58 protein-coding genes, 1 tRNA gene and 1 pseudogene (1 of these 60 cut by a window edge) are annotated in these 56,815 nt (G+C 56.2%); 20 read left to right on the top strand and 40 right to left on the bottom strand.

Annotation, left to right across the window (positions count from 1 at the left end; genetic code table 11):
* Both AC14IB_RS09790 and AC14IB_RS09785 read right to left on the bottom strand, forming a co-directional pair.
* On the bottom strand, positions 1–214 hold the start of the coding sequence (locus AC14IB_RS09790; RefSeq protein WP_484231696.1) for a hypothetical protein. It extends 2,465 nt beyond the left edge of the window; only the first 214 of its 2,679 coding nucleotides appear in the window; it begins with the start codon at positions 212–214; its stop codon lies beyond the left edge, outside the window.
* A gap of 77 nt (positions 215–291) precedes the next feature.
* Positions 292–1,917 (bottom strand): NAD+ synthase, encoded by a 1,626-nt coding sequence (locus AC14IB_RS09785; protein WP_484231695.1) that lies wholly within the window; start codon positions 1,915–1,917, stop codon positions 292–294.
* A 71-nt stretch (positions 1,918–1,988) separates the two neighbouring features.
* Here AC14IB_RS09785 and AC14IB_RS09780 point away from each other — a divergent pair, with 71 nt between their 5' ends.
* The gene (locus AC14IB_RS09780; RefSeq protein WP_484231694.1) at positions 1,989–2,246 is read left to right on the top strand and encodes a PP0621 family protein; all 258 of its coding nucleotides are present in this window, start codon (positions 1,989–1,991) and stop codon (positions 2,244–2,246) included.
* On the opposite strand, the gene AC14IB_RS09775 is transcribed toward AC14IB_RS09780, so the two are convergent.
* From AC14IB_RS09775 to murJ, 11 genes are all read right to left on the bottom strand, one after another.
* Positions 2,243–3,322 (bottom strand): NAD(P)/FAD-dependent oxidoreductase, encoded by a 1,080-nt coding sequence (locus AC14IB_RS09775; protein ID WP_484231693.1) that lies wholly within the window; start codon positions 3,320–3,322, stop codon positions 2,243–2,245. The two genes, AC14IB_RS09780 and AC14IB_RS09775, sit on opposite strands and share 4 nt — an antisense overlap.
* A gap of 25 nt (positions 3,323–3,347) precedes the next feature.
* On the bottom strand, positions 3,348–3,869 hold the full coding sequence (locus AC14IB_RS09770; protein ID WP_484231692.1) for a GspH/FimT family protein: 522 nt from the start codon (positions 3,867–3,869) through the stop codon (positions 3,348–3,350).
* A 44-nt stretch (positions 3,870–3,913) separates the two neighbouring features.
* Positions 3,914–4,450, bottom strand: coding sequence for a hypothetical protein (locus AC14IB_RS09765; protein WP_484231691.1), 537 nt, complete (start codon positions 4,448–4,450; stop codon positions 3,914–3,916).
* Entirely contained in the window at positions 4,443–5,201 is a 759-nt protein-coding gene (locus tag AC14IB_RS09760) for a PilW family protein (RefSeq protein ID WP_484231690.1), read from the bottom strand. The genes AC14IB_RS09765 and AC14IB_RS09760 overlap by 8 nt, the downstream gene beginning before the upstream one ends.
* On the bottom strand, positions 5,198–5,698 hold the full coding sequence (locus AC14IB_RS09755) for a hypothetical protein (RefSeq protein WP_484231689.1): 501 nt from the start codon (positions 5,696–5,698) through the stop codon (positions 5,198–5,200). The genes AC14IB_RS09760 and AC14IB_RS09755 overlap by 4 nt, the downstream gene beginning before the upstream one ends.
* Positions 5,699–5,798: 100 nt before the next feature.
* On the bottom strand, positions 5,799–6,749 hold the full coding sequence (gene ispH / locus AC14IB_RS09750; RefSeq protein ID WP_484231688.1) for a 4-hydroxy-3-methylbut-2-enyl diphosphate reductase: 951 nt from the start codon (positions 6,747–6,749) through the stop codon (positions 5,799–5,801).
* A gap of 18 nt (positions 6,750–6,767) precedes the next feature.
* The gene (locus tag AC14IB_RS09745; protein ID WP_484231687.1) at positions 6,768–7,220 is read right to left on the bottom strand and encodes an FKBP-type peptidyl-prolyl cis-trans isomerase; all 453 of its coding nucleotides are present in this window, start codon (positions 7,218–7,220) and stop codon (positions 6,768–6,770) included.
* Positions 7,217–7,744 carry a signal peptidase II gene (lspA, locus tag AC14IB_RS09740; protein ID WP_484231686.1) on the bottom strand — a complete coding sequence of 176 codons (528 nt, stop codon included), beginning with the start codon at positions 7,742–7,744 and terminating at the stop codon, positions 7,217–7,219. Before lspA ends, AC14IB_RS09745 begins: the two co-directional genes overlap by 4 nt.
* On the bottom strand, positions 7,737–10,589 hold the full coding sequence (ileS, locus tag AC14IB_RS09735) for an isoleucine--tRNA ligase (protein WP_484231685.1): 2,853 nt from the start codon (positions 10,587–10,589) through the stop codon (positions 7,737–7,739). Before ileS ends, lspA begins: the two co-directional genes overlap by 8 nt.
* Positions 10,570–11,517: a bifunctional riboflavin kinase/FAD synthetase gene (gene ribF / locus AC14IB_RS09730; protein ID WP_484231684.1), complete on the bottom strand. Its 948-nt coding sequence runs from the start codon at positions 11,515–11,517 to the stop codon at positions 10,570–10,572. The genes ileS and ribF overlap by 20 nt, the downstream gene beginning before the upstream one ends.
* 58 nt (positions 11,518–11,575) lie before the next feature.
* The gene (murJ, locus tag AC14IB_RS09725) at positions 11,576–13,135 is read right to left on the bottom strand and encodes a murein biosynthesis integral membrane protein MurJ (protein WP_484231683.1); all 1,560 of its coding nucleotides are present in this window, start codon (positions 13,133–13,135) and stop codon (positions 11,576–11,578) included.
* 165 nt (positions 13,136–13,300) lie between these two features.
* Here murJ and rpsT point away from each other — a divergent pair, with 165 nt between their 5' ends.
* Together rpsT and AC14IB_RS09715 are read left to right on the top strand one after the other, a co-directional pair.
* Positions 13,301–13,564, top strand: coding sequence for a 30S ribosomal protein S20 (gene rpsT / locus AC14IB_RS09720; RefSeq protein WP_068861012.1), 264 nt, complete (start codon positions 13,301–13,303; stop codon positions 13,562–13,564).
* Positions 13,565–13,696: 132 nt separating this feature from the next.
* Positions 13,697–14,413 (top strand): helix-turn-helix domain-containing protein, encoded by a 717-nt coding sequence (locus AC14IB_RS09715; protein ID WP_484231682.1) that lies wholly within the window; start codon positions 13,697–13,699, stop codon positions 14,411–14,413.
* On the opposite strand, the gene AC14IB_RS09710 is transcribed toward AC14IB_RS09715, so the two are convergent.
* The 8 genes from AC14IB_RS09710 to rplU form a co-directional block, all read right to left on the bottom strand.
* On the bottom strand, positions 14,401–14,598 hold the full coding sequence (locus AC14IB_RS09710) for a hypothetical protein (protein ID WP_484231681.1): 198 nt from the start codon (positions 14,596–14,598) through the stop codon (positions 14,401–14,403). The two genes, AC14IB_RS09715 and AC14IB_RS09710, sit on opposite strands and share 13 nt — an antisense overlap.
* A 94-nt stretch (positions 14,599–14,692) precedes the next feature.
* Positions 14,693–15,397 (bottom strand): hypothetical protein, encoded by a 705-nt coding sequence (locus tag AC14IB_RS09705; protein WP_484231680.1) that lies wholly within the window; start codon positions 15,395–15,397, stop codon positions 14,693–14,695.
* Positions 15,394–16,095, bottom strand: a complete 702-nt coding sequence (locus tag AC14IB_RS09700) for a hypothetical protein (protein ID WP_484231679.1) — start codon at positions 16,093–16,095, stop codon at positions 15,394–15,396. The genes AC14IB_RS09705 and AC14IB_RS09700 overlap by 4 nt, the downstream gene beginning before the upstream one ends.
* Entirely contained in the window at positions 16,092–17,012 is a 921-nt protein-coding gene (yedA, locus tag AC14IB_RS09695) for a drug/metabolite exporter YedA (protein WP_484231678.1), read from the bottom strand. The genes AC14IB_RS09700 and yedA overlap by 4 nt, the downstream gene beginning before the upstream one ends.
* Positions 17,005–18,129: a glutamate 5-kinase gene (proB, locus tag AC14IB_RS09690; RefSeq protein WP_484231677.1), complete on the bottom strand. Its 1,125-nt coding sequence runs from the start codon at positions 18,127–18,129 to the stop codon at positions 17,005–17,007. Before proB ends, yedA begins: the two co-directional genes overlap by 8 nt.
* Before the next feature lie 86 nt (positions 18,130–18,215).
* The gene (gene cgtA / locus AC14IB_RS09685; RefSeq protein ID WP_484231676.1) at positions 18,216–19,448 is read right to left on the bottom strand and encodes an Obg family GTPase CgtA; all 1,233 of its coding nucleotides are present in this window, start codon (positions 19,446–19,448) and stop codon (positions 18,216–18,218) included.
* Between the two features lie 130 nt (positions 19,449–19,578).
* Positions 19,579–19,839 (bottom strand): 50S ribosomal protein L27, encoded by a 261-nt coding sequence (gene rpmA, locus AC14IB_RS09680; protein WP_068860997.1) that lies wholly within the window; start codon positions 19,837–19,839, stop codon positions 19,579–19,581.
* 30 nt (positions 19,840–19,869) lie between these two features.
* Positions 19,870–20,181, bottom strand: coding sequence for a 50S ribosomal protein L21 (gene rplU, locus AC14IB_RS09675; RefSeq protein ID WP_068860996.1), 312 nt, complete (start codon positions 20,179–20,181; stop codon positions 19,870–19,872).
* A gap of 270 nt (positions 20,182–20,451) precedes the next feature.
* On the opposite strand from rplU, the gene AC14IB_RS09670 reads away from it, so the two are divergent.
* Entirely contained in the window at positions 20,452–21,414 is a 963-nt protein-coding gene (locus AC14IB_RS09670; RefSeq protein WP_484231675.1) for a polyprenyl synthetase family protein, read from the top strand.
* Between the two features lie 91 nt (positions 21,415–21,505).
* Here AC14IB_RS09670 and AC14IB_RS09665 read toward each other — a convergent pair whose 3' ends face one another.
* From AC14IB_RS09665 to AC14IB_RS09630, 8 genes and pseudogenes are all read right to left on the bottom strand, one after another.
* Positions 21,506–23,410 carry a solute symporter family protein gene (locus AC14IB_RS09665; RefSeq protein ID WP_484231674.1) on the bottom strand — a complete coding sequence of 635 codons (1,905 nt, stop codon included), beginning with the start codon at positions 23,408–23,410 and terminating at the stop codon, positions 21,506–21,508.
* Complete coding sequence (locus AC14IB_RS09660) at positions 23,407–23,721, bottom strand: DUF485 domain-containing protein (RefSeq protein ID WP_068860987.1); 315 nt, start codon at positions 23,719–23,721, stop codon at positions 23,407–23,409. Before AC14IB_RS09660 ends, AC14IB_RS09665 begins: the two co-directional genes overlap by 4 nt.
* Before the next feature lie 185 nt (positions 23,722–23,906).
* Positions 23,907–25,232 (bottom strand): ATP-dependent RNA helicase RhlB, encoded by a 1,326-nt coding sequence (rhlB, locus tag AC14IB_RS09655; protein ID WP_484231705.1) that lies wholly within the window; start codon positions 25,230–25,232, stop codon positions 23,907–23,909.
* Positions 25,233–25,254: 22 nt separating this feature from the next.
* Positions 25,255–25,449 (bottom strand): annotated as a pseudogene (locus tag AC14IB_RS09650) (cold-shock protein); the annotation flags it as partial.
* A 590-nt stretch (positions 25,450–26,039) separates the two neighbouring features.
* A complete protein-coding gene (locus tag AC14IB_RS09645; RefSeq protein ID WP_022956916.1) occupies positions 26,040–26,252 on the bottom strand; it encodes a cold-shock protein in 213 nt (70 codons plus the stop codon).
* Between the two features lie 154 nt (positions 26,253–26,406).
* Positions 26,407–27,306: a heme o synthase gene (gene cyoE, locus AC14IB_RS09640; protein WP_484231673.1), complete on the bottom strand. Its 900-nt coding sequence runs from the start codon at positions 27,304–27,306 to the stop codon at positions 26,407–26,409.
* A gap of 1 nt (position 27,307) precedes the next feature.
* Positions 27,308–28,336 (bottom strand): COX15/CtaA family protein, encoded by a 1,029-nt coding sequence (locus AC14IB_RS09635; RefSeq protein WP_484231672.1) that lies wholly within the window; start codon positions 28,334–28,336, stop codon positions 27,308–27,310.
* Complete coding sequence (locus AC14IB_RS09630; protein ID WP_484231671.1) at positions 28,329–29,624, bottom strand: SURF1 family protein; 1,296 nt, start codon at positions 29,622–29,624, stop codon at positions 28,329–28,331. The genes AC14IB_RS09635 and AC14IB_RS09630 overlap by 8 nt, the downstream gene beginning before the upstream one ends.
* Positions 29,625–29,683: 59 nt before the next feature.
* Here AC14IB_RS09630 and AC14IB_RS09625 point away from each other — a divergent pair, with 59 nt between their 5' ends.
* Positions 29,684–29,890: a DUF2909 family protein gene (locus AC14IB_RS09625; protein WP_068860978.1), complete on the top strand. Its 207-nt coding sequence runs from the start codon at positions 29,684–29,686 to the stop codon at positions 29,888–29,890.
* Positions 29,891–29,897: 7 nt separating this feature from the next.
* Here the strand turns inward: AC14IB_RS09625 and AC14IB_RS09620 are convergent, their stop codons facing one another.
* The 4 genes from AC14IB_RS09620 to coxB are packed head-to-tail and all read right to left on the bottom strand — an operon-like array spanning position 29,898 to position 34,196.
* Positions 29,898–30,815, bottom strand: coding sequence for a cytochrome c oxidase subunit 3 (locus AC14IB_RS09620; RefSeq protein ID WP_484231670.1), 918 nt, complete (start codon positions 30,813–30,815; stop codon positions 29,898–29,900).
* Between the two features lie 31 nt (positions 30,816–30,846).
* Positions 30,847–31,395, bottom strand: a complete 549-nt coding sequence (locus AC14IB_RS09615) for a cytochrome c oxidase assembly protein (protein ID WP_484231669.1) — start codon at positions 31,393–31,395, stop codon at positions 30,847–30,849.
* Between the two features lie 3 nt (positions 31,396–31,398).
* Positions 31,399–33,015: a cytochrome c oxidase subunit I gene (gene ctaD / locus AC14IB_RS09610; protein WP_484231668.1), complete on the bottom strand. Its 1,617-nt coding sequence runs from the start codon at positions 33,013–33,015 to the stop codon at positions 31,399–31,401.
* On the bottom strand, positions 33,012–34,196 hold the full coding sequence (coxB, locus tag AC14IB_RS09605) for a cytochrome c oxidase subunit II (protein ID WP_484231667.1): 1,185 nt from the start codon (positions 34,194–34,196) through the stop codon (positions 33,012–33,014). The genes ctaD and coxB overlap by 4 nt, the downstream gene beginning before the upstream one ends.
* Positions 34,197–34,575: 379 nt before the next feature.
* On the opposite strand from coxB, the gene aroQ reads away from it, so the two are divergent.
* The 11 genes from aroQ to AC14IB_RS09550 all read left to right on the top strand — a co-directional run bounded on the left by aroQ (position 34,576) and on the right by AC14IB_RS09550 (position 47,110).
* Positions 34,576–35,022 carry a type II 3-dehydroquinate dehydratase gene (aroQ, locus tag AC14IB_RS09600; RefSeq protein ID WP_484231666.1) on the top strand — a complete coding sequence of 149 codons (447 nt, stop codon included), beginning with the start codon at positions 34,576–34,578 and terminating at the stop codon, positions 35,020–35,022.
* 20 nt (positions 35,023–35,042) lie between these two features.
* On the top strand, positions 35,043–35,525 hold the full coding sequence (accB, locus tag AC14IB_RS09595) for an acetyl-CoA carboxylase biotin carboxyl carrier protein (protein ID WP_484231665.1): 483 nt from the start codon (positions 35,043–35,045) through the stop codon (positions 35,523–35,525).
* Between the two features lie 15 nt (positions 35,526–35,540).
* Positions 35,541–36,881 (top strand): acetyl-CoA carboxylase biotin carboxylase subunit, encoded by a 1,341-nt coding sequence (gene accC, locus AC14IB_RS09590; RefSeq protein ID WP_484231664.1) that lies wholly within the window; start codon positions 35,541–35,543, stop codon positions 36,879–36,881.
* A gap of 104 nt (positions 36,882–36,985) precedes the next feature.
* Entirely contained in the window at positions 36,986–37,885 is a 900-nt protein-coding gene (gene prmA / locus AC14IB_RS09585) for a 50S ribosomal protein L11 methyltransferase (RefSeq protein WP_484231663.1), read from the top strand.
* A gap of 24 nt (positions 37,886–37,909) precedes the next feature.
* Positions 37,910–38,488 carry a DUF3426 domain-containing protein gene (locus AC14IB_RS09580; RefSeq protein ID WP_484231662.1) on the top strand — a complete coding sequence of 193 codons (579 nt, stop codon included), beginning with the start codon at positions 37,910–37,912 and terminating at the stop codon, positions 38,486–38,488.
* The gene (gene dusB / locus AC14IB_RS09575) at positions 38,485–39,495 is read left to right on the top strand and encodes a tRNA dihydrouridine synthase DusB (protein WP_484231661.1); all 1,011 of its coding nucleotides are present in this window, start codon (positions 38,485–38,487) and stop codon (positions 39,493–39,495) included. Before AC14IB_RS09580 ends, dusB begins: the two co-directional genes overlap by 4 nt.
* Positions 39,496–39,521: 26 nt before the next feature.
* A complete protein-coding gene (gene fis / locus AC14IB_RS09570; protein ID WP_454557331.1) occupies positions 39,522–39,803 on the top strand; it encodes a DNA-binding transcriptional regulator Fis in 282 nt (93 codons plus the stop codon).
* A 10-nt stretch (positions 39,804–39,813) separates the two neighbouring features.
* On the top strand, positions 39,814–41,412 hold the full coding sequence (gene purH, locus AC14IB_RS09565) for a bifunctional phosphoribosylaminoimidazolecarboxamide formyltransferase/IMP cyclohydrolase (protein ID WP_484231660.1): 1,599 nt from the start codon (positions 39,814–39,816) through the stop codon (positions 41,410–41,412).
* A gap of 347 nt (positions 41,413–41,759) precedes the next feature.
* Positions 41,760–43,046 (top strand): phosphoribosylamine--glycine ligase, encoded by a 1,287-nt coding sequence (gene purD / locus AC14IB_RS09560; RefSeq protein ID WP_484231659.1) that lies wholly within the window; start codon positions 41,760–41,762, stop codon positions 43,044–43,046.
* Positions 43,047–43,171: 125 nt separating this feature from the next.
* A complete protein-coding gene (locus AC14IB_RS09555) occupies positions 43,172–45,436 on the top strand; it encodes an NADP-dependent malic enzyme (protein ID WP_484231658.1) in 2,265 nt (754 codons plus the stop codon).
* Between the two features lie 51 nt (positions 45,437–45,487).
* Entirely contained in the window at positions 45,488–47,110 is a 1,623-nt protein-coding gene (locus AC14IB_RS09550; RefSeq protein ID WP_484231657.1) for a response regulator, read from the top strand.
* Here AC14IB_RS09550 and AC14IB_RS09545 read toward each other — a convergent pair.
* The 7 genes from AC14IB_RS09545 to hemA form a co-directional block, all read right to left on the bottom strand.
* Positions 47,100–48,092, bottom strand: coding sequence for a hypothetical protein (locus AC14IB_RS09545; RefSeq protein ID WP_484231656.1), 993 nt, complete (start codon positions 48,090–48,092; stop codon positions 47,100–47,102). The genes AC14IB_RS09550 and AC14IB_RS09545 overlap by 11 nt on opposite strands.
* The gene (locus tag AC14IB_RS09540; protein ID WP_484231655.1) at positions 48,089–49,117 is read right to left on the bottom strand and encodes a hypothetical protein; all 1,029 of its coding nucleotides are present in this window, start codon (positions 49,115–49,117) and stop codon (positions 48,089–48,091) included. Before AC14IB_RS09540 ends, AC14IB_RS09545 begins: the two co-directional genes overlap by 4 nt.
* A 112-nt stretch (positions 49,118–49,229) precedes the next feature.
* On the bottom strand, positions 49,230–50,537 hold the full coding sequence (locus AC14IB_RS09535; protein ID WP_484231654.1) for an ABC1 kinase family protein: 1,308 nt from the start codon (positions 50,535–50,537) through the stop codon (positions 49,230–49,232).
* Positions 50,538–50,539: 2 nt separating this feature from the next.
* A complete protein-coding gene (locus AC14IB_RS09530) occupies positions 50,540–51,301 on the bottom strand; it encodes a HesA/MoeB/ThiF family protein (protein ID WP_484231653.1) in 762 nt (253 codons plus the stop codon).
* Positions 51,288–52,193, bottom strand: a complete 906-nt coding sequence (gene prmC / locus AC14IB_RS09525; RefSeq protein ID WP_484231652.1) for a peptide chain release factor N(5)-glutamine methyltransferase — start codon at positions 52,191–52,193, stop codon at positions 51,288–51,290. Before prmC ends, AC14IB_RS09530 begins: the two co-directional genes overlap by 14 nt.
* Complete coding sequence (gene prfA, locus AC14IB_RS09520) at positions 52,183–53,265, bottom strand: peptide chain release factor 1 (RefSeq protein ID WP_484231651.1); 1,083 nt, start codon at positions 53,263–53,265, stop codon at positions 52,183–52,185. Before prfA ends, prmC begins: the two co-directional genes overlap by 11 nt.
* Positions 53,262–54,539, bottom strand: coding sequence for a glutamyl-tRNA reductase (gene hemA, locus AC14IB_RS09515; RefSeq protein ID WP_484231704.1), 1,278 nt, complete (start codon positions 54,537–54,539; stop codon positions 53,262–53,264). The genes prfA and hemA overlap by 4 nt, the downstream gene beginning before the upstream one ends.
* 186 nt (positions 54,540–54,725) lie before the next feature.
* Here hemA and lolB point away from each other — a divergent pair, with 186 nt between their 5' ends.
* The 4 genes from lolB to prs form a co-directional block, all read left to right on the top strand.
* Positions 54,726–55,349: a lipoprotein insertase outer membrane protein LolB gene (gene lolB / locus AC14IB_RS09510; RefSeq protein WP_484231650.1), complete on the top strand. Its 624-nt coding sequence runs from the start codon at positions 54,726–54,728 to the stop codon at positions 55,347–55,349.
* The gene (gene ispE / locus AC14IB_RS09505; RefSeq protein WP_484231649.1) at positions 55,346–56,224 is read left to right on the top strand and encodes a 4-(cytidine 5'-diphospho)-2-C-methyl-D-erythritol kinase; all 879 of its coding nucleotides are present in this window, start codon (positions 55,346–55,348) and stop codon (positions 56,222–56,224) included. The genes lolB and ispE overlap by 4 nt, the downstream gene beginning before the upstream one ends.
* Positions 56,223–56,297: transfer RNA gene (locus AC14IB_RS09500), tRNA-Gln, on the top strand. Before ispE ends, AC14IB_RS09500 begins: the two co-directional genes overlap by 2 nt.
* A gap of 30 nt (positions 56,298–56,327) precedes the next feature.
* The coding region (gene prs / locus AC14IB_RS09495; protein ID WP_484231648.1) for a ribose-phosphate diphosphokinase at positions 56,328–56,815 on the top strand (488 nt) is incomplete at its 3' end.

The following is a 56,815-nucleotide window of genomic DNA, read 5'->3' as shown; positions in this document are numbered from 1 at the left end:
GAGCCTGCCAAGGACTACTCAGAGCCGCTTGAAGCACATCCAATTGTTCGCGCAACCACTGGGTATCGCCGGATGCACTTGAGCTCGCTGTATCAATGCTCAGCCAGAGTTTATGTGCCGGTATCACAGCGCTTTCATAGCGCGAGACAGGCTCCGCCGCTTGAACAGCAGACCACTGCAGCAATAAAAAGAGCCACACGAAAAACAAGGACACGCGGCCTCCTCCCTGAGGCTTAGTTCCCTATAAGGCTAGACCACGCTGCGCGCTTTCGCGACGGCACTACCGTATTTTTAGACGCCGATTTTCCAACCATTCACGATCGGGTAGCGGCGATCTTTGCCGAAGCCGCGCTGAGTGATGCGCGGGCCAGTTGCGGCTTGCCGACGCTTGTATTCGTTGATGTCTACCAGCCTGAGCACACGCAGTACCGTCTCGCGCTCGAAGCCAGCGGCAATGATGACTTCGGCACTCTCATCGCACTCCACGTAACGACGTAAAATCTCGTCGAGCACCGGGTACGGCGGCAGCGAATCTTCGTCTTTTTGATCGGGAGCGAGCTCCGCTGACGGCGGCCGGTCAATCACGCGCTGCGGAATCGGTGGATGCTCTGGCGACTGCGCGTTACGCCATTCGCAGAGCTTGAAGACCAGCGTCTTGGGCACATCTTTAAGCACATCGAAACCACCGGCCATATCGCCATAGAGCGTGGCATAGCCCACCGACATCTCGGATTTGTTGCCGGTGGTCAGCACCAAATAACCGAGTTTGTTGGAGATAGCCATGAGCAGCACACCGCGCGAGCGGGCCTGCAAATTCTCTTCAGTCTTATCGACGGCCATGCCCGAGAATGTATCCGCCAAAGTCGCACTGAATGCTTCCACCATAGGCGCAATACTCAGCACGGAATAATGTACGCCCAGTGTCTTGGCCTCTTCTTCGGCATCATCCAGGCTGATCTGAGCCGTGTAGCGATAAGGCATCATGACCGCACGCACACGATCGGCACCCAGCGCATCCACCGCGACCGCCAGCGTTAGCGCCGAATCAATGCCACCTGACAGCCCCAGCACAATGCCTTTGAATCCGCACTTGTGGGTGTAGTCCCGAACGGCCAACACCAAGGCCTGATAGACGGAGGCTTCCAGTGACGGCATGGCGGCCTGAGCCGCTGGTAAGAAACGCCGCGTATGGGTATCGAAATCGACACAATAGAGGCCTACTTCGAACCACGGCGCCTGTAACGCGGCTGTGCCATCGGCTTGCAACACAAACGAGCCGCCATCAAAAATGAGCTCGTCTTGCCCCCCCACGAGATTGCAATACACCACTGGCAGGGCCGTTTCCTGACAGCGCTGAGCAACCACGCGCTGCCGTTCACTGGCCTTGCCGGCGTGAAATGGCGAAGCATTCAAGTTCAAGATCAAGTCTGCGCCTGCCGCCTGAGCCGCACGAGCAGGGCCCGCATGCCAAATATCTTCGCAAATAGTCAGTGCCAAACGCAGACCATTTTGCTCAAACACCACGGCATCGTGACCGGGAACAAAATAGCGGCGCTCATCGAACACCTGATTATTCGGCAACTGCTGCTTGGCATAACGTGCCAGCACAACGCCATCGCGTAGCGCCCAAGCGGCATTGCGCAGACCATCCCCATGCGATTCCGGCAGACCAAAAACGAGTGTGATGCCGCGCACCGCACTGAGCTGCGCCAGCGCTTGCTCAACGCGAACCGCGAGGCTGGGGCGTAGAAGTAAATCTTCCGGCGGGTAACCTGTCAGGCTGAGCTCGGGAAAGACAATGACATCCGCGCCGTCTTGGTCGCGTGCCCGTTCTGCCGCTTGAATTAAATGCCCGGTATTGCCGGGAATATCACCGACTAAGAGGTTGAGCTGAGCTAGTGCAATGCGTAAAGGCATGATTTTAGTTTGCAGTCGTGTCGAAGTTGCCTAGGATAGACGAGGACAGGTTCAAGCTGAAGGAAACACTGATGGCTATGTTGATTCGTTTTTTACTTTTTGCAGCCATTGCGTGGTACGGCTATCGCTTAGTGAGGAAACTGCTCGACAAGCAGGCGTCTCTCCCACCCACCTCCCCAACTACAGAAAAGTCGCCGGAAGCGATGCTGGCATGTGCCTATTGCCAGGTCCATATCCCCGTGGGCGAGAGCACACAATCGCGCGGCAAAGTCTTTTGTTGCGAAGCACACCGCGACCGTTATTTCCGCGAAAACCCACCTCAGGATTAAGGCAGTATTTGGTAGGGGGCGGCATCTAAAGTGCCGGCCCTCCTCAACAGCTGATCGCACAGTAATTGCGCGGACGCTGGTGCCAGCACGAGACCATTGCGAAACTGCCCCGCGTTCACCCACACACCGGGATGACTGGGCACTTCGCCAATAAACGGAATGCCATTGGGAGAAGCCGGACGTAAACCGGCCCACTGCGCCACACACGGCGCCTGCGCCAGTGCAGGCCACAAGCTCAGCGCGGCGGCTCGCAAGGTGGCATGCGCCGTCTCCGTAATGGACTTTTCGAAGCCCGTATCTTCCAACGTCGAGCCACACAGCACGAGGCCATCACGGCGAGGAATCACGTAATGACCTTTCCGCAATATCATGGTTTTCAACGCACCCGGCGCAAGCTGATACAGCTGCATCTGGCCCTTTATAGGGCGAATCGGCAGAGTCAAACCTATGTCACGCAGCAAGTGTTGCGTCCACGCGCCGCCCGTGAGTACCACGGCATCAGCCTCCAGCTTGTCGCCATGGGCTAACACCACCCGCGGTTTCGGCTGGCTCGCCACCCGAACCACTTCTGCTTGCTCCCGCAGTGTGACTCGTTGCTGGCCAACCAAAGCGGCACGTAAGGCCTTTAGCAATCGTGGGTTTCGTACCTGCGCTACGTCAGGCAAATAGACCCCATGCTCAACATCGCCCGCTAGCCCAGGCCAACGCCGATGCAGGGCATTTGTCTGCAACAGGTCACAGGCAACACCCTGCTGCTGCGCCCAAGCCTGTGCGTCGCGTGCATCCAAGGTATCCAGAAAGAGCAAGCCGCTGCGTGTGAACTCAGCATCCAGTCCGGTTTCATCTAGGAGTGCCTGAGTTAATGCGGGATACGCTGCCTGCGCCCATCGCGCCAGAGCAGTGACCGCTGGTGGATAACGCCAAGGATACAGAGGCGACACGATGCCGCCACCGGCCCAAGACGCTTCCTGGCCTATGCTTCCGCGCTCCAGCAGCGTCACGTCAACGCCCGCAGCGGCTAGCAGTCGCGTGCTGAGCAAACCATTTATTCCGCCACCCACTACGATCACACGCATGTCATAAAACCTAAGCACCCATCCACTATATTTCCGCACAAATGGCGCGCGCCGCACTGAGCGTACTGGCGGAGCTGGCCGGCATGACTAATCGCACTCGACCCGACTTACTGATTATCCACTGACGCAGCGTGGAATCCTGCGCTTTTGGGGCACAGAGGGTCAATGTGCCATTGGATAACGCAGCATCGCCCCATTCCGACCAGACGATGCCCGTACTGGGTCTAAATCCTCTCCAGACTATGCGCCAATTCAGCGGAATGGGCGGCCCGAAAACCATACGGGGCTCGTCCGGCTGCCGTTGGTTGTCTCCGTTGGTATCGGCGAAGGCCAGCCAAGACGCACTCCATATGCTTTGACAAACCTTGCCGTCGGCACTGGTGCACAGAGTCCACGCCCGCGCATCCGTCAGTGCTCGCTGGCGCAAACGCATCAGCGCCAATTGCCATTGCACACCGAGTTGGCGAGCCGTGCTGGCTTGCTGCCAGCTCGACCAACTACTCATCGCCAGCACGAGCATGAATGCGCTTAACGCGAGCACAAGCATGTACTCCGCGAGCAACGCGCCACTCTGCTTTATTTTGCCTGCCCTCATGGTGATACCTGCTCATAACGTAACCAGAGCCCTTGTGGGGATGTGCCAGAGCGGTTCCCCGAGATCAGCTCAAGCTGCCAAGCTTGCGCTTTTAGCATGGGAAAGGCCGCGAGATCAGTACCTTCCTGAAGTTCAGCCTCGTGATTCGGCTGGACGCTTAATCGCCACTGCCATGTTGCGGGTTCATGCACTGCTGACAGCAGCGGCTGATGAATCGCGGTGCAATTTTGCCGCTCTTGGGTCAACAACGCGCGCTCCATCCGCCCACATCCTTGACTGGGTGACGCACGCAAGGGATGCCAGATTTGCTGCTTATCCGCATCTGTGCGCGATGGCACAGGCAAACGCTCTAATTGATGCGCCAAGAGAGCCAGCCATTGAGATTGTTGAAAACGCTGCTCGGTGAGGCGCACGCCTATGCCTTCGTGGGCCGCCACCTTCAAGCTCGTGATCGCCAACTCCGTCATGACACCGAGCATGACCAGTAGGCTCCACAACACATAACCCTGCTGAGCACCTGCATGCTTAGCCATTGGGCAGCTCCAGCGTTTGGCTCAGGGCGCGATGCGCGCGTGCATCGGTGATGCTCCCCAGACTGATGCCTAACCAATCGGCAGGAGGCTGCCAACGGCGTTTGCGTGGTAACAGCTCACTGCCACGCAAGAAAAGGCCAATCCTTAAGCTACGCACGCGCGTCGCTGGCGACATCGACCTTAAGGCCGAGGCGTCAATATAAGCGCCCGCCAAAGTGTCGCTGGGCGCAAGGCCATAAAGCACCTGAAAGCTATCAACATCGGCCAACAGCGCGATGCCGGAATCGCCTAAGCGCGAGCAGGTATTGGCATCGCACTGCCCCGCATCGCAGGCCAATACCCAGCCAGAAGTACTGCTATCGGCTCGGACAAAATAACGCTCAACAAGCACTTGGCCTGACAAGACGCGAGTGCCTTCACAATCCAGCACCGCACGATCCGCGAGAAATTGCAGCGTCAGCTGATCGCTGAGCGGTTTACCCAAGCCCCGGTTATTGTCACTGAGCCACGCACTCAACCGCGCATTATCTAGCGCCAGCGGGTGTACCCCACCGAACCCCGCCCATTCGGCCCGTTGACGAAGCCGTTGCAGCGCCCATTGCCCGGCATTAGCCGTTTGCAGTGCTTGTCGTTGTGCTAACGCGAGCTGCCAGCTGCTGCTTAACCACGCCACAGCCGCCATCATGAGGATGATCCCGATCACGCTGGCCAACAGCCACTCGGCCAATGCCACGCCTGTTTGTGACTTCATGGCAGCAGCAAAACCGAACAATGCGCCTGCGCTAGGCGTACGCCGCTCGCATCCAGGCAGCCCCCCTCCGGGCCGGCACTGGCTTCTGTGCCAGACCATGCCACCAGCAAGCAGCTACCTGGCGCATCCAGACAGGGCTGCAAATGCCATTGCACGCGGGGCAGATCCCGGCGTAACTGCAGGGCCAGTGCGCCCACATCGGCTAAGGCTCTCGCCTCGGCATCGCAGGCTTGCGACTCGCAGGCATCTACCTTTGTGGGATGGGGTAAGGGCTGGGCAAGGGCTAGACGGTAATGGGATTCGCCGCGAGGATTCAGGCGCCAGCGTGCAGCAAAGTCTTGTATGGCTTGCAGCGCCAACAGCCGCGTCGCCGCCGATTGTTGTAGTTGCCTAGCTTGCCATTGCGCCGCCAGCAGCCCATTTAAGGCTACCGCTAACAGTGCCAAGGCCACTAAAGCCTCGGCCAAGCCCATACCGCGCTGATCCCTGCCCGTCATGTTCGCCTCCGCCACAGACATCCTGTCTGTCACAAAGGCTAGATCAGCAATGCGCTATTCGCGACCTCCGCTGATGACCGGCACGACCAACGGCGAAGACTTAAACCGCTTTAACGGGAATCCGCAGCTCTTTTGGCATGGAGAAAACAATGTGTTCAGGACGACCTGCCAGCTCCTCTGGCACATTGCCGCCCCAATCGCTGAGGCGCTGAATCACTTGCGCGATCAGCACTTCCGGGGCTGAAGCACCAGCGGTGACGCCAACGGCCTTCACATCCTGCAGCCAGCTTTTTTCGATTTGCTCAGCATTGTCGATCAAGTAAGACTGAGCGCCGATACGCTCCGCCAATTCGCGCAAACGATTAGAGTTTGACGAGTTCGGCGAGCCCACCACCAGTACAACTTGGCACTGCTCCGCCAGCGTTTTCACGGCGTCCTGACGATTTTGCGTGGCGTAGCAAATATCATCTTTGCGAGGTCCCTGAATGGCCGGAAACTTGGCGCGCAGGGCATCGATAACGCGTGCGGTGTCATCAACCGACAGCGTGGTCTGGGTGACAAAGGCGAGGTTCTCAGGATTACGCACCACCAGCTTGGCCACATCGGCCTCATCTTCCACGAGGTAGATATCGCCACCATAGTGACGCTCATACTGCCCCATGGTGCCTTCCACTTCCGGATGGCCTTGATGACCAATCAGAATGGCTTCGGTACCGCTACGGGCATAACGTGCAACTTCCATATGCACCTTGGTGACCAATGGGCAAGTCGCATCAAACACCTTCAGGCCCCGCGCAGCAGCTTCGCTTTGTACCGTCTTGGACACGCCGTGCGCCGAGAAAATCACAATGGCATCGTCGGGCACTTGATCCAGCTCATCAACAAATACGGCGCCGCGATTGCGCAGGTCATCCACGACAAATTTGTTATGCACGACTTCGTGGCGGACATAGATGGGGCGGCCGAACACTTCCAGTGCGCGATTGACAATTTCGATCGCGCGATCGACGCCGGCACAGAAGCCACGTGGATTAGCAAGTTTGATGTCCATGACCGGCTCCTGTCTCGCTTAATTCAATGTCACAGCGGTAGCGTCGGCATCCATGACCCGCAGGATATCCACGCTAAAAACGAGCTCACGCCCAGCCAAGGGGTGGTTAAAGTCCACCACCACTATCCCTTCTGGCAGATCTTTGATGATGCCCGGCAACTCGGCACCACTAGCATCGGCAAAATGCATGACCATGCCCGGCTCAAGCAGCTGCTCGCCAAACTGGTGGCGGGGAAAGTGCTGAACACTGTCTTCGTTCCACTCACCAAAGCCATTTTTAATGACAAACCGACCTTGCTCACCCGCCTGCATGCCCTCAATGGCTGCCTCGAAGGCTGGCAGTAAGCTGCCATCACCAAACACCATCGTGGGCGGATCATTGCGCTCGTGCGTACTATCGAGCTGTTCGCCAGAGCTCAGCGCCACCGAAAAATGCAAGCACACGCGCTTGCCCGGACCGACGGCACTCATGACTTATGCTCGCGGCGTGCTTCTAAAAACAAACTGTCGATGATTAGCATGGTGGCCCCAATTGAAATCCCAATATCCGCGATATTAAACGCCGGGAAATTCCTGCCTGCCCAGTGCACATGAATGAAATCGACAACATAACCCTGCAAGGCTCGGTCGTAGAGATTGCCCCAGGCACCGCCTAGCAGCAGCACAATCGCCACCGGCAACCAACGCGAACCGGCAGGCAGGCGTTGCAACCAGACCAACAAACAGATGCTGACGATGACGCCCACTGCCACGAAAAACCAGCGCTGCCAACCACCCGCATCATGCAGAAAACTGAATGCCGCGCCGGTATTGTGCGCCAGCGTCCAATTGAGCCACGGCTGTACATACCGCGGCCAACCATAAACCAAGGACTCGCTCGCCCAGACTTTAGTGAAATAGTCGGCAATAAAAATCGCGACGGCAATCCACAACCAACCCCACGGGGCCGCCACCAGCTGACGCCCGACACGTTGTAGTACTGAGTCGTTACGCATAACTTCGCTCCTCGCCTTTTCCGGCCACGTTAACGACGCAGCGGGCACAAATATCGGGATGATCTGCATGGCTACCTACGTCGGCACGGTAATGCCAGCAGCGCGCGCACTTGCTGTGCGCTGACGCCAATACCGCCACGCGCAAGCCCTCTACATCGGTTTCGCTGCCACCGGCCTCTTCACCCGCGCGCAGGCGGGCCGCCGAGGTGATCAAAACGAAGCGCAGCTCATCGCCCAGTGGCGTCAGCAATTCACGCAGTGCTGGGCTGACAAAGAGTTCGACCTCGGCCGACAACCCCGAGCCGACTTCCTTGCGATTGCGCGCTTCTTCAATCTGCTTGTTCACGGCTGACTTCACCGCCAGCACCTGCGTCCAGTAATCACGCGTGAGCAGCGGCTGATCTTCGGGCAGACGCGCCAGACCCGTGTACCACTCAGCGAGAAAGACCGAACCAACGCGCTCGCCCGGCAGCACTTCCCAGATTTCCTCGGCGGTGAAGCTGAGGATGGGCGCGGCCCAGCGCACGAATGCTTCGGCGATGTGCCAGAGCGCGGTCTGTACCGAACGACGCGCTAACGACTGCGCCTGCGTGGTGTACTGGCGATCCTTGATGATGTCGAGGTAAAAGCCACCGAGCTCGACCACGCAGAAGTTGTGCAGCTTGTGATAGATCTGGTGGAACTGCAGATCATCGTAGGCCACGCGGATGTCATCCTGCAGACGCGCAGCGGCATCCACCACCCAGCGATCCAGCGCCAGCATTTGGTCGGCGGGGACGGCATCGCGCACCGGATCGAAACCGTTCAGGTTCGAGAGCAGGAAGCGTAGCGTGTTGCGGATGCGACGATAGCTGTCGGACATGCGCGTGAGGATTTCGTCGCTGACCGACATCTCGCCACGGTAATCGGTGGCCGAGACCCAAAGACGGATGATGTCGGCGCCCAGCGTCTGCATGACCTTTTGCGGCGCGACGACATTGCCCACCGACTTCGACATCTTGCGACCCTGGCCATCGACCGTGAAGCCATGCGTGAGCACGGTCTTGAACGGGGCCGAACCATTGGCAGCGACCGCCGTGAGCAGCGATGACTGGAACCAACCGCGATGCTGGTCCGAACCTTCCAGATAAAGGTCCGCCGGATACTGCAAGCCGTCGAAACGCTTGAGCACGCAGGCATGGGTGACGCCGGAATCGAACCAGACATCGAGCGTGTCGGTGACCTTGTCGTACTGCTCCGCCTCAGCGCCCAGCAGCTCATTGGCTGCCAGCGAGAACCACGCCTCGATGCCCTCGGCCTCGACGCGCAGCGCCACCTGCTCGATCAGCTCGGCCGTGCGCGGATGCAGCTCGCCGCTCTCTTTATGCACGAACAAGGTAATCGGCACACCCCAGGTACGCTGACGCGAAATGCACCAGTCCGGGCGGCCGGCGACCATGCCTTCGATACGCGCCTGACCCCAGTCTGGCAGCCATTGCACCTGCTTGATGGCCGACAGCGCGCTATCACGCAGACCGTTCTGGGTCATGCTGATAAACCACTGCGGCGTGGCGCGGAAGATGATCGGTGTCTTGTGGCGCCAGCAATGCGGATAGCTGTGCTGGAACTTCTTGTAGCAGAGCAGCGCGAAGGAGCCGTCGGCGCGCGGTTCGCGCAAGGCATCGAGAATGGCCTCGTTGGCCTTGTTCACGTGCAGGCCAGCAAAACGCGGCGTGCTGGGCAGGAAAACGCCATTGCCATCGACCGGATTATCCACCGGCAGGCCATACTGGCGGCCAATGACAAAGTCGTCCTGACCGTGACCAGGCGCGGTATGCACAGCGCCGGTACCGGCATCGGCCGTGACATGCTCACCAACAATCACCGGCACCACGCGCGCGTAGAACGGATGCTGCAGCTGCAGACCTTCCAGGGTCTGGCCGGCAAATGTCGCCAGCACCACGGCATCGCTGCCTTCATAGCGAGCGACAGCGGCTTCCCACAGCGACTCGGCAAGCACGAGGTGACGCACGCCGCCAGCCACTGTCACACGCACAACGACATAAGCCAGCTCGGGATGCAGCGATACGGCCTGGTTAGCCGGCAGCGTCCACGGCGTCGTGGTCCAGATCACCAGTTCGGCCGTCGGCACATTCACGCCAACGCGTGTGGAAAAATCACCGGCATCAACCACAGCAAAGCCCACATCAATCGCCGCCGAGGTCTTGTCCTGATACTCGACCTCCGCTTCTGCCAGTGCCGACGCACAGTCCATGCACCAATGCACTGGCTTCAAACCCTTGTGCAGATGTCCATTGCCTGCGATCTGGCCGAGCACACGAATGATGTCGGCTTCCTGCGTGTAATTCATGGTCAGGTACGGGTTATCCCAATCGCCCAGAACACCTAAGCGCTGGAAATCAACGGACTGACGTGTCACCTGCGAGGCCGCGTACTCACGGCACTTCTCGCGAAACTCTTTAGCACTGACCTTCACGCCGGGCTTGCCGACCTGCTTTTCGACATTCAGCTCGATGGGCAGGCCGTGACAATCCCAGCCCGGCACATAGGGCGCATCAAAGCCGCTCATCGTTTTCGCTTTCACGATGATGTCTTTCAGAATCTTGTTCACGGCGTGACCGATATGGATGTCGCCGTTGGCGTAGGGCGGGCCGTCATGCAAGATGAACTTCGGTGCGCCGGCTCGCGCAGCACGAATCTGCGCGTACAGCTGCTTTTCGCGCCAGGCCTCGACGCGCGCCGGTTCGCGCGTGGCCAGGCTGGCCTTCATGGCAAAGTCGGTTTCCGGCAGGTTCAGCGTGTTCTTGTAATCCATAAAGCGCTCGTTACACCGCAAAGTAGTCATGGCCTGCGGCAACATCTGCCTCGATAGCCGTTTTCAGCGCATCCAGAGACGGAAAACGCTGTTCATCACGCAGCTTGTGGCGAAACACCACCCGCAAGCGACGACCGTAAAGATCACCGCTGAAATTCAGTAAAAAGCTTTCGCAGCGCGCCTGCACGCCCTGCACGGTCGGTCGCGAACCGACATTGGCCACACCCGGATACGCTTTTTCTGGCGCAGCAGCATCGGCCCCAAAAACCTCAACTGCAAAAACGCCGCGCAGGGGCAGAACCTGCCGGTGCATGAGCAGGTTCGCCGTGGGCAGGCCCAGCGTACGGCCAAGCTTGTCGCCATGCACAACATGACCGGCGACGGCAAACGGGCGGCCGGTCAGCGCCTCGGCCAGGGCAAAGTCAGCCGCAGCCACTGCTGCGCGCAGACGCGTGCTGCTGACGCGTTCATCGGCCACCGTCACCGTCGGCATCTGCCCGACCGTAAAGCCCTGCTGCTGGCCACGGGCGGTAAGCAAGGCGTGATCACCGCTGCGATCACAACCGAAGCGAAAGTCATCGCCAACCAGCACATGGCGCGCGCCCAAGGCCGACACCAACAGCTCATCAATAAAACCGTTAGCGGTATAGGCACGAAAACGCGCATTAAAACGCACCAACAACACCCGATCGGCACCGGCCTCAGCCAGCGCCTCAACCTTGTCGCGCCACGTCATTAAGCGCGCGGGCGCATCACGACCGGCTGACTCAGCAAAAAATTCCTGGGGTTGCGGCTCGAAACACATCACCAACGCAGGCACACCCAAAGCATCAGCGCGCTGCTTCAACGCCGCTACCATGGCTTGATGGCCGTGGTGCACGCCATCAAAGTTACCTATGGTCACGGCATTGCCCCGATGCTCGGGGCGCAAATTGTGCAGTCCGCGAATTAGCTGCATGAGGGCAAACTCGTTAAGGCGTCAGCGTGAAAAAGCAGCGCAGTATAAAGGATGCGCATCAGTGATGGCGCAGCTCATGTGGCCGGAATCCCACAGCCAACAACGCCAGACCATAACTCGCGGCACCACCGACACAAATCAGCAAGACCCAGCCCACACGCGACCAACCCGGATTATCCAGCCACCAGAGACTATCGGGGGTGATGGCCAACAGTACGCCAACCATGACGGCATTCGCCAAAGCAAAACGCAGGGCTAATTTTATCCAATGCCGCTCAAAACGATAAATGCCCTTTTCATGCAGGCCTTTATAAAGCAGCCCGGCGTTTAAGAAGGCCGACAACGTACTGGCCAGCGACAAACCTACATGCTCTAAATGCCAGACCAACATGAGGTTGAACACCATGTTAGCCACCATCGCAATAATGCCGATGCGCACCGGGGTCTTCACGTCCTGGCGAGCATAAAACGCTGGGGCAAAGACCTTCACCAACATGAAGGCGAGAATGCCGCCGGAGAGCGCTTGCAACGCCATCGCAGACTTCACAACATCGACCCGATCAAATTGGCCATGATGAAAAAGTGCCGCCATTAAGGGCTCTGCCAGAATACCCATAGCCAGTGAGGCTGGCACGCCCACCATGAAAATCACCTTCAACGCCCAATCAATCGTGCTGCGAAACTCTGCATCTGACCTTTCCGAATGCTTAGTCGACAACGTGGGCAAAATTACCGTAGCCACCGCAATACCAATTAACCCCAGTGGCAGTTCGGTGAGACGCTCGGCGGTATACAGCCAAGACACCGAGCCGGCCACCAGAAAGGACGCCAAAATCGTATCTAGCAAAAGGTTAATCTGACTCACCGACACGCCAAACATGGCGGGCAGCATGAGTGTCAGAATTCGCTTCACGTCCGGGTCTTTAAAGTCCGGCTTGAAGCGCGGCACCAGATTGATTTGACGTAGCGGAAACCATTGAAAGCCGAGCTGAACGATACCGGCAATCAGCACGCCCCAAGCTAGGGCCATGATGGGTGTTGTTAATAAGGGAGCCAGCCACACAGCGCAGCCAATCATGGTCAGATTCATTAATACCGGCGTAAAGCTGGACGCACCAAAGCGGCCGTAGGTATTCAGAATGCCGCCAGCGAAAGCCGTGAGCGAAATGAGCAGTAAATAAGGAAAGGTGATGCGCAACATGTCGGCGGCGAGATCAAAGCGCACCGTGTCCTCGCGGAAGCCGGGGGCAAAGATGAAAATAATGGCCGGTGAAAAGACAATGGCAACGGCGGTTAAGCTACCAATAATGATGGTTAGCGAACCGGCAACATGATCAATGAGCTGCCGCACAGCAGCCTCGCCGCGCTGCGCCCTAACGTCTGTCAGTACCGGCACAAACGCCTGCGAAAAAGCACCCTCTGCAAATAATCGTCGCAAAAAATTAGGAATCTTAAAGGCCACCAAAAAGGCATCCATGAGCTTGCCGGCACCGAACAAATTCATGAACACCATGTCTCGCACCAAGCCCGCAATACGCGACAGTAGCGTCATTGCACTGACAATAAAGGTCGAGCGCCACAAGCGGCTGTTGGTAGACTGCAATGGTGGGTTAGACATGACGACTCCTGATGCGCGGCGTGATGTTAGCCCAGCCGCCCCAGTATCGCCACCAGAGTAGTTGACTTAGTGCGATGGGATCGGCATCATTGCGCGCCTGATTTTAGATATGCAAACCCGCATATTTGAGACACTTTATTCACCGATTTATTTAGGAGTCGCCCTGTGGCCAACTCTGCACAAGCCAAGAAGCGCGCTCGTCAAAACGACAAGCAGCGCCTGCACAATGCGAGCCTGCGCTCCATGGTGCGTACTTACATCAAGAAAGTCGTGAACGCCATCGCCGCCGGCGACAAGGCCGTAGCGCAAGCTGCCTACACTGTTGCTGTTCCGGTCATCGACCGTATCGCCGACAAGGGCATCATCCACAAGAACAAGGCTGCTCGTCATAAGAGCCGTCTGAACGCTCAGATCAAGGCCCTCGCCTAAGCTCTGCGTTCGCTGCGCCTGACTGGCTCTTTGCGGACGAAAAGCGTGTGGATAAAAAACCGGTCCTCGTGACCGGTTTTTTTATGCCTGCTGATATGCTTCTGGAAAATCCTAGTGGTGGAAATACGACTTATGTCTCTTACCTCGCCATCATCCCACTGCATTGAATGCGGACTGCACAAGGTGTGCTTCCCGCCCAGCTTTGAAGCAGGAGCGCTGGAACAGCTAAGCAGCTTGATCAACTCACAAAATCTGCTTAGCAAAGGCGAGAGCGTCTACCGCCAAGGTGATAGCGCCCGTGCGATATACGCCGTTCAATCCGGCGCTTTGAAAACGGTTATGACGCAGGCGGATGGATCAACGCAGATCACCGGTTTTTATTTGCCGGGCGAGGTCATCGGTTTGGATAATTTGGCGCAATCGCATTGCGCGAGCACCGCCATCGCCACCGAAAAGACAGGGCTATGTGAACTGCCGGTAAATGCCATGAGCAGACTGTCGCAGCAACTACCGGAACTGCAAAGCCATCTTTTTCAAATCATGAGCAATGAGATTCGCGCCGACTACCAACGCATGCACATGCTCAGCCAAAGCAGTGCTGAAGAGCGCGTGCTGAGCTTTTTGTTGAGCTGGTCAGCGCGGCAGGCAAGGCATCGTCTTTCTGCTCAGGTGCTGCGCCTGACCATGACGCGAGAAGACTTAGCCAATTATCTCGGCCAAGCCCTAGAGACGCTGAGCCGTACCCTGCACAAACTACAAGACGACAACCTGATTACCGTGGCAGGCCGCCAGATCACGCTGAAAGACCTGCCCGGACTCAACGCACGCCTTCAGGTTCAATGCTCGTAACGCTGATTACGCCAGGCCGAATGCTGCACGTGATCAGGTACCTGAGGCTCATGCGCTAACTCAATGGGTCCTTTGTATTGACGCATCAAGGCCCACATCACCCCCAGTGGAATACCCACTGCCGACAGCACAATAACGACAAACGATAAAACCCCACTCCAGGTTCCCAATAACTCCATCAACATGGCCTTTCTCCTCATCATGACTGATGAGGCTATGACACCACTCTGCTGGCTTGGCGTTATTGACCCAGATCAAACTTTGGATCGCAACCTGTGACTAGGGCGCGCTGCGTTGCAACGTAAGCTGCTGAATGGGCAGACGCAGGTCAGCCTGCTCGATAAGCACAGGAATCGCTGCCGAGGGCGCATGAACGTGTAGGCCAATTTTTGCCAGCACCGGCGCTTGCGCTTCCCGATGCAGGGCAAATTGCGTGTTTAGTGTCGTAAGGACAGGCACCGCCACTTGCTGGTTTAAGGAAAACTGCAAGGGCCCGCGATAAGCCAACGCAATTTCAGTCTCTATGGGCACGGTTAACGTAATGGGCAGATCGAAGTTCAACGGCACACGTGCCATCAAATCGAATTGTGGCAAAAAGCGCGAGTTCACCACTAAGGCGGTGCTGCCACGCAGATCCGTAAACGCCCGGATGGGAATGCTGCCACGATAGGTGACGGTCGTTTTCAACGGGATCTGGGCATTGAACTCGACTTGCGCAACATAGCTCCCCGTCAAAGGGAGCTGAAAGGTCTGATCGATAGGAACTCGCGCATTCACCAAGCCGTCAATTTTTATCGGCACCGGATCGGTGATGTCTACAAGTGCGCGCAATCCCTCAGGCAGCCGCATCAATATTTGCTGCTGACTCAAATCCATGCCAACCACTAAGCGCAGATAGATCAGCACACCCAATCCGCCTCCCACGACGCAGGTCAGCATCGCCATCAGCGATACGGTCAAGGCCAGACGAGGCGTTAGGGTCATGGCTGCTTGCGCTTCATGTCGAGCGCCAAATCACGCAACGGCAAGCGTAAGTCCGCCTGTTCAATCACAGCAGGCACCGGGCCTTGCACACGAATATTGGCCTGTAACGCAGACTGCACCGGCACGCGCAACTGGCTATGTACCGGCACCACCGTATCAATGACCGCCTTCAGCGGAATCCGTAAGGGCTGATCGATGCGCACATCCGCCGGCGTACTGAAGCGGACGCGCACACGCTGATCTACCGGAATATCCAAATTCACGGGAATCATTGCTTTGATTGGCACATCGCCGCGCACCGGCAGCGTTAAATCACGGCCCAGTACACGAACCTGAACCTGCGTATCCACGTGAACCACTTGATCGATAGACACGCGCTCACGCACGGGCACCGTCATACGAATGGGCACATCGCTATCCACCGAGGCAGTTACCTTGAGCGTGTCACGGATGGGCACTGTAATGAGCTGATTGACGGGCACGCGTGCCGATACATCACCATCAATGCGAACGTCCAGCACATTCAGCACATCTGCACTCACCGCAAAGGCCTCAGGCAATGACACTACCATGGGCTGGTTCTTGAGCTGAACGCGGGCATCAACATGCTGGAACAACCACCAGCCGGCAAATGCGCCACCCAGCATGGCAGCCAATAGGGTCAGGCCAATAAAAAGCAGCCACTGTCGTAGGTTCATTGATTCGCCTTCGGTGAAATTTGTTTCGACTGATCTGAAGCCGATGGAACCGGCCAGCACACCAGCAGTACCCCCATCAGAATCACCGCCAGACCCCAGAGCTCGGCGGCATCAACGGTTTCACCGCCCAACCACACACCAAGCACCACCGCCACGACTGGATTGACATAGGCATAGCTAGTCGCCAGTGCGGGGCGCACAGTCGCCAGGAGATAGACATACGAAGAGAAACCGACGATGGCGCCGACAAAAATCAGATAGATCAGCGCCCAAAAACTCTGTGCCGATGCGGGAGCCCCCCAAGCCTCACCCCGCAGCAAACTCGCGATGAGCAGCGCCCCGCCACCCACCAACATTTGCACGGCGCTGGCCATCCAGACATTGGGTTGCTCGTGGTGCTTGCCCCACATGGAGCCGAACGACCAGATCAGCGCAGCGAAAATGAGCACGGCAAAACCAAACACGGAGCCGGCCAGCCCCTCGCCCTGCTTCAGCAAGACAATGCCGAGCACGCCCAGCAACAACCCCAACCACTCGCGCGCGGTGGTCCGCTGCCCCCAGAGGCGTGCGAAAAGTGCGGCACAAAGTGGCGTTAAGGCCACCACCGTGGCTGATAGCGCCGAGTTCACGCCCACTTCCATCGCCAAGCCAACGCCGCCATTGCCGCCCACCAGCAGCAAGGTGCCGACAAAACCGGCATTGCGCCATTGCTTCACGCTGGGATGGGGATGCCCGCGCAGGGCGAGAAATGCGTAGATGATGCCGCCCGCCACGAGATACCTTACGCCCGCCATAAACAGCGGCGCCATGCCTTCGATGGCCCAGCGCATGGCGAGGTAGGTCGAGCCCCAGACTAAATAGAGTGATGTCAGTGCCAGCAGGATACGTCCGCGCTGACCGACCACGGCGCTAGACAACCACCATGTTGTCGCGATGAATCAGTTCTGGCGCGTCGGCGTAACCGAGCAGACTTTCGATGCGCTCAGAAGCCTGGCCTGCAATTCGGCACGCTTCATCGCTACTGTAATTGACCATGCCCACGGCGACCTGTTGGCCCTGCTCATCGAGGCAAGCCACGACCTCACCGCGAGAGAACGTGCCTTGCACTTCACGCACACCGACAGGCAATAGGCTTCGGCCACCGCTTTGCAGCGCCTTCACCGCACCGGCATCCAGCACCAGCCGGCCAGCATGTTGTAAATGCCCTGCCAACCATTGCTTTCGCGCCGCCAGTCGGTCCTGCTCGGGCAACAACAGCGTGCCCAGCACCTCACCATCGGCAATACGCGTCAGCACATCGATACCCCGGCCACTGGCAATCACTGTGGCACAGCCCGAACGGGCCGCCAGACGCGCCGCGCGCACTTTCGTGACCATGCCGCCGCGGCCGAACTTGCCACCACCGCCGGCCATCGCCAGTAAACGCTCGTCCATGGCCTGAACTTCAGGCAACAACACGGCATCGGGGTCATTTCGAGGGTCGCGATCGAACATGCCTTCCTGATCGGTCAGGATGATCAGCGCTTCGGCCTCGACCAGATTGGCCACCAGAGCGCCCAGCGTGTCGTTGTCGCCAAAGCGAATTTCGTCGGTCGCCACGGTGTCATTTTCATTGATGACAGCGAGTACACCCCAGTCCATCAAGGTACGTAGCGTACTGCGCGCATTGAGATAGCGCTGACGATCGGCAAGATCATCGTGCGTAAGCAGCACCTGCGCCGTACGCACGCCGTGCTCACGAAAATGCGATTCATAGGCCTGAACCAAGCCCATCTGGCCGATGGCGGCACAGGCTTGTAAGGCCGGCACAGACTCAGGACGCTGGGTAAGCCCCATGCGCACCATGCCCTCTGCCACAGCACCCGATGACACCAAAATCAGCTCGATGCCGCGTGCCTTCAACGCCACCATCTGCGCCACCCAAGCCGCCATGGCGGCCTGATCTAAGCCCTGACCATTGTCGGTGAGCAAGGCCGAGCCGATTTTGACGACCCAGCGACGGGCATGCTGAAGGCGCGAGCGGTGCAGAGACATGATGCGAAATCCCGAAAACCTAAACGGTAGCTAAGACGATAACGAAGCCGCGATTGTGCGGCCTTGCGCGCTAGGGCTCAAGCCGCTTACGGACGATAGATGATTTCCGGTGCGTCTTCGGCATCCTCATCCCAATCGTCGTCTTCATCACCCTCCAGCTCAGACAAATCAATACCCAAACGGCGTGCACGACGCTCTGCCGAACGGCGAACATCCAGCTCACGAATGCGGTCGCGACCTTCTTGTACCAGCTGCTCGCGCTTCGCTTGTTCGGCTTCGGCCAGCGCAGGATCAGCAGCCTCAGCTGCACGCTGCTCCTCGATCGCTTCCATCAAGCGGTAGCAGACCGCCATCGCGCCCTCTTTGGTCAGGCCCGAAGTCCGGAATACCGGCCCAGTCCAGCCCAAACGCTCCACGATGTCGTTGCAACGGGCATCGACTTCTTCCACCGAATGCACCAAGTCAGTCTTGTTCAGGATAAGCCAGCGCGGCAGGCCCGCCAGCGTGGGCGAAAACTTCTCCAGCTCATGGGCAATCACATTCACGGCGTGCACCGGATCAGTCTCGTCATACGGCGCGATATCGACCAGATGCAGCAGGAAGCGGGTACGCGCCAGATGCTTGAGAAAGCGGATGCCGAGGCCGGCACCGTCCGACGCCCCCTCGATAAGACCGGGAATATCGGCCATGACGAACGAGCGATGCCGATCGACATCGACCACGCCGAGGTTAGGCACCAGCGTGGTGAAGGGGTAATCCGCGACCTTGGGCTTCGCGGCCGAAACGGCGCGTATAAAGGTGGATTTGCCTGCATTGGGCAAGCCCAGCAACCCCACATCTGCCAACACCTTGAGTTCCAGCCGCAGTTCACGCTGCTCCGCCGGAATGCCATCGGTTGTTTTACGGGGCGATCGATTGGTCGAGCTCTTGAAGTTGATGTTACCCAAGCCGCCACGACCGCCGCGTGCGAGCAAGATGCGCTGACCATCTTCGGTCAAGTCACCGAGCATTTCGCCAGTGACTTCATCGAGCAAGGTCGTGCCAACCGGAACCTTCAGCACCACATCATCGCCACTTTTGCCGGTGCAGTTGGCACCACGACCGTTGCCGCCGCGTTCGGCGCGGAACTGGCGTTGATAGCGGTAGTCCACCAGCGTGTTAACGCCTACGTCGGCTTCGGCCCAGACCGAACCACCGTGGCCGCCATCGCCGCCATCGGGTCCGCCAAACGGGATAAATTTTTCGCGACGAAAGCTCATGCAGCCATTGCCGCCATCACCCGCCACCACTTTGATCACCGCTTCATCGACGAAACGCATGCTGTCCTGCTCCTAAATGAACCCCGCACGCCCACTGCAAACAAAAAAGCCCCGCGTTGCGGCGGGGCCTTTCTGTCATCAACCGAGCCGTGTGCTCAGCCGAGGGCTATCAACGCTACTAAGCCATGGCTTAGGCGCTGGCAACCACTTCGACATACTTACGGTTGAATGCGCCTTTGGTCACGAAGCGAACAACGCCGTGAGCCTTGGCAAACAGGGTGTGGTCGCGACCCATGCCGACGTTTTCGCCAGCCCAGAATTGCGTGCCACGCTGACGGATGATGATCGCGCCAGCTTGAATGGTTTGGCCGCCGTAGACTTTCGTGCCAAGTCGTTTGGCTTCTGAGTCGCGACCGTTGCGGGTAGAACCGCCAGCTTTTTTATGTGCCATGTCTCTATTCTCTCTTTGCGCAGAACGTCGTTAGACGCTGATGCTCGTGATTTTCAGTTCAGTGTAGTACTGACGGTGACCCGCCTGACGACGGTAGTGCTTACGACGACGGAACTTAACAATACGAATCTTATCGTGACGACCGTGATCCAGCACTTCGGCTGTGACTTTGGCACCGGCAACGATTGGCGTACCGACTTGGATGTTGTCGCCATTAACGACCATCAGCACGTCGTCAAACGTGATGACTTGGCCTGGCTCAACAGCCAGAAGTTCAACCTTCAGGCGCTCGCCTTCTACTACACGGTGTTGCTTACCACCGCTCTTAATAACTGCGTACATACACTGCTCCATCAAGCATCAATCGGGGCGGGTCGCATCTGGCTCGGATGAGCGATTGATGCAGTTGGATAAACCCGGGACCGAGAAAATTCGCAAGGCGCGTGATGATAGAGAAATGCAAGCCCTCATGCAAGCGCATTAGGGCCAATGCCCTTAACTTGGCGCTACGTGAATACCGTGACCGTTGCGTATTAGCACGCTTGAACGGTAGTCGCAGGCGGCGTTGGCTGATAGCATTCGCGCATTCTTTTGCTCAATAGTTTCCTCCTCATGGAATTCAAAGACATCCTGAACCTCGTCAAAGACGATTTTGCTGCCGTTGATGCCTGCATTTCGGCCAACCTGCAATCTCGCGTACCGTTGGTCAGCGAAGTCGGAGAGTACATTGTGCAAAGTGGCGGCAAACGATTGCGCCCGCTGGTAAGCCTGTTAATGGCTCGCGCTTGCGGCTACACCGGCAGTGCACATATTGATGTCGCAGCCATCATCGAAATGCTGCATACCGCCACCCTGCTGCATGACGATGTTGTGGATGAGTCCTCGCTGCGTCGTGGCCGTCCAACGGTCAATGCCCACTGGGGCAATGCCACGGCAGTCTTGGTCGGCGACTATCTGGTCTCCCGTGCCTTCCAAATGATTGCTCGCCTGCAACGCCAAGCTATTTTTGACATTATGTCCGATGGCACCTGCGTGATTGCTGAAGGCGAGGTCCTGCAACTCATCAATCAAAACGACCCTGACACCACGGAAGCGCGCTACCTCGAGGTGATTCACGGTAAAACCGCAAAAATGTTTGAAGCTGCCGCCGAGTGCTCAGCCTCGCTGACCGGCGATGAATGGCGTTCTGTTTCGGTCACCTATGCTCGCCACTTGGGCGCTGCCTTCCAAATTATTGATGACGTGCTGGACTACACCAGCAGCGCCGATGTCATGGGCAAAAATGTGGGCGATGACCTCGCTGAAGGTAAACCAACATTGCCTCTAATTCGTGCCATGGCCGTGGCCAGCGCCAACGAGGCCGATATGGTGCGCAATGCCATCCGAACGGGCGGCCTTGACCACCTGCAAGAGATCATCCAGTTGGTTCAGCGCTGTGGCGCACTTGACTACAGCTTAGCCCGAGCTCAGACCGAAGCTGAGGCCGCTGTGGCCGCCGTTGCCTGCCTACCCGACACACCCCATCGCGCCGCCCTGCAAGGCCTAGCCAGACTCTCGGTTGCTCGAAACGCTTAATTTCAGGTATTTCTCAGGCAAAAAACGGGGATCGATGTTGCTGACCCCCGCTTTTTCATCATGTCTGAAGTGACGCTACCAAACTCAAAACTTAGTGTGCATGTGCACTGGATGCACCTAGCCCTGTGTTCTGTCTCACATACAGCTCTGTCCACTTTTCTTCTGAACGACGGTCACGTCCCCACAATAGCGATCCAAAAATTACCGCTAAAAAACCTAATGGAATGGAGATAATCCCGGGATTTTTAAGCTTGATCAGCGGCTCTTCTAAACCCATCATTGATGTCGTTTTGTCAGCATACTTAATCAGATCTTCCTCAGCTTTCGTGACATCTTTCTCCAACTTAGCTAATGCCTTTGTTGTCGTCACACGTGCACTTCCAATCAAAGCAGCATCTGTCAGCTTAACTTCAAAGGCAGCCCGTTTAGCCGGTGCTTCGGCTATCAATTTTGTGGCATCCGCCTTAACTTTTAGTGGGTAAGTCATATTAGGCGACACCATCACTAATGCAATCGCGGAGACTGTCCCAATGATCATCCCCGCCATAATGCCGCCCGTGTTACAGCGCTTCCAATACAATGTCAGTAGTACACACGGCAGGTTTGCCGAAGCCGCAACCGCAAAGGCCAGCGCCACCAAATGAGCCACATTCTGACCCTTGGCCGCGATGCCGATGGCAATCGCCATGGCCCCCACAATGACGGTGGAAACACGTGCAGCCTTGACCTGCTCCGCCGAAGTTGCGTGCTCCCCGCGAATTACGCCGACATAGATGTCATGCGCCATCGCCGAGGCTGCAGCGAGTACCAGCCCGGCAACCACGGCCACAATCGTGGCAAAGGCCACCGCTGCCACAAAAGCCAGCATGAAGTTACCCATCATGGAGTCGGCGCCACCCCCTAAATACTGCGCTAACAGGGGTGCAGCCATGTTGCCACCCTTATCAATGAGCGCAATGTCTGCCGCGCCAACATGAATGGCTGCTCCCATACCCAAGAACAGTGTCAGCACGTAGAAGCCACCAATAATGGCCATAGCCCAAATGACAGACTTACGCGCTTCCTGCGCATTTGGTACCGTAAAAAAGCGCATCAAAATGTGAGGCAGACCCGCCGTACCAAAGACAAGTGCCATGCCCAAGGAAATCTGGTCCAGTGGGTCTTTAAGGTATAGGCCAGGCTCCAAAAAGCGTTGCCCTAGCTCCGCTGGCGACATGGACTCGGCACTATCCCCCAAGAGCTTTGCTACTTGCCCCTGTACTTTTGCATCCCCCACAACCGCCGTTAGAAACTCAGGGAGACTAAAGCCGTAGGGAGCCCAGACCAGCATGACAAGAATGATCGACGCAATGACTAACAAAATCGCTTTGATGATTTGAACATACGTAGTGGCCACCATGCCGCCAAAAAGAACGTAAGCCAACATCAGCACACCCACTGCCATTACCGATATCTCATAGTCGATACCGATCAGCGTTTTCACTAATACGCCACCTCCCACCATTTGCGCAGTCAGATAAAACGTAGACACCGTAATCACGGAGATAGCACCGACCACCCGTGTTTTTTTCGGATCATTTCGATAAGCCAGGATATCGGCTAGGGTGTACTTACCAATATTTCGGCAAGGCTCTGCAATCACCAGCAGCACCGTAATATAGGCCACCAACCAACCCACAGAGTACATAAATCCGTCGTAGCCATAGAGGGAAATCAGCCCTGCAATACCGAGGAAAGAAGCCGCAGAGAGATAGTCTCCTGCAATGGCCCAGCCATTTTGTAGGCCAGATATGCCTCCGCCGGCGGTATAGAAATCGGATGCTGAATGCACCTTTTTTGATGCCATGTAAGTGACATACATCGTCAGCATAATGATGGCGCCGAACACCATAAACGTCATCAGACGATACTCTGGCGCAACAGCACCTTCAGCAGCCCAAGCCAAGGTAGGAACGCCCAATGCCAGCAATCCACCCATTAACAGATTTTTATTCATTTGCTTGCCTCCGCGTCAGCAACAATTTTGGCTGCCAGTACATCAAACTCTTTATTAGCAATTCGGGAATAAATGACCGCTACCGTCCACGCCACGACAAACTCAGACAATGCGAAGACGAGTCCTACATTTACCGGCCCCCATATTTGTCGTTTAAATAAATCTTGGTAATAAGCCGCACCCAGCGGTAAAAGAAAGTAGTAGCAGACTGAGAACAACATGAGTCCGGAAAGAACAACCCGCTTCCGAGCCACAAGCTGCTTAAATTTTGGGCTTTCGGCTATCGCCTCCCAATCATGGTTTTTAGACATCTCGTGCTCCTTAGCTTTTAAACGAGTGTGTATTGCGCGAGTCTTTAAAGGTTCTGGAACCAAAATCAGGCTGAGAACTACGTAGCCATAAAAACGAGACTATGCTTTACAGAAAAATTCGCTACACGACTTTTGGCTAAGATAAAAAAAGCCACCCGAAGGTGGCTTTGGCTCAGTCGAGTACCTTATCGGCGCGGTGGCGGACGACGCCCTGCACTGCCCGTGGAACCGCCAGGTCTAGGCTTGCGCGGTGCAGGCTCAGCGCCACTGGCGCCATGAATCACCTTCACTTCAGCAATTTCAGCTAAAAGCTCTTCCGGTGGGCGCACACAGTCCAGCTTGCGACCAATCGCTTTTTCCAGCTCAGGAATCAGATGGCCATCATCCTCACAGGCGAAGCTAATGCTGGTACCCAAGGTGCCTGCACGGCCTGTTCGACCGATACGGTGCACATAGTCATCGGGCTGCTCTGGCAAGGTGAAGTTCACAACATGGCTCACGCCATCCACATGAATGCCACGGCCTGCGACATCCGTCGCTACCAAGATACTGATCTTACCTTCGCGGAAATTCTCTAAGGTCTTAACGCGCTTTTCCTGAGGCACATCGCCAGAGAGCAATGCACAAGACACATTGTGTGCCTTCAAAATGTCTGTCAGACGGCGGGTCTGATCGCGGCGATTGGCAAACACCATCACACGCTCCAGCTTTTGCTGCGTGATGAGGTTGAGCAACAGAGGGATTTTTTGCTCGGTGGTCACGATGTAGACTTTTTGCTCAACCAAGGCATTGGTGGCGTGCTCTTGCTCAATCTCTACCGTGACAGGATGGTAGGTCCACTGCCCGGCCAAGTTCATCACATCCGGGGTGAAGGTGGCGGAGAACAACAGTGTTTGACGATGGGTCTTGGGCGGCGTCAGGCGAACAATGCGCTTCACGTCAGGAATAAAGCCCATGTCCAACATGCGATCGGCTTCATCAATCACCAGCAGCTCAACCTGATCGAGATAGATTTCTTGCTTGTTAGCAAAATCAATCAGCCGTCCTGGTGTCGCCACAATGATATCGACTGGCGCAGCCGCGAGCTGCTTACGCTGCTTCTCGTAGTCCATGCCGCCCACTAGAGTGACAACGGAGAGACCGGCGTACTTACCCAGATCCGCTGCATCTTTGGCAATTTGCAATGCCAGCTCACGAGTTGGCGCTAAAACCAAGGCGCGCGGCTCGCCTAAACAACGCTCATCGGAAGGCGGGTTCTTCAGCAGATCGGCAATTACCGTAATTAAGAAAGCGGCGGTTTTGCCAGTACCCGTTTGGGCACGACCAATAGCGTCGTGACCGGCCAAGGTGAAACGCAAAACACGCCCCTGAATGGGCGTGCAGTACTCGAAGCCAAGATCGGTCACTGCTTGCAAAATGGCAGACGGCACGGGAAGCTCGTTGAAGCGTACTTTGATCAACTCAGGCTGTGGCAGCGCCTCAGCCTCTACCGCAGGAGTTTCTATGAACATGTCGAGCTCATCGATAGTCATGTCAGATCATCTGCACATCATCAGCTTGCAAGCCCTTATCACCGCGCTTTAGGAAGAACTCGACGCGCTCGCCCTCACGCAATGTACGGTGGCCTTCGCCGCGAATCGCACGGTAGTGCACAAACACATCATCGCCGTTATCGCGGGTAATAAAGCCAAAGCCTTTATTGGCGTTGAACCATTTGACCGAGCCTTGCTCACGCGGCCCTTTAACACGAATCGTGCGGCTAGGAATGCTTAAGGCCAGCAAGATCAGCGCAGGCAACAGCACCAGAATTACCGATGGGATTTGTGCAGAAACTCCGCCGACTTGTGACGCTAAGGAGGCCAAAACGACGGCAGCAACGCCCGTAGCCTGCAGCGTTAAGGTCAAACGAATGGTTCGGCAGCGCTTTAAATTACGTGCGCACCAGAAAAACAGCGGCGCCATGCTAAGTTCAGCAACGGCCAACAAGCGAACAGCAAACTCACTGTTTGCATCAATCGGAAGAGAAAAAGCGAGGGGGAAAAACTTGAGCCAGAGGCTCGGAGCTACCAACATGAAAAGGCCGCTTAGGGCATAGCCCAGACCCATCAAGGAAAAAAGCAGCGCAAGACCTTGTTTGCTACGCATGAAAAAGACTCGACACACTGAGCTCGGTTGGGCATCGGGCCAACACGCTACCAATACCAATAGCCGAGAATGACAGGTTGAGCCCGGCTCCCGATGCAGCAAAAATAAAAAAAGCGGGTAAGCCCGCTATTTGGGTTTTGTGATGAGCCCGAAGGCTCACCACAAAAGGTGCATCAATCCAGCGGCAGAACGTCTTCGGCTTGGAAGCCCTTCTGACCCTTGACGACGCTGAATTCGACCTTCTGGCCGTCCCGCAGGGAGCGGTGGCCGTCACCACGGATGGCGCGGAAGTGGACGAAAACATCTTCACCAGCTTGACGCTGAATGAAACCAAAACCCTTGGCATCGTTGAACCACTTCACGGTGCCTTGCTCACGTTGCGACATAATCAACCTCAAAAAACTCTGTATCGGATAGCCGTGTGGCGGCCATCAAACTTTGGCGCATGATAAAACATAGCGTTACGAGGTGATGATGCCCACGGGCGAATTGATTAAACACGGAAAGATAGTCGAGTGCAAGCAAGTCGCGCATATTTTGTCAAGCCACCCAATTCAACCAAACATGATCTAACAATAATGCCGCAAACAAACCCAAGAGATAGACCAATGAAAATCCAAAGGTTTTCATGGCCTGCCCCGGCTTATCCGTCGTTTTTAATATCCACGCCTCGCGCGCAAATAGAAAAGCAAAGAGGCACGCTCCGACGAGATAAATAATCCCACTCATACCGACCAAATAAGGCAGGAGTGTCACTAAGCCTAACAACACGGTGTAATACCAAACCAGTTGTTTCGTGAGCTCAATCCCATGAGTAACGGGCAACATCGGAATTCCTGCCTTGGCATACTCGTCGCGCCGGTGAATCGCTAATGCCCAGAAATGCGGCGGCGTCCAAACAAAAATAATGAGGACTAATAACCAGGCGTGCGGCGACATTTCACCCGTAACGGCCGTCCAACCGAGTAATGGCGGTAATGCACCAGAGAGACCGCCAATGACAATATTCTGCGGCGTTGCACGTTTCAAATAACGGGTATAAATGCCAGCATAGCCCACCATACCCAATGCCGTGAGCCATGCAGTGAGTGGGTTCACCCAAAGCGTTAACACAACCATGGATACGATAGCCAGAAAGCCAGCCCATGCCAAGGCAGCGGAGCCTTGCATGCTGCCTTGAACTAATGGCCGGAGCTGTGTACGCGCCATCACCGCATCAATTTGCTGATCGACCCACTGATTAATGACCGCCGCAGAGGCCATACCAGCCCACAGCCCAACAATCGCTGCCATGTACTGCCATACGGGTAAGCGTTCATGAGGCGCCAAAACCATGCCCACCAATGCTGTGACCATTAACATGGCCACTACACGCGGCTTGGTTAATGCCCAATATTCACGCCACATGGGCGGTTCATTCACTACGGGCAATGTCGACATCTCAACCTCTTAACTTATTATTTTCTTGGTGGACGGCAAACGCGAGCGCCACCAGTATTTGAAGCAATACAGCCGCCCATACGTTATGCGCCACGGCATTCCATAAGGGAAGCTGGAATAGCACGTTCGCGACACCTAAGCCCACCTGAATGAGCAGCGCACCCGTAATCACCCAAGCAAACATTCGATAGCGAGCGGTGGCGGCATGTCTTAACAATTGCATGACCAGCATGAGCACAGTGGCAACCACAACGAAAGCACCTAAGCGATGCGCGACATGAATGGTTACTTTGGAAGCTGCGTCTAGGTGCGGTGCGAACTCATAATTAAGGTCATCTACATGCGTAAGACTGAAGGCATCACGCCATTGCAAGAGTGCCGGCCAACCGGACTGGCAAATCGGCAGCTCCGTGCACACGGTAGCGGCGTAGTTTGATGCCGTCCAACCGCCCAACATAATTTGCCCCACCACCACGGCGATCGCAAGATAGACCCAAATGCGTATTCGCCGAATCCCTTCATCCCCCGTGCGCGGAAAAGCTGGGCCTAGACGCAAGTACAGTAAGAACAGGACTGTGAGCGTGCTAAATCCCAACAGCAAGTGGGCGGTAACAACCGGGGGATAGAGCTTCTCAGTCACTGTGAGCGCGCCAAAAGCACCTTGTGTACAGACTAGCGCCAGCAAAAACAGGCCATGACGCCAAGGCAAAGTCGTCGCACGACGCTGAGCAAACATCCACGCTGAGAGCAGCAGTATGAGCAGCCCGATTGCGCCGGCAAAGTAGCGATGAATCGTCTCAGGCCACGCTTTTTCGGGCTCAACCTTCTGGCCCGGATACAGGGCATCCGCCCGAGCCAGTGCCTCTGCTGAGCTGGGTACTGTGAAATGGCCGTAGCAAGTAGGCCAGTCAGGGCAGCCCAAGCCTGCATCACGTAAACGCGTCCATGCCCCCAGAAGGATTACCGTGAGAGTTAGCAAAATTGCGAATTGAGCCACTCGTATGAGTGTGGAGTGATATACGTTAGCCAATGCGGGATGCCTTCAACAGTTTCTTCAAGTCGTCGAGTAAGTTTTGTGCGCTAATCAGCGCGTCTGGTGCGGTTAACGGCGGCTCATATCGCAACATCACCCATCCCTGAGGATCCATGATCATCCACGGGGAGCGCGCAGACTGATTTAAACCCAATGCCTTTAGCGACGCTTGCTGCACCGTCACTAAGTGAATCTCACTGGAGGCCGGAGGCAATGCAATGGCCGCGCTACGCTCTGTTTTAATTAATAACAGTCCGACGCGTCCTCGCTCTTTACCCAGCGTTTCCTGTAAGCGCGTCAACGTGGTCATCGACTGCACACAATCCGCCATGCACTGCTCGGGCAAAACATAACTTAACCACCAACGGCCATTCAAAGCCTGCTGATCGGTGACAGGCAAGCTCTCCCGTAAAGCCACTGGGGGCGTGAATAATTGCCCCTTATTTGTTTTACCGCCGCCGATCCATTGCTGATCGTATGCCAGCTGACCGATGAAAAACGGCAAGGTAAAGCTAAGCAACAAGGCGAGCACGACCCAGCGCGAAGCACCTTTTTGCTTATTCAATGTGGACACTGACGATGAGCGTCGAGCTAAATGCCACCAACATAAGCACCAGGTAATGGCCAATGCCAACCACTGAAACGCATAAGCTCGGTGCTTGTCCGGTCCGATTTTCTGACTCTCTGTTGGGCGCCAGTCCCGCAGATAACCCAAGCCCTTTTGCTCTGGGCTCAGTCGCACCACCCAAGGCAGTAACTCAGCCTGGCAACGGGCTTGCCACTCTGCTAAATCGATACGTCCCACACGCCACAACCCGTTAAGCATCTCTGCGCCTCCCGCCGTATAAAATTGTCCTGGCTTTTGAATATCGCCCATCACGACGGCCTGCTCTTTCAATGCTGCTGGTACGGCAGGCCCTTGCTGGCGATCGCTGGGCAACCAGCCTAAATTCACCAAAATTGCCTGCCGACTGTTATCCAAACGAAATAATTGATGCAGCTGATAGCCCGTTTTTCCATGCGCCGGCTGGTTATCTAGAGCAACTCGGCACTGAGGCTCAAAGCGGCCCGATAACTTCACTCGTTGGCCAGACTGCCACAATTGGCTCTTATGGCCATCCAGCCACATCACTTCCGTTTGCGCCGAGAGCGCCTGCACTTTAAGCCATCGCTCTTTTTCTGCGGCGCGCTGCCATTGCCAGACCGAAAGCGATAGCAGCACTGCCGCACCCAGCATCACAACAATGATCCACACCAACGATCTACCGTTCGTCTTTACGGCCATGACAGCTCGCTCAGACAACTTATACTGGGCTTCCACTTTGTCATGTCTGGAGTCACATTTTGGCCATTAAAATTGTCATTCTGCTCGCGTTAGGCCTAGTTGTTTGGCAGCTTGCTTCGGCGCTGAAAGCGTTGTCACGCGGCGCTGAGGGCGACCCTCAGCGCATGTTACAGGCGCTAAAAATGCGGGTTGTGTGGTCGATTGTCATTGTCGCTTCGCTGTTTGTGCTGGGCGCTTTTGGTGTCATCGATCCACACGGACTGTGACGCAGACTTACAACCAATAAACCACGACGAACAAGAACAGCCAGACCACATCCACAAAATGCCAATACCAAGCAGCTGCCTCGAAAGCGAAGTGGTTGCTTGGCGTTAAATGCCCTTTCACCGTTCGCACCGCCATCACGATCAACATGATGGTACCGATGGTCACGTGCAGGCCGTGAAAGCCTGTCAGCATATAGAAGGTAGAGCCATACATACCGGACTGCAGCGTTAATCCCATTTCTGCATAGGCATGTTGATACTCGAGGACCTGGCAGCCCAAGAAAAGTACACCCAACGCTGCCGTGATGGATAAGAAGATCAGTTGGCGACGACGCTCGCCTACGAGCAGCGCATGATGAGCAATCGTCAGAGTCACTGAGGATGTCAGCAATAGCACCGTATTCAGAAACGGCAAACCCCAAGGGCCCATGGCTTGAGTAGTCTCGCCGCTGGGCATCTTGACCAAAGGCCAGAGCGCCTGGAACTGTGGCCATAGCAGCTCATGCGTCATGCTGCCTTTTCCCTCGCCGCCAAGCCACGGCACGCTCAGCACGCGAGCATAGAAAAGAGCACCAAAGAAGGCGGCGAAAAACATCACCTCTGAAAAAATAAACCAGGTCATACCTTGGCGGTAAGACACATCCATCTGTGCCGAGTTACGATTACCTAAACTTTCGCGCACCGTGTCGCGGAACCATAGGTACATCAGTACAAATAGGCCAACTAAACCCAAGGGCAGCAAGAAATTGTAGTGCCCATCATTGGCCGCAATACCCGATAAGCTATGGTTTTGGATGGTGTTACCCGCACCAATGACCAGTATAAAAAGCACAAGAGAACCCATGATGGGCCACGGGCTGCTTTCTGGTACGTAATACGCGGTGGGTTTATCCGTCTGCTTCAGTGTTTCTTGTGGCGATGACATGCAACACTCCTTCTAGCAACGAACTCAGTCGTTAGATTTTTTGCTCAATATCGGGCTGGCGATAAAAGCGATAAGCAAGCGTGATGGTTTTGATGTTTTTCGGCAGCGCAGGGTCGATGTAGAGGACCACCGGCATTTCAACCATTTGCCCTGCCGCCAAGGTTTGCTGCTCAAAACAAAAGCACTGTGTTTTTTTCACAAACGCCGTGCTTGCCGCTGGCGAAATAGATGGGACTGCTCTACCAATTACCGCTTTATCAGACAGGTTTTCAACCTGAAAACTGACGCGATGAATTTGACCTGGATGCACATCTACCGAGGTGAGATTGCCGCGAAATGTCCACGGCAGCCCCGCATCCACGGAGGTCACAAACTCTAGCGTCACTTTACGATCTAATACTGCCTCAGGCTTGGCTTGAGCATTCGCCAGTGTCGGCTTCCCATTCAGACCCGTCAGCTCACAAAACACCCGGTAAATGGGCGGCATAGCGAATACGGCAAACGCAAACATCCCGACCACACCAATAGCCAGCCAGCGCAACTGGAGGCTTTGGGCTGATGGGCTAGGTTTACGATCCATGAATTACTTAACCTCTGGCGGCTGAGTAAACGTGTGATAGGGCGCCGGACTTGGCAATGTCCATTCAAGACCTTCCTGCGCTTCCCACGGGTTAGCACTCGCTTTTGGCTGACGCTTGATGGTGAACAACACCGCCAAGAAGAACAGCTGGCTGGCACCGAACCAGAAACCACCAATCGAGATCCAGAAGTTCAAGTCAGCGAACTGCATGGAGTAGTCAGCGTAACGACGCGGCATGCCAGCAAGACCGACGAAGTGCATCGGGAAGAAGAGCAGGTTCACCGACAGCAACGAGCTCCAAAAGTGCAGTTGAGCCAGCTTGGTATTGAACATGTGGCCGGACCACTTCGGCAGCCAGTAGTAGGCGCCGGCGAAAATAGCGAACAACGAACCAGTGACTAACACATAGTGGAAGTGCGCCACCACAAAGTAAGTATCTTGGTACTGATAATCTGCTGGCGTGATGGCCAGCATCAGGCCCGAGAAGCCGCCAATGGTGAACAACACCACGAAGGCCAGCGCAAACAGCATCGGCACTTCAAAGGTCATGGAGCCGCGCCACATGGTGGCAACCCAGTTGAACACCTTTACGCCCGTTGGCACTGAAATCAGCATGGTCATGTACATGTAGAACAGCGAGCCCGCCAAGGGTAGCCCGGTGGTGAACATGTGGTGAGCCCAAACCACGAATGACAGCAACGCGATGGAGGCCGTGGCGTACACCATGGAGGGGTAACCAAAAAGCTGCTTGCGGGCAAAGACAGGAATAATGGCTGAGACGATTCCGAACGAAGGCAGAATCATGATGTAGACCTCGGGATGCCCGAAGAACCAGAAAATATGCTGGAACATCACGGGGTCACCACCACCAGCGGCATCGAAGAAGCTGGTACCGAAATGACGATCGGTGAGCATCATGGTGACCACGCCCGCCAGCACCGGCATCACGGCAATAAGCAGGAAGGCGGTAATCAACCAGGTCCAAACAAACAAGGGCATCTTCATCAAGGTCATGCCGGGAGCACGCAAGTTGAAGATGGTGACGACGACGTTAATCGCCCCCAGAATGGACGAAATGCCCATTAAGTGAACCGAGAAGATGAAGAAGTCTGTGCTGGCCGGGCCATAGGTCGTGGACAGCGGCGCATAGAAGGTCCAACCAAAATTCGGCGCAGACCCCATGCCCAAGACCGACATCACCACCGAGCCGATCAGGATGGCGAAGGCGAACGGCAGCAGCCAGAACGAGAAGTTATTCAGACGTGGCAGCGCCATATCCGGCGCACCGATCATCATGGGCACCATCCAGTTTGCGAAGCCGGTAAAGGCCGGCATGATGGCGCCAAAGACCATGAGCAAGCCGTGCACGGTCGTCATCTGGTTAAAGAAGTCGGGCTGTACCAGCTGCATGCCGGGATACATTAACTCAGCCCGGATCACCATCGCCGCCAAACCACCGCAAAGCAGCATCAGCAGTGCAAAAACCAAATACATCGTACCGATGTCTTTATGGTTGGTGGTGGTAAACATACGCAGTAAAAAGGGTTTCAATGGCGCGTGATGCCCATGATCATCATGGCCTTGGCCGGCCGTGCTGTGTGACATAGCTTCTGCGCTCATTTAGCAAACTCCGAAGGCTGTACCAGATCACCTGTGGCATTACCCCAGGCATTACGTTCATACGTCGTTACAGCGGCCATTTCGCGTGGCGTTAAGATGGCTTTCCAACCTGGCATGGCGTTTTTGCCATTCAGAATGATGTTGATGTGATCCTGCAAATGTGCTTTTTCCACCGCGATTTTGCTGCCCTTAAGAGCAGGGAACATGGGCGGCAAGCCTGCGCCACTGACCTGGTGACAGGCGGCACATCGAGCCACATACACGGCCTCACCCTCCTTCATGGCTACATCTAAGGACGGGTACTTATAGTCCACTGAAGCGGCTGCAGCCTTTGCATCCGCCTCGGCCTGGACCTTGGCACCTGCCAACCACTGTTTGAAGTCCGCTTTTGTCTTTACTTCAACCACAATGGGCATAAAGGCGTGATCTTTGCCGCAGAGCTCGGCGCAACGGCCGCGATAAATCCCCTCTTTACCCACCGGCACATCCACCCAAATTTCATTCACAAAGCCCGGTACCGCATCACGCTTTAGCGCAAAGTCAGGCACCCACCATGCATGAATGACATCGTCTGCCGTAATCAGGAAACGGATTTTCTGGCCGCTTGGAATCACCAGTGGCTTATCCACTTCCAGCAAATAATTCGGGTGCGCCTTAAAGTCCGGCAAATTGCTTGCACCAAAGCCCTTACCCTGACGCTCGTACTGCTCACGCGGCGTAGAAAGCACGGAGTAGAAGGAGACTCCAACGCTCTTGTCATCATCGTAGGTGAGGTATTCGTAGTTCCATTTCCATTGCGAACCCGTGACACGAACCGTCATGCTCGAATCACTGGTGTCATTCATCGCCACCAGCACACGCGTGGCAGGAATGGCCATACCAATGAGAATAATGAACGGAATGACGGTCCAAATAATTTCCACCATCGTACTTTCATGAAAGTGCGCAGCCACTGCGCCCTTTGATTTTCGGTGATGCAGGATGGACCAAAACATCATGCCGAAAACGCCCAGACCAATGGCAATACAGACATACAAAATGGTGCGATGCAGATGGAAAACCTGAGAACTAATGTCGGTGACGCCCGGCGTCATATCCCATGAACTAGAAGCAAGAAGCAGCGGCGACAGTAATAACGGCGGAACAGCTAAAAGCAGACGAACAATGACAGAACTCCGCATGCAACGGCCCTCGATTGGTGTCTGAACACGAGTGAGCTTTGCAACCGCCATGTGCGTTTCCGCCATGGTGTGCGCTCACTTCTATTTATATGCCCCGAAGAGTAGGCCTCTTTGCAGGGACGTGTCCACTCAGTCACGTATTGAAAGGGTAAGCGAAACGATGGTTGGCAGAAGACTTCCGACGAAGGGTGGATATCCACGAATTTAGTCGCAACTTCATGGAATCGTCATGCTGCAGTCATTGCGAGCAACACGCGCATTCGGTAAGGTGGCGACCAAGAATGAACCGGCATTTTTCAGCGTTTAGTCGCTGTTTCGCCGAAATTAGCGCCAATCATTGCGGATTGTTTGGCCACTATTTATGCCTTGGAATTTAGATATGCCTGCAATTTTGGTCGTCAATGGTCCGAACTTGAATTTACTCGGTCAGCGCGAGCCCGGCCTTTATGGCAGTGACACGCTAGATACAATTAACAAGCGTCTTCAAACGCAGGCTGAATCGGCCGGCATCAGCCTTGAATGCTTTCAAAGCAATCATGAAGGTGCGCTGGTTGAGCGCATTCATCAGGCCAGTCTCGATGGCACACGATTTATTTTGATTAACCCCGCAGCATTTACCCACACGTCTGTCGCACTGCGCGACGCACTGCTCGGGGTAAAAATTCCGTTTATTGAAGTGCACCTGTCAAACGTCCACGCGCGTGAGTCGTTTAGACAGCACTCTTTCCTTTCTGACAAAGCCGTCGGCGTGATTACCGGACTGGGCGCTCTGGGCTACGAACTAGCCTTGACCTATGCCCTGCGCGACCTTCGGACTGCACATTAATTTTTATTGAGGAGCCATACATGGATATTCGCAAGATCAAAAAGCTGATTGAACTGGTCGAAGAATCAGGCATTGATGAGTTGGAAATTACCGAGGGCGAAGAGTCGGTTCGAATTGCTCGTAACCGTCCACAACAAGCCCTGCACTACAGCCTACCTAATCCAGCACCTGCTTCTCAGCCAGCGACTTTTGCTGCTACACCAGCGCCCGTCGAAAGTGATAGCGCAACCAAAGGCACTGCCGTAGCCGCCAGCGAACCCAGCACCACGGGCTTTGTGCAGCGCTCTCCCATGGTTGGCACGTTCTATCGCTCACCGGCGCCAGGCTCGGCCCGCTTTGCAGATGTGGGCAGCACCGTTAAAGCCGGCGACACGGTTTGCATCATTGAGGCCATGAAAATGATGAATCAAATTCAGGCCGACAAGTCCGGCGTCATTGAAAGCATCTTGGTCGAGGACGGCCAGCCGGTCGAGTTCGATCAGCCGCTCTTCACTATCGTCTAAGCGGAGATCACCCCTATGTTGGACAAGGTGGTCATCGCCAACCGTGGCGAGATTGCATTGCGTATTTTGCGTGCCTGTAAAGAGCTCGGCATCAAAACGGTGGCGGTTTATTCGAAAGCCGACCGCGACTTGCTGCATGTCCGTCTCGCCGATCAAACCGTGTGCATCGGTCCGGCAGCCAGCAAGCAGTCTTACTTGAATATCCCGGCCATTATTTCTGCCGCCGAAGTCACCGGCGCTCAGGCTATTCATCCTGGCTACGGCTTTCTCGCCGAGAACGCCGATTTCGCTGAAGCCATAGAGAAGTCTGGCTTTGCCTTTATCGGCCCGCGCGCTGAGTCCATTCGCCTGATGGGCAATAAGGTCTCGGCGATCGTTGCCATGAAAGCCGCTGGCGTACCCACGGTGCCCGGCTCAGACGGCGCGGTAACGGCGGAAAACGCCATTGAAATGGCGAATTACATTGGTCTGCCCGTCATCATTAAAGCCGCTGCGGGTGGCGGTGGTCGCGGCATGCGCGTTGTGCATCATGAAGCGGATGTGCTCGACTCGCTGATGGTCACTAAAGCCGAGGCTGGCGCGGCCTTTGGCGATGACACGGTGTATATGGAGAAATTCCTGCAACACCCGCGTCACGTTGAGATTCAAGTCATCGGCGATGGCGAAGGCAAAGCGATTCACCTTTACGACCGTGACTGCTCATTACAGCGTCGTCACCAAAAAGTGGTTGAGGAAGCGCCGGCGCCGCACATCCCGCAAAAGCTGCGTGAAGAGGTCTATGCCGCCTGCATTCGAGCCTGCGAACAAATCAAGTATCGCGGCGCGGGTACATTCGAGTTTCTGTATGAAAACGAGCGTTTTTATTTCATTGAAATGAACACGCGCGTGCAGGTCGAGCATCCAGTGACTGAAATGGTTACCGGTATCGACATCATCAAGGAGCAGCTGCGTGTGGCGGCCGGCCTTGGTCTGTCGGTTACGCAAGACCAGATCAAGCTGCAAGGTCATGCCGTGGAAAGTCGCATCAACGCGGAAGACCCGAAAACGTTTATGCCCTGCCCCGGCAAGGTGAACTACTACCACGCGCCCGGCGGCCCCGGCATCCGTATGGATTCACATCTTTACTCGGGCTACAGCGTTCCGCCTAACTATGATTCGCTGATTGGCAAACTGATTGCGCACGGCCCGACGCGTGACATCGCACTCAAGCGTCTACAAAACGCGCTCGATGAGATCGTTATTGATGGCATCAAAAGCAATATCTCGCTGCATCGCGATGTCATTTTGCAGGATCCGGCGTTTCAACAAGGCGGCGTAGACATCCACCACCTCGAAAAGAAGCTCGGCCTGAGCTAATCCAGTCGATTTTGATGCCAGCAGGGTGATTTTGTCGCCCTGACTGGCTACAAAATCACCAGCAAGACGACTACACTGCGCGTCCAGTTTTTTCGGAGGCCGTCATGTCCTGGCTGCAAATCAAGATCGAGACCCGCAAGGCCGACGCGCCCCGCTTTGAAGACCTATTAGAGACGGCTGGTGCTGCCGCCGTACTCATGGAAGATAGCGGCGACCAGCCACTGCTCGAGCCACCGCCCGGCGCACAGCCGCTCTGGGACGCCACCACCGTGGTCGGCCTGTTCGTGGTGGACTCGGAGATGGATGCTGTTGTCGACTTTCTTGAAGGCCAGCTCGGTCACGCCCTGCCGCCCCATCGCATTGAGGTTCTGGAAGACAAGGACTGGGAGCGCGCGTGGATGGACAACTACCACCCCATGCGTTTTGGCGACCGCCTCTGGGTTGTCCCCAGCTGGACACCACCGCCTCAACCCGACGCCATCAACCTGCTGCTCGATCCGGGCTTAGCCTTCGGCACCGGCACCCACCAAACCACCGCTCTCTGCATGGAATGGCTCGATGGCCTTGATCTGCAAGGCAAGGTCGTGGTCGATTACGGCTGCGGTTCCGGCATTCTGGCGGTCGCCGCCCTGCTGCTCGGTGCGCGTGAAGCCTGGTGCGTCGATCTTGACCCACAGGCGCTGACCGCCACCCGTGACAACGCTGAGCGCAATGGTGTTGCAGATCGCGTTCGCGTGTTCATGCCTGAAGATATGCCTGCCGATTTCAACAATGGCGAAGGCGCCGATGTGGTGGTCGCCAATATCCTCGCCGGCCCGCTGGGCATGCTGGCACCGACGCTGACCCGCTTCCTCAAGCCCGGCGGCGATATCGCGTTGTCTGGCATCATCACCTCGCAAGTCGATGAGCTGCGCGAAATCTATGGCCAGTGGTGCGACATGGATGGACTGGGCATCAAGGATGAAGACTGGTGCCGATTGTCTGGCCGCAAGCGCATTGCGTGAGCGAAAAATGATGAGCCTGAACACATGACAGACCACCGCCCCGCCACTGACCGGCCAACGCTTGCACTCAACGCTCTGGCTTTGCCGGTGCAGCTCGACCGCGCGCAGCCGGTGAAACGGCGCCGACGTTGGCTGATCCTGGCAATTCTCGCTGCCTGCGTACTTGTGCTCGAAGGGCTTTGGCTGAGCCAGGATTTTTGGTTACAACAAGGTGTAGTTCGTAACGCGCTGAATCCCCTTTTGGCCAGTACGCCCTATGAATTGCTACGTCCGCGGGTAAAAGACGCCTGGCAAGTGACTGACTTAGGCTGGCGAGTCAGCGACCAAGATCCGCATCGTTATCAACTTGATGCCCGCCTGATCAATCGCGCGGACATCCTGCAACCGTGGCCAACGTTGCGACTGAGTCTGCGTGACAATTATGGCGTTCGCATCACCGCCCTCGACATAGCGCCACGCGCCTACCTGGCAAAATCTTCTGGACTGTCTTCTCTGGCCAGTAGCGATCAACCCCTTCGTATCAGCCTGCCCATTCAATTGCTGGCGCGGGAAAACGGCACCTGGCCGGCTTACGCCGCCGTTGAGCTGAGTCCGCTGCCATGAGCTGGCTAAAGCCACTGCACATCGGCCCCTACGCAATAGATGCGCCCTTGGCACTCGCCCCCATGGCCGGCGTTACTGATCGCCCGTTTCGCCAACTTTGCCGTGAATTAGGCGCAGGGCATGTGGTGTCGGAAATGGTGTCGTCGGAGTCACGCCTGTGGCACACCAACAAATCCAAGTTCCGCATGGATCACAGCGGCGAACCTGGCCCCATCACGGTACAGATCGTGGGTTACGACCCCGACATGCTGGCCGATGCTGCGCGCCAAAATGTTGAGCGTGGCGCGCAAATCATCGACATCAACATGGGCTGTCCTGCGAAAAAAGTCTGTAACCGGCTCGCCGGTTCGGCACTCATGCAGGATGAGCCTCTGGTCGAGCGCATTCTCGCTGCCGTGGTCGCGGCCGTGGATGTGCCGGTGACGCTGAAAATTCGTACTGGCTGGAATCGCGACAACCGTAATGGCCCGACCATCGCTCGCATTGCGGAAGATGCAGGGATTGCCATGTTGGCTGTGCATGGCCGAACGCGATCTGACAAATACATGGGCGACGCTGAATACGACACCATTGCTGCCATTAAGCAGTCGGTCGGCATTCCCGTACTCGCAAATGGTGACATTACTTCACCGGAAAAAGCGCGGCGAGTCTTTGAGCACACTGGCTGCGATGGTATTATGGTCGGCCGGGGAGCTCACGGACGTCCGTGGCTCTTTCGCGAGATCCAACACTACCTTCGAACAAGCGACCTGCTACCGCCCCCTAATCTGGCGGAACAGCGCGATATCGTCTTGCGCCACCTCGGCAGCTTGCACGCGTTCTACGGCCCGGATCTCGGCGTGCGTTTCTCACGCAAACACCTGGGCTGGTATGCCGACCATCTGCCGGAGGGCCAAGCGCTCAGCCGGCAGTTCAACACCCTGATTAATGCTGACCAGCAGATTCGGCTGGTGAGTGAGTATTTTTTGCGCCGAGCAGATAGCCGGTGGCCGGATGCCGCCGCTTGATGCCATTGACACGAGAGCACCACCCCATGGACATGTCCGTCATGAAGAAGCCGCTGACCAGCACCAGCACCCGCCCGAACCAGAGCCTGCGCGACCATGTCGAGCTGGCCATGCGCAACTATTTCGCGCATCTGGATGGCGAACGCGCCAGCGAAGTCTACGAGATGGTTCTTGCCGAAGTAGAAACACCGCTGCTCGAAGTGGTACTGGAGTACACCCGTGGCAACCAAACCCGCGCCTCCGAAATTCTTGGCCTTAACCGCGGCACGCTGCGTAAAAAGCTTAAGCAACACGGCCTGATGAACTGAGGAAGTGACCATGACTCAACGAGTGCAGCGCGCTTTAATCAGCGTCTCCGACAAGACTGGCATAGTGGCATTTGCGCGTGAGCTGGCTGCCAGCGGCGTGCATCTGCTGTCTACCGGCGGCACCTTCAAACTGCTGCAACAAGAAGGCGTAGCCGTGACTGAAGTCTCGGACTACACCGGCTTTCCAGAAATGATGGATGGTCGCGTGAAAACGCTGCACCCGAAGATTCATGGCGGCATTCTCGGTCGTCGCGGTCAAGATGACGCGATCATGGCTGAGCACAACATCGGTGGCATTGATCTGGTGGTGGTTAACCTCTACCCGTTCGCGGCGACGGTCGCCAAAGCTGACTGCACACTGCCGGACGCTATTGAGAATATCGACATCGGCGGTCCGACCATGGTCCGTTCTGCGGCCAAAAACCACGCCCACGTCGGCATCGTGGTGAGTGCCAGTGACTATGATCGCGTGCTGGCAGAAGTGAAGACCAGCGGTGGCCTGTCTTATGAAACGCGTTTCGACTTGGCGGTAAAAGCCTTCGAACACACCGCCGGCTACGACGGCATGATCGCCAATTACCTCGGCGGCTTAGTCGGCGCCACCAAGGGCGATCTCACGGCACGCGATACCTTTCCTCGCACCTTCAATACTCAGTTTTTCAAAGCGCAGGACCTGCGTTACGGCGAAAATCCACATCAGCGCGCTGCCTTCTATACAGAAGCCGCGCCGAAAGAAGCCTCGATTGCCACTACTACGCAGCTTCAGGGCAAAGAGTTGTCTTACAACAACATCGCCGATACCGATGCCGCGCTGGAGTGCGTGAAGAGCTTTGCCAAGCCAGCTTGCGTCATCGTGAAACATGCCAACCCCTGCGGCGTGTCCGTCGTGCTCGATGCCGAAGGAGGCATCCGTAAAGCTTACGATTTGGCCTATGCCACCGATCCGGAGTCGGCATTCGGCGGCATCATCGCATTTAACCGCGAACTTGATGCCGACACCGCTCAGGCCATCGTCGATCGTCAATTTGTTGAAGTCATTATCGCTCCCAGCGTCACCGCTGAAGCATTGGCCATCACAGCGACTAAGCAGAATGTTCGTGTATTGACCTGCGGCGCATTACCCGACATTACTTCACGCAACGCGCAATGGGACTTTAAGCGCGTCACCGGCGGCCTGCTCGTACAAGACCAAGACCTTGGCATGATCAAGGACACGGACTTGAAGATCGTGACCAAGCGCGCCCCCACTGAAGCCGAGATCCATGATCTGATCTTTGCTTGGAAAGTGGCGAAGTACGTGAAGTCGAACGCCATTGTGTATGCGAAAAATCGCCAGACCGTGGGCGTAGGCGCCGGCCAGATGAGTCGCGTCAACTCCGCCCGCATCGCTGGCATCAAGGCCGAGCATGCCGGCCTGCAAGTGCAAGGTGCAGTGATGGCATCGGATGCGTTCTTCCCGTTTCGCGACGGCATTGATAACGCCGCCAAAGCAGGCATTGCGGCCATTATTCAACCGGGTGGCTCGATGCGTGATGCCGAGGTGATTGCTGCGGCTGATGAAGCCGGCATTGCCATGGTGTTTACTGGGATGCGCCATTTTAGGCACTGAGCTTTTTAGGACCTCCGCGGTCAGGTGAGTTTATCTCTGGCCGGGAACGCCGCGAGTACGTCCTTGTAGGCTCTTGCGCGCCATCCATGGCGCGCAACGTCCCCGCCAGAGATAAACTCACCTGACCGCTCAGCGCTGAAGCTCAGGCTGGTGCATTAGCTCCAGTAGCGGAATAGTGACGACGACGCTGGATTGACCACGGGTGCGGGTGTGGGTGAGCACTGCTGGGGGACGTCGGCGGCCATAGATGGCCGCCGAGAGCCTACAGGGATGTACTTGTGGCGGTCCCCAGCAGTGCCCACCCGCATCCGCGCCCTCTCGAATAAGACTATGTGAGACTGCTAGATATGAAAATTCTGCTCCTCGGCTCCGGTGGCCGCGAACACGCCCTTGCATGGAAACTGGCTCAGGATCCTCGTGTCGAAACCGTCTTCGTAGCCCCCGGTAATGCAGGCTCCGCCACCGAAGCTAAATGCCGCAATGTCGCGCTAGATATTCTGGACAATGCCGCACTGGTTGCCTTCGCGCAGGCCGAAAACATCGCACTCACTGTGGTTGGTCCGGAAGCACCCCTGGTCAATGGCGTGGTCAATGCCTTTCGTGCGGCTGGCCTGAAAATCTGGGGGCCGACTCAGCATGCCGCCCAGCTCGAAGGCTCGAAAGCCTTTGCCAAAGATTTCCTCGCGCGCCAGGACATCCCGACCGCGTTCTACCAAGTCTTTACCGACACCGATGCAGCTCTTGCTTATGTTCGCGAAAAGGGTGCGCCCATCGTCATCAAGGCCGATGGCTTAGCCGCAGGCAAAGGTGTCATCGTCGCCATGACATTGGCAGAGGCTGAAGAAGCCATCATCGACATGCTCGCCAGTAACAAGTTCGGTTCGGCGGGTGCTCGCGTGGTTGTTGAGGAGTTTCTTGAGGGCGAAGAAGCATCCTTTATTGTCATGGTCGACGGTAAGAATGCCCTGGCGATGGCCACGAGCCAGGACCACAAGCGCATTGGCGACGCCGATACCGGTCCGAACACGGGCGGCATGGGCGCTTATTCCCCCGCGCCCGTGGTGACGCCTGAAGTACATGCTCGTGTCATGCGCGAAGTCATTATGCCGACGGTGAATGGCATGATCAGCGAAGGTCATCCGTATACGGGCTTTCTCTATGCTGGCTTGATGATTGATGACAACGGTGCGCCTAAGGTCATCGAATTTAACTGCCGTTTTGGCGACCCCGAAACACAACCGGTGATGATGCGACTGCGCAGCTCATTAGTTGCCCTCGTGGAAGCGGGCATTGCAGGTACCTTGGATCAAGCCGAGGCTGACTGGGATCCACGCGCTGCGCTAGGCGTTGTGATGGCAGCCGGTGGCTATCCTGGCGACATTCGCAAAGGCGATGTCATTCATGGCTTGGGCCAAGAAGGTCAAGACGCCAAAGTCTTTCATGCCGGCACCGCTCTTCAAGATGACCAAGTCGTCACCAGCGGAGGGCGCGTGCTGTGCGCCACTGGCCTCGGCGTGAGTGTCTTGGAGGCTCAGACCGCCGCCTACGCGGAAGTCGCCAAAATCCAATGGACTGGCGAATACCACCGCAATGACATTGGCTATCGCGCCGTGGCTCGCGAACTCAGCAAATAAAGCACGGCAAAACCCGACGGTCACACGCCCGTCGCTTTGTACAGGCCGTTCATTGCAAGCCGATGCTATACTCTCGCGCTTGCAATTTCCTAACAGCATTGGCAATCGTTCGAGCGAGAAAATAAATGGATGAGGCACTGCGCAAAGCGGCGTTGGACTATCACGAGTTCCCGCAGCCCGGCAAAATTAACGTAACGCCCAGCAAACAACTGGTGAACCAGCGCGACCTTGCTCTCGCTTACTCACCTGGTGTAGCCGCGCCTTGCGAAGAAATTGCGCGTGACCCTTCCACTGTTTCTCGCTACACCGCGCGTGGCAATCTGGTTGCCGTGATTACCAACGGTACGGCCGTATTGGGCCTCGGTGACATCGGCCCCTTGGCGTCGAAACCTGTCATGGAAGGCAAAGGCGTGTTGTTCAAAAAATTTGCGGGCATTGATGTGTTTGACATCGAAATCAATGAGCGCGACCCCGATAAGCTGGTCGATATTATTGCTTCGCTTGAGCCCACGTTTGGTGGCATCAACCTAGAAGACATTAAAGCGCCTGAATGTTTCTACATCGAAAAGAAGCTGCGCGAGCGCTGCAAAATTCCGGTGTTTCATGATGACCAACACGGCACATCCATCATTGTCGGTGCCGGCGTTCTCAACGCCCTGCTGCTGGTCAAGAAAGACATCGGCGATGTAAAAATCATTTGCTCCGGCGCCGGTGCTGCCGCAATTACCTGCTTGGACTTGCTGATTTCGCTCGGTGCCAAGCGTGAAAACATCTACGTCACCGACTCAAAAGGCGTTATTCACAGCGATCGCAGCGGCCTAGACGATAGCAAGCAGCGCTTTGCGCAAAAAACAGATGCGCGCACCTTAGCGGACCTGTTCGTGGGTGCAGATATTTTCATCGGTCTGTCGACAGCCGGCATCGTGAGCCAAGACATGGTCATGCAGATGAATGCTGACCCGATTATCTTCGCGCTGGCTAACCCAACACCCGAAATTCTGCCAGAACTGGTCAAGGCCGTGCGCTCCGACGCCATTATTGCAACGGGCCGTTCGGACTACCCGAACCAAGTCAACAATGCGCTCTGCTTCCCGTACATTTTCCGTGGCGCACTGGACTCGGGTGCCAGCACCGTTAATGAAGCCATGAAAGTCGCCTGTGTGCGCGCAATCGCTCAGATGGCGCACGTGGAGTCTTCGGACTCAGCGGCCTACAGCGGCGAAGTTCGTCGCTTTGGTCGAGAGTATTTGATTCCTGGCCCGCTCGATCCACGCTTAATCATGGCGATTGCACCCGCCGTCGCCAAAGCGGCAATGGATTCGGGTATTGCGACTCGCCCCATCGCAGACTTTGATGCGTATCGCCAGCGTCTGTCCGAGTTCGTCTATAACTCGGCGTTCCTGATGAAGCCTGTTTTTGCGAAAGCAAAAGCGCAGCCACAAAAAATCGCCTACTGTGAAGGCGAAGATGATCGCGTGCTGCGTGCCGTTCAAATCGTGGTTGATGAAGGCTTGGCTCGCCCTGTTCTGATTGGTCGCCCCGCCGTTATCGAGACGCAAATCCAAAAGCTTGGCCTGCGTATCCGTCCCGGTGTCGATATTGAAATCGTCAACCAAGACGATGATCCGCGCTTCGCCACTTATTGGCAGCACTATCACCAGATCATGGAACGCAAGGGCGTGGGCATTGAGCTCGCCAAGCGTGAAGTGCGTCGTCGCACCACCTTAATCGGCGCTCTGCTGACCAAGTTTGGTGAGGTCGACGGCATGATTTGCGGCACCTTCGCTAATTATGATCTGCACTTGCGCTATATCGATCGCATTATTGGCTTGCAAGAAAACTGCCGTGGCTATGCCGCCATGAACGTCATCATGCTGCAAGACCGTACGCTGTTTATTGCCGACACCTACGTCAACCCGGACCCCACGGCGCAAGAGTTGGCTGATATCACGCTCAAGGCCACCGAGGCCGTGCGTAACTTTGGTTTAACCCCGAAAGTGGCGCTGTTGTCGCACTCCAACTTCGGCAATGAAAACACGCCAAGTGCTCGCAAAATGCGTGAAACCTTCCAACTCCTTCAGGACATGGCGCCGGACCTGGAAGTGGATGGCGAGATGCACGGTGATGCCGCGCTCGACGAAAGCATTCGTTTGAACCTGTTCCCGAACTCGCGCCTGAAGGGCTCGGCGAACCTGCTCATCATGCCCAACGTCGATGCCGCCAATATTGCCTTTAACTTGCTGAAAACAGCCTGTGGCGATGGCGTCACCATCGGCCCCATCCTGCTGGGCGCCGCAAAGCCCGTGCACATTTTGACGCCCAGTGCGACCGTTCGCCGTATCGTCAACATGACCGCACTCACTGTCGCTGAAGCGATCAGTCGTCAGTAACCCGTCTGTATTTCATGACCCTCGCGCCCAGCTAGTGTAGGCTCGGGGGTCATGAAAATATCCCTACTTCTTCGGCTCTGTCTAAGCTTCTGCCTGCTGACATTAGGTAGTTTGGCACAGGCAAAACTCGCCCCCACCTTGCTCATCGACAGCTCCAACGAGCGCTTGGAGCTGGCACCGTGGCTGGATATAGCCTCACCTACTTGGCAGGCACTCGATCAATCCGTTCTCGCTAAAGGCTACGTAGATCGCCCCGTTTTATTGCGGCTTAAAATTGATAACCGAGGCTTAGCGAAGCGACGCATCCTAGAGATTACCCGCGCCAATGTGGGCCGGATTGAGGTCATTAGCCCCATCGCGCCAGGCCAATGGCTAACACGTCGCGCTGGCGCGAATGAGCTCATGCCACGGGGCGATATCAACGGCTTAGGCTACAGTTTTGAGTTAGAGATCCCTGAGGGTAAGTCCGAGATCTTTTTGCGGCTTAGCTCTTCGTACCCGCTGGCAACACCCATTCGCCTTAACATCGAAAACAGCCTGTTTCGCGACGCGCAAAATAGTGCCGGACTCTATGGCGTTGGCATCGGTCTTCTGGGCGGCCTCGTGCTGGGGATTGTTGGCCTTCGCTCTGCCCGTCTGAGTATTCCTACGCGCTGGATATTTGCGTCGGTAATTTTAACCGTGATCTTGCGCGCGCTCGCTGACCGAGGCGTGCTTGGCTATTGGTGGCTAGATGTTCCCGGCTCTCTGCATGGCCTGATTCAAATCAGTGGTAGTTTGCTGAGCATTGCCCACCTCCTGCTCTGTCGGCAATTTCTGATACAACGCGATCTATTGCCCACGGGTATGCGGCGCTTCCTAAGCGTCCCCATCTTCCTCAACCTGCTTTGGATGCTGAACACCATCAGCCAGAGCGTAACGCTCGCCATTGAATGGGCGGACTATCTCCGCCTACTCAGTATTGCGACCATCATCAGCATGCTTTGGTTGCCCATGCGGCAAAGCGTACACGGTGCAAAACTCTATTTAGCGGTCATGTTTGCGGGCCTTTGCGGTCAGCTCTACAACGATGCAGCACTGCGAGGCTGGGTCCCTTTTCTCGCAGAACCCTATCAAGTCATCATGATTTGGCATCTGCTAGCTGCACCGCTACTGCTTCATGCACTGGAGCAGCCAGCACCCCGTGTAAAGCCAATACGCAGCCGACCAGAGAAGCCCAAACCCTTGCTCGCTAAACCCTTACCAACGCCTTCCACGTCCACGACGAAGCTATCGGGCATGCAGGTCCTGGTCGTTGAGGACAATCCGTGGGTGCAACAGGTGCTGACCGGTCTGCTAGTTAAGCTGGGTTGCCAACCCCACTCGGTGAGCGATGGGCAACAAGCCCTAGCCTGCTTAAAACAGCAACACTTCGACTTAGTCCTGATGGATTGCGACCTACCAGGCCTCGATGGAATCTCTACCGCCCAACTCTGGCGTGCCGAAGCCACCAAACACAGCTTTGCTAGTACCGCCCATATTCCCATTGTGGCCATTACTGCACATGTTTCTGCGGCTTACGAGACGCAAGCGCGCGAAGCGGGCATGAATGATTTCCTGCAAAAACCAATCGATATGCGAACCTTGCACGATCTGCTGCAGAGATGGCGTGCAAAACCAGAACCTAGGGTGTAGCGCTAGGTCCTTCCGGCAAGTGGGGAGTATCGCCGGCCAGCGTCATCAGCAAGGCCTCATCACTTCGCCACTCCTGTTGTGCGATCTGACTGCCGCGCTCAAATAAACGCGCATGAATAGCAGCATACGGGGTGATGCGTAATAGCTGCCGTAGCCCTTCTGGTGTGTGGTCAACCAGCCCTTGCCACGGGGTGATCCGTGGATTTCCGCCATCCGCCACCAATTCCAAGCGATGCGAGGAGTTGGCCAACGTAGCCATCCAGCGATAGGCATCCAAACGAGATGGCGCAACGGTCCCTGCCGGCCACCAGCGGTCGAAACGATAGGTTTCATTGCCCACCCGCAAGATGCCAACCGCACCATTCAAACGTTCACTTAATGCGCCCGCACGCCCGGCAAACTGGCCTATCGCCGTGAGCTGCACTTGTGCATCGCCGCCGAGCTTGGGCACGGAAAGTAAGGCCATGCCAATGGGCGCTACGCGACCCCAATACTGAACGCGTGCACCGACAAATAAACCAGAGAGTGACGCGCCGCCGGCCTCTATCTCGCCCAACCATTGCGTGGGCTGGCAACGCATGCCGCCGGATGGCCAATGCAGCGATTGCGGATCGACGGGGCTGCTTCCCCGCAATCGCCATGTGGCATGACCGCCTTTAGTAAATAAACGCCCTTGGAGCAGACTTTCCTCGCTGCTGAGGAAACTCCCTGAGGCGCTGTTATATTGCTCAATGGGCCAGAACGTTGGCAGGCTCGTGTGTCCTGTACAGGCATCTGTATCTTGTAACAACCAAGACTCACCAGCCCCGGCTTGGCTGACGCCTAGGGTGACTCGACGCTGAATCGTCGTCTGCCAAGGGCGCGATAACAGTTGGCGGCTTAACCAAAATGCATGATGTGTGCGCGTGTCTACGCCAAATTCGAGGTATTGATCAAACCCTCCGGTGATGCCGGGGAGTTGCTGACGAAACGCACTCTTCATGGTGTTAGCGACATCCCAATCTCAGGCTCCAGGTGTGACGTTGGACGATACAGCTGGGGGGCAGTTGCCGAGCCGCCCCACAGCACTTCAAAACGCAGCGTCAACGACGGCTGCGTATCCTCGTTGCCCAGATGGCTCTGCGTCAAGCGGGGTTCTATCTCCACAAAGAACCACTCTCTAGCCACTTGCTGCCGCCAGCGCCACCAGAGTGAGTCACTCTGTGTTTTCCAACTCGGTTTTGTTCGCCCTTCCTGACTAAAGCCATTGGATACCGTGGTGGTTTTCGAACGCTCTTCTGCCAGCAATACGCCACGACTCCAGCGCATACCACCATCCGCACGCTCTTGCTCATAATCCAGTTGGTGATAAACAACGCCTACCTGGTAGTGGTTAAACGCATGCGACCACTCGATGTTTTGTAGCCCTCGCCAGCCCTCTTGAATGCCGTAGCGGGCACTGTGAAAAAGCTTCAATTCATCGTGTTCGGCTAAGGCAATGGATTGCTGCAAGCGGGCACGCACAAAGAGGTCCGTGGTGCTGTGCAAGCCCACATCCGTATCTATATTCAACCGTTTGAGATTGAGCACAGCCCAGCGTAAAGCGAACGCCGCTTCATTCACCGCCGGCACGCCTGCGACTCGACGCGCTTGACCGTTCTCATCTTCAAAAATAAGCGACAAACGCCGGGCCAGTTGCGGCAATGCCAAGTTCGCCCGTAAGCGCAGTGCGGGTGTCAGCTCACCTCGGTCATCGAGCACCCATTCATTAATCAAACGAAGACGCGCCTGCGCTAATGCTGTTTCTGTGGTCAGCTCACTGGCGGAGCCTGAGGGAGGCTGGCTGAACCAATCATCAAGCCAACGCACGGTGGACTGGGTGTGCTGATCGACTAGGCAGTGTGGATAGTCTGCCCACCCCATGAAATCGCCCGCACTGTCGTAACTCAGGCAAGATTGGGCATGTACGCCCGTGGGTAGGGTGGCTACCATGCCAAAAAGCAACAATCGCCTCATGAAGCCTTGCATGATGTCCTCCTGGATCACCTTGCGAAGCTTCAGGCTGTCACTTTGCACGCACCGCGTCGAGGGGTGTGAGACGAATTGCTACAGAGTTAATACCCCGCCTTAACGCGGGCCATTAATGCAGCAAAGCGGGCTTGCCATCGCCAAGTGCCATGAACTCAATCCGGTCATCATCGAACAGGTTCATGTCGGGCGCCAAAATACGAATGTAGCGATCGAAATAGAGCATTTGCTTCAATAACAAGGCAAAAGCGCGCGGGAATCGGATGCCATGACGCTCGCCTACTGCCACGACCTCGAGCATTAACTTATTAATCTCGTTGTCATTATTCAGGGCATTCATGACTTGCTCAGGATCAACCTGAGTCGCTGCCCCATAAATCGCCTCCAAGTCTCGCGAGAGCTTCTCTTGATCGACTTTGCGCTTGGTCATACCGATGACCGCCATGCTTTCCGCCATGGTTTTGAAGTCGCCACTGCTCAGCGACTCAATAAAGCTCATAGTGGCAGACCAGGTTTCTGGTGCAATACGCCCCACAATGCCGAAATCAATAAAACCTAAACGCCCATCAGTCAGTACCATGAGGTTGCCAGCGTGCAAATCGGCGTGAAAGCTTTCGCACAACATGAGGCTGGAAAACCAGGTATTCAACGCCGCGACCAGCGTCCCTGCGGGATCCTTGGTGTATTTGCGAATCGTCTCTAAGTCCGTGAGCGGCACGCCGTAGAAACGCTCCATGGTTAATACGCGCAGACTCGAGGCTTCCGGATAGATTCTGGGTGCTGTGGCTTGGGTATTGCCCGAGGTTTTCAAAAACTCACGGAATTGCTCTACGTTGCGGGCCTCTTTGTAGAAATCCACCTCTTCCATCATGCAGGCCTGAATTTCGCTGACGATGCCCGACAGGGAAGCAAACTTCAGTTTAGGCAATACGCGTTCGAGTAATAGCGCAGCCACATACAGAAAGTTCAAGTCGGTGAGCAATACATTCTCAACACCGGGTTTTTGAATTTTGATAACGACGGAGTCGCCATTGAGCAACTTCGCAGCATGCACCTGAGCAACCGAGGCTGAGGCCAGTGGAATCTCATCAATCTCACTGTAAATCTCGCTTAAAGGACGCTTCAACTCGCGCTCCAGCACTTGCTTCAAGATGCTGAACGGAAGCGGCTCTGTTTTATCCAGGCAGTGCTGAAATTCCGTGACATATTCGGCCGGAAAAATGGACGGCGAGCTCGCCACGAACTGTCCCAGCTTCACATAGGTTGCCCCTAAGCGCTCGAAGGTCAGACGTAACAGGCGCGGCAGTGGCGGTCGTTCGCCCGCAGCCCACGCCAGCCCTGTGGCGGCGAGAACCGTGGTGGTCTGGCTAATGCGAAACAAGCCCTTCAGCGCATTGCCCCAGTTTGCGTAATGATTCATTTCTATCGATCTCCCTGACTGCTGCTGCATACCGGACATGCCGGATCGCGGGGCGTTCGCACACGCCTCACCTCATTGACTCTGCCATCCCATAACAGGAGCTGCCCGCACAGCGACTCTCCTGTTTTCGTTAACACTTTCAACACTTCTTGCGCCTGCCAACTGCCCATCACGGCAACTGTGGTGGTCATTACCCCATTGTCATTGCACGTCAGCACGGCGTCGTCACTCTCAGGATAGAGGCAACGGTAACAGGCCGACTCAGCTTGCGTCGCATCAAAGACACTCAACTGACCCTGCCAGGCAATAGCCGCTGCCGAAATCACCGGCTTTTTCAGCGCCCAAGCACAGCGATTAATCAAATCACGGGTGGCGAAATTATCGCAGCAATCGGCGACCGCATCGACACTGGCTAAAGCCTGCATCAAACGCGCTTCATCCATACGCTCAGGCAGGATATCAATGACCACATCGGCACGAAGCGCTAACAAACTGTCGCGGGCAGACTCGACCTTAAAGCGGCCGATATCGGCATCGTGATGCAACATTTGGCGTTGCAGATTGCTTAACTCTACGCGGTCAAAATCCGCCAGCAGCAAGCGGCCAATACCTGCGAGCGTAAGTTGTTGCGCCAAGGGGCAACCCAAACCACCCAAGCCAACCACCAGAACCGAGGCCGAGGCAATTTGGCTTTGCGCGGCAATATCCCACGTCGGCAGCAGGATTTGCCGGTGATATCGCAGCAGTTGATCATCGGTCAGCAAATGTCTTCTCCGCGGATACGCACCATTGGCCTCCACTGACCCGGTCCTGACCGGCTAAGTCCTGCCAGCTTTGCACCTTCTCAAAGCCACGTTGCTGCAGCGCATCGCGCACGGCCTCCGCTTGCGTTGCGCCGTGTTCGAGCAGGAGCCAACCGTGATCCTCTAAATGCGCGGGGGCCAGTGTGACTAGCCGCCATAAGTCCGCCATCCCGTTCGATTCTGCCACCAGCGCCGATCGCGGCTCATGCTGTAGATGGGGTAAGTGCAGGTCATCCTCAGCTAAATACGGTGGGTTACTGACAATTAAATGAAACCGCTTTGAACCCAATGCACTGAACCAATCGCTAAGTATCCACTGCACCGATAAGCCCAGATCGCGGCCATTTGCCTCGGCCACCGCCAGTGCTGGCGCAGAGCGATCAACAGCAACGAGATGCGCCTGTGGCAGGCTATGTGCCAAGGCTAACGCAATCGCGCCGCTGCCAGTGCCCAAATCCAAGATATCAGGTGAGCTCACCTCGGACTGCGCCAAACAATCCAGCGCGACTTCGACTAAGCGTTCGGTATCGGCGCGGGGAATCAGGGTGTCGGCCGTGACCGTTAAGGGCAGTGACCAAAACTCATGTTCGCCACGCAGCAGAGCCAAAGGCTCACCTTGCAGTCGCCGCGCAAGCCAATCCTCAGCACGAATGAGTTGCTCCTCGGTGAGCTCACGCTCTGGCCATGTCATCAGCCAAGCCTGCGTCTGCGATAACGCGGCGGCCAGCAACCACTGTGCCTCGCGGCGAGGCGACTGGTCCTCTACGCCGGGAATTCGCCACTGCGCGTGCTCACGAAAGCTGGCTTCCGCCTGCTGCAGCCACTGTGCCAGCGTACAGCGCTTACTGCTCATCGGCTAAGGCCGCCAGCAAGTCAGCCTGATGCTCGGTAGCAAGCGCCTGCAGCAGCTCATTCAAATCGCCGCCCAAGACTTCATCAAGGCGATAGAGCGTGAGATTAATGCGGTGATCGGTGACGCGACCTTGGGCAAAGTTATAGGTTCGAATGCGCTCGGAGCGATCGCCGGAGCCGACCAAATTTCGGCGCATCGTGGCCGACGCCAACTGCTGCGCTTGCTGTTGCTGCGCAAGCAAGCGCGCACCCAGTACCGATAGCGCTCGAGCTTTGTTTTTATGTTGAGAGCGCTCGTCTTGGCACTCCACCACCACACCCGTGGGCAAATGCGTAATACGAACAGCAGAGTCCGTCTTGTTGACGTGCTGGCCACCGGCGCCACTGGATCGATAGGTGTCTATGCGCAAATCGGCTGGATTGATCTCAATCGCAGCAATCTCTTCAGACTCGGGCAAGATCGCCACCGTACAGGCCGAGGTGTGAATACGTCCTTGCGACTCCGTGGCGGGTACACGCTGCACACGATGCGCGCCAGACTCAAATTTGAGCGCAGCATACACGCCCTCACCTTCTACCCGCGAAATAACCTCTTTAAAGCCACCGTGTTCGCCGACATTGCTCGACACCACTTCCACACGCCAGCCCATGCGTTCGGCATAACGGCTATACATGCGAAACAGATCGCCGGCAAAAATAGCGGCTTCGTCTCCGCCCGTGCCAGCACGCACTTCCAAGTAAATATTGCAGGTGTCGTTAGGGTCTTTTGGCAGCATGAGGCGCTGGAGTTCAGCCTCCAACGCTACGAGACGCTGATCAGCGTCACGAATGTCCTGCTCAGCTAACTCACGAAAATCAGGATCAGACAGCAATTCACGTGATGCGGTTTGATCGGCCTGCGTGCGGCGATAGGCCAACAGCACCTGTACCACAGGCTCAATTTCGGCATGCTCTTTCGACAATTTGCGAAACTGGGGCTGGTCATTGATCACCCCGGCATCGCCGAGTAACGCGTTCAGCTCCTCGAAACGCTCCGCGAGCTGGTCGAGACGCGCAAGAATAGAGTCTTTCATGCGCCGCTATCTTCCTGATTGAGTCCCATTACCCGCAGCGCTACAGGCAGCTGCTGGGCATTATCTTCACTGGCTAATTGGCGCAGTGCCACGGTGGGGGCATGCAGCCATTTATTCATTAAATTATGCTGAAGCCTTGCTAAAACGACTTCGGCATCGCCCCCTTTACGCAAGGCATCAAGGGCTTTCTCGCGCTCGATATCAGCGACCGATGCGGCCTGCTGACGAAGGCGGCGAATCCAGTGTGCACCATCCTGAAGAATACGTTGCTGCACGGCAAACGCCTTCACGTGTTCGCTGATCAGCACCTCAGCCACTTCCGCCGCACGTTGGCGCTCACGCCAACCGGCATCCACCACGCCTTGTAAATCATCCACGGTATACAGATAGACATCCTCAAGTTCAGCAACTTCCGGCGCGACATCACGCGGCACGGCAATATCAATCAGTAACAACGGTCTGTGGCGACGACGCTTAAGGGCTTGCACAACGAGTTCGCGGGTAATCACCGCTTGAGTGCTGGCCGTGCACGACACCACCATATCTGCACTGGCCAACGCCGCATCCAACGACGACCACGGCAGAGCCTGACCTTGCACGCTCTGCGCCAGCGCTTCGGCATTCGCCAAGGTGCGATTGACCAGCAACAGCTCAGTCACACCTTGCTCGCGTAAATGCCGCGCCACCAGCGTGTTCATTTCACCGGCACCAACCAGCAGAACGCGTGTGTCTTGCAGGGACTCAAAAACCTGTTTGGCCAAATTGACGGCCGCAAAGCCGATTGAAACCGGACTCACACCAATCGCCGTCTCGGTCCGAACCTGCTTAGCAGCGGCAAACGTTTTCTGAAACAGACGCTCAAGCTCAGGACCTAAGGTGCCTGCGGCCATGGCGTCTCGGTGCGCCTGTTTCATTTGCCCCAAAATTTGCGGTTCACCCAAGATCATGGAGTCGAGGCCCGCGGCAACTCGCATGGCATGCTGAACGGCTTTTTCAGCCGTAAAGTGATAGGCCACCGCACTCAACTCAGGGTTGGGCAATTGCTGATGCTTCGCCAGCCAGTCTAATAACGCCACGGCAGTCGCCTCAGGCGCCTCGGAGGCAGCATAAAACTCAGTACGATTACAGGTCGATATCAGCGCCAATTCGCGCAAACCTGTCGCTTGGCAGGCGGCCATTAACGCACTCGGCAAAACCTCGGGCGCAAAAGACACGCGCTCGCGCAAGGCTACGGAAGCCGATTTGTGATTAATGCCGAACGCCAGCAGCCCCATGCCCGACCCTGTGTCGTGATAGCCGCAACCCAGCACAGCCAAGTTGACGGAAACGTGCGGAAAAACAGTCGCTGCATAAGGCAGCCGTTTGAAAACGCACGAATTGTGAGGGATCAGATCAACAAAAACAAATCTTCACGGCGCATTTGCTAGACTGCCTCCCTTAAAGCTCCACAGGACTCTTTCATGTTGCGTACTTTTATCGCCATCAGCGCCGCAATACTGCTAAACGCCTGCGCCAGCAACTCAACGATCACCACCGCCCCACCCGGGCCATCAACTGCCACAACTGACGCACGTGCGCTTACTCACTGGGAAGCCAAAGGCAAGGTGGGCCTACGCTTTTTGGGCCAGAGTATTTCAGCCACTTATCGTTGGCAGCGCCAAGACGGCGACTTCTCAGCAGACGCGGCGGGGCCACTGAATCAGGGCTTCACCACGCTCGTGGGACGCAACGGCATGGTGACCGTGGAGAATGCCTGGCTGGGACGCCATGAAAGCGCCGACGGGGAAGGTTTACTGCAAGCATTGACCAGCATTCGCGTGCCGCTATCCCACTTTAATGCGTGGTTTATGGGCTGGCCCAAAGACAGTAAAACCCCGGTGCAAACACTCCCCAGCAACGAAGGCGTGCGTGAGTTCATCGAGAATGGCTGGCAAGTTCGTATCACCAGCGAACAGCTGATTCAGGGCTATCGTATTCCTGAGCGCATGATTGTTTCGCAAGAGGGGACGCGCTTGGTGCTGTCCCTTAATGAATGGACGCCAAGTACCCCTGCTACCACCCAGACCCCAGGTCTCACGCCATGACCCGTGAAAACATGACCTGGCTGAATGCGTTTAGCCTGCCCGCGCCCGCGAAGCTGAATCTGTTTTTGCATATCACGGGGCGACGACCCGATGGCTATCACACCTTGCAAACCTTGTTTCAATTCCTCGAGCACGGCGACACCCTGCACTTCATGCGGCGTGCCGACAGTGATATTTACTTTCAAGGCAATTTGCCAGGCGTAACCCACGAAGACAATCTGATCGTTCGTGCCGCTCGCGCGCTTCAGGCCGCTACTGGCTGCACGCAGGGCGCCAGCCTGCATTTGGATAAGCGCTTGCCCATGGGCGGCGGCTTGGGAGGAGGCTCTTCCGATGCGGCGACTACTCTGCTGGGCTTAAACGCCCTATGGCAGACCCACCTCAGCCTGCCTGAGCTTGCCCGCATAGGCCTGACACTTGGTGCTGATGTCCCCGTGTTCATTCATGGTCACGCAGCCTGGGCGGAAGGCGTCGGCGAGCAACTGGAATCCGTTGTGATTGAAGAGCCCTGGTATGTTGTGCTCACACCGGATGCACATATCGCCACAGCAGCAGCTTTTTCACATCCAGAATTGACACGTAATTCCGACCCCATTACACTGCGCGCCTTCTCAGCGGGAGCCGCCAGAAATGACTTCGAAAAAGTCGTTCGGCAATTATCTCCCGCCGTAGATGCAGCCTTGCAATGGCTGGCGCAGCACGGAGCAGCGCGCATGACGGGAACAGGGGCTTGTGTATTTTTAGCTTGTCCTGATGCCGATCACGCCGCTAAAATCCTGGCCGCAAGTCCAGTCCAAGGTTTCATCAGTCGCGGACAGAATGTCTCCCCTGCGCATCGCGCATTGGACACACTGTTCCGACCACACCGTATATAGGGGCGTCGCCAAGCGGTAAGGCAGCGGGTTTTGATCCCGCCATGCGTTGGTTCGAATCCAGCCGCCCCTGCCATTTTCTGTCCGGCCGAGACGATTCGTCATCATGCCCAATCTTGTCGTATTCACTGGTAACGCCAATCCCGAGCTGGCCCGCAAGGTCGCCAGCCACCTGCACGTGCCTCTCGGCGCAGCGCATGTCGGCACCTTCTCGGATGGCGAAATTGCCGTCGAGATCAACGACAACGTTCGCGGCAAGGATGTCTTCATCCTGCAATCGACCTGCGCGCCGACCAATGACAACCTGATGGAACTGATCGTGATGGCCGACGCCCTGCGCCGCGCCAGCGCCGGTCACATCACCGCGGTCATCCCCTATTTCGGCTATGCCCGTCAGGATAGAAAAGAACAGCCCCGGGTTCCCATCACCGCCAAATTAGTCGCCAACCTCATCTCCACAGCCGGCACCAACCGGGTTCTAACTTTAGACTTACACGCTTCCCAGATACAGGGGTTTTTCGACATTCCTTTAGACCATTTATATTCCAATCGGGTTTTCAACCGCTATTTCTTGGATATGAAAATCAAAGACCC

It is taken from the genome of Perlucidibaca sp. (assembly GCF_057084925.1).
The sequence above is the reverse complement of the archived record's forward strand: the minus strand, read 5'-3'. Positions and strand labels throughout refer to the sequence as shown.

Coding starts and splice junctions, on each gene's coding strand:
- fis (WP_454557331.1), top strand. CDS start 39,522: ATGGACATGTCCGTCATGAAGAAGCCGCTGACCAGCACCAGCACCCGC.
- AC14IB_RS09785 (WP_484231695.1), bottom strand. CDS start 1,917: ATGCCTTTACGCATTGCACTAGCTCAGCTCAACCTCTTAGTCGGTGAT.
- AC14IB_RS09555 (WP_484231658.1), top strand. CDS start 43,172: ATGGATGAGGCACTGCGCAAAGCGGCGTTGGACTATCACGAGTTCCCG.
- AC14IB_RS09620 (WP_484231670.1), bottom strand. CDS start 30,815: ATGTCATCGCCACAAGAAACACTGAAGCAGACGGATAAACCCACCGCG.
- AC14IB_RS09540 (WP_484231655.1), bottom strand. CDS start 49,117: ATGCAAGGCTTCATGAGGCGATTGTTGCTTTTTGGCATGGTAGCCACC.
- AC14IB_RS09745 (WP_484231687.1), bottom strand. CDS start 7,220: ATGAGTGCCGTCGGTCCGGGCAAGCGCGTGTGCTTGCATTTTTCGGTG.
- AC14IB_RS09580 (WP_484231662.1), top strand. CDS start 37,910: ATGACAGACCACCGCCCCGCCACTGACCGGCCAACGCTTGCACTCAAC.
- AC14IB_RS09700 (WP_484231679.1), bottom strand. CDS start 16,095: ATGAACCTACGACAGTGGCTGCTTTTTATTGGCCTGACCCTATTGGCT.
- hemA (WP_484231704.1), bottom strand. CDS start 54,539: ATGGGGCTGCTGGCGTTCGGCATTAATCACAAATCGGCTTCCGTAGCC.
- AC14IB_RS09665 (WP_484231674.1), bottom strand. CDS start 23,410: ATGAATAAAAATCTGTTAATGGGTGGATTGCTGGCATTGGGCGTTCCT.
- AC14IB_RS09780 (WP_484231694.1), top strand. CDS start 1,989: ATGGCTATGTTGATTCGTTTTTTACTTTTTGCAGCCATTGCGTGGTAC.
- AC14IB_RS09535 (WP_484231654.1), bottom strand. CDS start 50,537: ATGAATCATTACGCAAACTGGGGCAATGCGCTGAAGGGCTTGTTTCGC.
- AC14IB_RS09715 (WP_484231682.1), top strand. CDS start 13,697: ATGTCTCTTACCTCGCCATCATCCCACTGCATTGAATGCGGACTGCAC.
- AC14IB_RS09775 (WP_484231693.1), bottom strand. CDS start 3,322: ATGCGTGTGATCGTAGTGGGTGGCGGAATAAATGGTTTGCTCAGCACG.
- prmC (WP_484231652.1), bottom strand. CDS start 52,193: ATGAGCAGTAAGCGCTGTACGCTGGCACAGTGGCTGCAGCAGGCGGAA.
- coxB (WP_484231667.1), bottom strand. CDS start 34,196: ATGCGGAGTTCTGTCATTGTTCGTCTGCTTTTAGCTGTTCCGCCGTTA.
- AC14IB_RS09705 (WP_484231680.1), bottom strand. CDS start 15,397: ATGACCCTAACGCCTCGTCTGGCCTTGACCGTATCGCTGATGGCGATG.
- AC14IB_RS09670 (WP_484231675.1), top strand. CDS start 20,452: ATGGAATTCAAAGACATCCTGAACCTCGTCAAAGACGATTTTGCTGCC.
- murJ (WP_484231683.1), bottom strand. CDS start 13,135: ATGTCTAACCCACCATTGCAGTCTACCAACAGCCGCTTGTGGCGCTCG.
- rpmA (WP_068860997.1), bottom strand. CDS start 19,839: ATGGCACATAAAAAAGCTGGCGGTTCTACCCGCAACGGTCGCGACTCA.
- proB (WP_484231677.1), bottom strand. CDS start 18,129: ATGTCTCTGCACCGCTCGCGCCTTCAGCATGCCCGTCGCTGGGTCGTC.
- cgtA (WP_484231676.1), bottom strand. CDS start 19,448: ATGCGTTTCGTCGATGAAGCGGTGATCAAAGTGGTGGCGGGTGATGGC.
- AC14IB_RS09770 (WP_484231692.1), bottom strand. CDS start 3,869: ATGCTTGTGCTCGCGTTAAGCGCATTCATGCTCGTGCTGGCGATGAGT.
- cyoE (WP_484231673.1), bottom strand. CDS start 27,306: ATGTCGACATTGCCCGTAGTGAATGAACCGCCCATGTGGCGTGAATAT.
- ispH (WP_484231688.1), bottom strand. CDS start 6,749: ATGGACATCAAACTTGCTAATCCACGTGGCTTCTGTGCCGGCGTCGAT.
- AC14IB_RS09760 (WP_484231690.1), bottom strand. CDS start 5,201: ATGAAGTCACAAACAGGCGTGGCATTGGCCGAGTGGCTGTTGGCCAGC.
- AC14IB_RS09550 (WP_484231657.1), top strand. CDS start 45,488: ATGAAAATATCCCTACTTCTTCGGCTCTGTCTAAGCTTCTGCCTGCTG.
- aroQ (WP_484231666.1), top strand. CDS start 34,576: ATGCCTGCAATTTTGGTCGTCAATGGTCCGAACTTGAATTTACTCGGT.
- AC14IB_RS09545 (WP_484231656.1), bottom strand. CDS start 48,092: ATGAAGAGTGCGTTTCGTCAGCAACTCCCCGGCATCACCGGAGGGTTT.
- ribF (WP_484231684.1), bottom strand. CDS start 11,517: ATGCAGCTAATTCGCGGACTGCACAATTTGCGCCCCGAGCATCGGGGC.
- ispE (WP_484231649.1), top strand. CDS start 55,346: ATGACCCGTGAAAACATGACCTGGCTGAATGCGTTTAGCCTGCCCGCG.
- purD (WP_484231659.1), top strand. CDS start 41,760: ATGAAAATTCTGCTCCTCGGCTCCGGTGGCCGCGAACACGCCCTTGCA.
- AC14IB_RS09615 (WP_484231669.1), bottom strand. CDS start 31,395: ATGGATCGTAAACCTAGCCCATCAGCCCAAAGCCTCCAGTTGCGCTGG.
- AC14IB_RS09630 (WP_484231671.1), bottom strand. CDS start 29,624: ATGGCCGTAAAGACGAACGGTAGATCGTTGGTGTGGATCATTGTTGTG.
- ileS (WP_484231685.1), bottom strand. CDS start 10,589: ATGACTACTTTGCGGTGTAACGAGCGCTTTATGGATTACAAGAACACG.
- lolB (WP_484231650.1), top strand. CDS start 54,726: ATGTTGCGTACTTTTATCGCCATCAGCGCCGCAATACTGCTAAACGCC.
- rhlB (WP_484231705.1), bottom strand. CDS start 25,232: ATGTTCATAGAAACTCCTGCGGTAGAGGCTGAGGCGCTGCCACAGCCT.
- ctaD (WP_484231668.1), bottom strand. CDS start 33,015: ATGAGCGCAGAAGCTATGTCACACAGCACGGCCGGCCAAGGCCATGAT.
- dusB (WP_484231661.1), top strand. CDS start 38,485: ATGAGCTGGCTAAAGCCACTGCACATCGGCCCCTACGCAATAGATGCG.
- purH (WP_484231660.1), top strand. CDS start 39,814: ATGACTCAACGAGTGCAGCGCGCTTTAATCAGCGTCTCCGACAAGACT.
- AC14IB_RS09645 (WP_022956916.1), bottom strand. CDS start 26,252: ATGTCGCAACGTGAGCAAGGCACCGTGAAGTGGTTCAACGATGCCAAG.
- prfA (WP_484231651.1), bottom strand. CDS start 53,265: ATGAAAGACTCTATTCTTGCGCGTCTCGACCAGCTCGCGGAGCGTTTC.
- lspA (WP_484231686.1), bottom strand. CDS start 7,744: ATGCGTAACGACTCAGTACTACAACGTGTCGGGCGTCAGCTGGTGGCG.
- AC14IB_RS09660 (WP_068860987.1), bottom strand. CDS start 23,721: ATGTCTAAAAACCATGATTGGGAGGCGATAGCCGAAAGCCCAAAATTT.
- prmA (WP_484231663.1), top strand. CDS start 36,986: ATGTCCTGGCTGCAAATCAAGATCGAGACCCGCAAGGCCGACGCGCCC.
- accB (WP_484231665.1), top strand. CDS start 35,043: ATGGATATTCGCAAGATCAAAAAGCTGATTGAACTGGTCGAAGAATCA.
- rplU (WP_068860996.1), bottom strand. CDS start 20,181: ATGTACGCAGTTATTAAGAGCGGTGGTAAGCAACACCGTGTAGTAGAA.
- accC (WP_484231664.1), top strand. CDS start 35,541: ATGTTGGACAAGGTGGTCATCGCCAACCGTGGCGAGATTGCATTGCGT.
- AC14IB_RS09710 (WP_484231681.1), bottom strand. CDS start 14,598: ATGTTGATGGAGTTATTGGGAACCTGGAGTGGGGTTTTATCGTTTGTC.
- AC14IB_RS09765 (WP_484231691.1), bottom strand. CDS start 4,450: ATGGCTAAGCATGCAGGTGCTCAGCAGGGTTATGTGTTGTGGAGCCTA.
- AC14IB_RS09755 (WP_484231689.1), bottom strand. CDS start 5,698: ATGACGGGCAGGGATCAGCGCGGTATGGGCTTGGCCGAGGCTTTAGTG.